This is a genomic window from Leucobacter sp. OLIS6 (assembly GCF_002752355.1).
Classification (GTDB): Bacteria; Actinomycetota; Actinomycetes; order Actinomycetales; family Microbacteriaceae; genus Leucobacter.
In genome coordinates this window covers 624,642-679,875 of the sequence record NZ_MRAV01000014.1, presented here as the reverse complement: position 1 = coordinate 679,875, position 55,234 = coordinate 624,642, and the positions used below count along the sequence as shown (strand labels likewise).

Genomic DNA, 55,234 nt, shown 5'->3' with positions numbered 1-55,234 from the left:
ACGCGTCGAACAGGCCCATGGCGTTCGATCCGCCGCCGACGCAGGCGACGAGCGCGTCGGGCAGGCGCCCCTCGGCTTCCAGGATCTGGGCACGTGCCTCGCGGCCGACGACCGACTGGAAATCGCGCACCATCGACGGGAACGGGTGGGGGCCGACGACGGAGCCGATAGCGAAGAGGTACTCGTCGGGGGACGCGGCGTAGACCTCGAACGCCGAGTCGACGGCCTCCTTCAGTGAGCGGCCACCGCGCTCCACGGGCACGACCTTCGCTCCGAGCAGCTCCATGCGGACCACGTTGGGGTGCTGCTTGGCCACGTCGATGGCTCCCATGTGGATCTCGCACTCGAGACCGACGAGCGCCGCCGCCGTCGCGAGCGCGACGCCGTGCTGCCCCGCGCCGGTCTCGGCGATGACCTTGGTCTTGCCCATCCGCTTCGCGAGCAGCGCTTCACCGAGCGTGTGGTTGATCTTGTGCGCGCCCGTGTGGTTGAGGTCCTCGCGCTTCAGGTAGACCTTCGCGCCGCCGAGCCGCTGCGTCAGGTTCTCGGCGAAGTACAGCAGCGAGGGGCGACCGACGTACTTCGACAGCAGGTCCTGGTACTGCCGCTGGAACTCGGGATCCTGCCGCGCGGCCTCGTAGGCCTCGGCGACCTCGGCCATGGGGCCCGCGAGGAACGGGGGCAGGATCGCTCCGCCGAACTCGCCGAAGTACCCGGCGCCGTCGGCACGGTACGGGGAGGGCGCGGCGTCGGGGGAAGTCGTGGTGGGGTGTGTCATTGGAGAGGTCCTTTGCGTCATTGCGCCACTCGAGAGACGAAAAAACACCGCCTACGAGAGACGGTGTCGGAAGTGCATGCAGATGCGCGAGATCGAGACCGCCTAGGCGGTCCACCACTGATTCGCGATATGCATGGGGCGATCGTAGAGCACTCCGAGGCCGTCGGGCAAGCTCGAGAGCTCGGGCGAGCGCCCGTGCGAGGGTGCGCGGTCCACCGAGATGCGAGAATAGGGTGATGCGCATCCTCTTCGCCGGAACTCCCGAGTTCGCCGTGCCCAGTCTTCGAGCGGTCGTCTCCGCAGGCCACGAGGTCGTCGGCGTGATCACCCGGGAGGACGCGCCCCTCGGGCGCAAGCGCGTGCTGACCCCTTCGCCCGTGGCGCTCGCCGCCGAGGAGCTCGGCCTGCCGGTGCTGAAGGCCAATCGGCTGGGGGATGCGGCCACCGAGTGGGCTGCATCGCTCGAGGCGGATCTCGGCGTGATCGTCGCCTACGGCGGACTCGTGCGCGAACCGCTGCTCTCGCTGCCCGCCCAGGGATGGATCAACCTGCATTTCTCGGAGCTGCCGCGCTGGCGCGGCGCGGCGCCGGTGCAGCGCGCCCTCGAAGCGGGCGAGCAGAACCTCGGCGTGACGGTGTTCCGCCTGGTCGCGGCGCTCGACGCCGGTGACGTGCTGACCCGCGACGCGCGGGAGTTCCCCGCGGGCACCCCCGCGGGCGCCGCGCTCACGGACCTCGCAGAGTTCGGCACCGGCGCCCTCGTCGCGGCGATCGCCGGCCTCGCCGATGGAACGCTCACCGGCGAGCCGCAGACCGGCGAGGCGAGCTACGCGCACAAGCTCGGCCGGGAGGACGGCCGTCTCGACCTCGCGCGCCCCACCCGCGAGGTCCTCGCCCAGTGGGCCGGCATGACCCCGGAACCCGGCGCCTACGCCCACTACGATGACCAGCCCCTCAAGCTGCACGAGGTGCGCCGCGCCGCCGATGCCGCCGCCGCGGGAGCCGACGCTGCCGGCGCCGTCGAGCTGATCGACGGGCGCGCGATCCTGCGCCTCGCCGACGGATCCCTCGAACTCGTGCGCGTGCAGCCGGCGGGCAAGGCCGCGATGGACGGCGCCGCCTGGTTGCGCGGCCGCGGAGGATCGGCGGTGCTCGCATGAGCGCGGAGCACGCGAACCAGGGCGGCCGCGGCAGTCGCGGGAACCGGGGGAACCGCGGAGGCCAGCAGCGGAACGCCGGACGTCCGAACGGCGGCGGCGGACGCGGCCGCGGGAACTCCGGAGGCGATCGCGGACGATCCGGTCCGCGGGAGCACCGGCCCGCCGGCCGGGTCTCGGCCGCGCGCCTCGCCGCTTACGACGTGCTCCGCGACGTCGACGAGCGGGAGGCCTACGCCAACCTGGCTCTGCCCGCCCGCATCCGCGAGGCCGACCTGAATCCCCGCGACGCGGCGTTCGTCACCGAGCTCGTCTCGGGCACCCTGCGCGGCCGCGGCCGCTACGACCGCATCATCGAGCTCGCCTCGTCCCGCGAGATGGACCGCATCGACCCGCGCACCCGCAACGTGCTCCGCCTCGGCGCCCACCAGCTGCTCGCGATGCGCACCGCCGACCACGCCGCCCTCAACGAGAGCGTCGAACTGCAGCGCCTGGTCGCGAACGCCGCCGGCGCCGGCTTCGTCAACGGGGTCCTCCGCACCATCAGCCGATCCACCGACGCCGAATGGAACGACCGGATCGACGCGGAAGCCCCGTCCGCCGACGCAGCGCTCGCCGCGCGCACCTCCCACCCGGGCTGGATCCTGCGCGCGCTGCGCGATGCGCTCGCCGCCGAGGGACGCATCGACGAGCTCGACGATCTGCTCGCCGCCGACAACCGCGCGCCCCGGGTCAGCCTCGCGCTGCTTCCGGGATCGGGCATCGACGTCGACACCGCCGAAGCGCTCGGCGGGGAGGCCGGGATCGCTGTTGCGGGCCCCTCGCCCCTGGGCCTCGAACTCGCCGGAGGGGATCCCGGTCGCACGATCGACGGCCTCGACCTTCCCGAGGGCACGCTCCGCGTGCAGGACCAGGGTTCGCAGCTCGCCGCGCTGGCGCTGCTGCGCGCGAGCGAGATCCGCGCGGGGGAGCAGTGGCTGGACCTGTGCGCGGGGCCCGGCGGCAAGACCGCGGTGCTCGCGGCCGAGGCCGAGCTGGCGGGCGCCGAGCTGCGCGCCAACGAGGTGGCCGAACATCGCGCCGAGCTCGTGCGCCGCGCGGTCGTGGCATCCTCCGATGCGGTTCGCGTGGTGTCGCACGACGGCCGGGAGCCCGAGGCGTTCGGCGACGGCGGACCCGCGAACGGCGGCACTCGCCGCTACGACCGGATCCTGGTCGACGCGCCCTGCTCCGGGCTCGGCGCGCTGCGCCGGCGACCCGAGGCGCGCTGGCGCAAGGCGCCGAGCGACCTGCCCGAGCTGACCCGACTCCAGGCCGAACTGCTCGACGCCGCGGCGGATCATCTCGCCGACGACGGCCTGCTCGCGTACGTGACCTGCTCGCCGCACCTCGCCGAGACCCGGGTCGTGCTCGATCGGCTGCTGTCGAAGCGCCCCGAGCTGGAGGAGCTCGACGCGAAGGCGGTGCTGAACCGCGTCGCGCGCGAACCCCTGGATCTCGCGGGGGAAGCGCTGAGCGCGCAGCTGTGGCCGCACCGCAACGGAACCGACGCGATGTTCATCGCGCTGCTGCGCCGGCGGAGCTGATGGGGCGGGCGGCACCCGCCCGCTGAAGCTTCGTCGAGATGACCCGAATGCGGGTTATGGGGGCTCATAACCCGCATTCGGGTCATCTCGACGACCTCCGACGCACGCACCCCCGACCGAACGACCGAAGGCCCCATACTCTGGGGGCATGGACGTACAGGACTACGCCGGCGCGCTGCGGCCGTTGCTCGCCGCGCGCACGGAAGACGCGGCCGCCCGGCTCGGACGCTTCCGCCGGGCCGCCGAAGAAGCGGGCTCGGGCATCGACGGCGTCCTGATCGACGTGTTCGTCGACCAGGACGCTGAGGGCCCGTTCGATGTCTGGGCCCGGTTCGAGGGCGGCGATGCGTTCGCCCTCGACCGCCGCTTCGACGCCGACCGGCACCTCTTCGGCGTCGAATGGGGCGAGGACGGCTGGGAGCCGGAGGTGCCGCCGCGCCCGCGCGGGTGGACGCGCGATGATCTCGAACAGGTCGTGCTCGACGCCGTCGCCGAGTGGCTCTCCCCGCTCCTCCCGCCGGGATCGCCCGAGGGGTTCTGGCGGATCGGTCTCCCCGACGGGGCGGGCGCATGACGACCGCGCGGCACGGCCGGCTCTCGTTCCGGACCGTCTACGGCGGCCCCGGGATCCCCGGCGGCACGATCACCGAGCTCAAACGCCTCCAGATCGCGCTCCGCGACCTCGAGTGGGGCTACGACTACGACCTGTTCGTCACGGTCGGCGGCGACCTCACGGTGGTCTCCGAACCGACCGGACTGCATCGTCCCCGCGTTCGGCTCGCCGCCCGGACCGCGAGCGGCGAGCTCCGCTTCAACAGCGACGAGGTGCTGCGGGGCAACGACCCCGCGACCATGCTGCGGAGCGGGGTGCTCGAGGCGCTCGGCATGCTCGTCGACCGGGTGGCGGCTCGCGATCCCGAGTTCGACGCCGACGCGGATCGAGCGCTGATCACCCGGCTGCGCAACGCTGGACCGGCGGTGCAAACCCTGTCAGGATGACGTCATGGGCGTCATCAACACGTACTTCATCGCGAGCGACGACGCTGCGGCCGCGTCGGTGGTCGAAACCGGACCCGACGCGGCGAACGGGCCCGTGCTCGACGCCGTGGATCCGACCGTGCAGGCGGGAACGCTGCAGGAGCTCCTCACCGGCGAACCGTACGACACCATCACCGGTGAGTGGTCCTGGGCGCGCCTGGTGAGCGAGCCGGATCACGACTCCGCGTGGGTCGTCTCGCTGCCGGGCGCCTTCACCGCTGCGCTTGCGGACGCCAGCGACGAACGCCTGGCCGAGGTCGTGGGTCCCTGGTCCGAGACCGAGGAATTCTGGGGTGCTGGCGATCCCGAATACCTCCTGCCGATGCTCCGCGACTGGCGGGCGCTCGCCCGCACCGCGCGGGAGCGCGGCGAGGCGCTGTACTGCTGGAACTCCCTGTAGCCGCGAGAGGTTCCCCGTCGCATGCGCACGTTCCTGCACCTGCTGGTGAACACCGCCGTGGCGAACCTCACCTCCAACTTCCTCTGGTTCGCCCTGGTGTTCTGGGTGTACATCGAGACGCAGAGCATCCTCGTGAACGGCCTGCTCGGCGGAGCGTACATGCTCATCATCGCGGCGTGCTCGATGTACTTCGGCAGCCTCGTCGACCGGTACCGCAAGCTCTTCGTGATGCGTCTGTCGGGTTGGGCCTCGCTGACCGCGTTCCTCGTCGTCTGCGCCATGTTCTTCAGCATCCCGCGTGCGACCCTGCTCGACTTCGGCGCCCCCTGGTTCTGGGTGTTCTCGACGATCCTGCTCGCCGGCTGCGTGGTCGAGGTGCTCCGCAACCTCGCCCTGTCGACCACGGTCACGCTGCTCGTCGCCCCCGACCGGCACGCGAACGCGAACGGCCTGGTCGGCACCGTCCAGGGGCTCGCGTTCATCGCGACGAGCGTGTTCAGCGGTCTCTCCGTCGGGTTCCTCGGGATGGGGCCGACCATCCTCATCGCGACGGCATGCACGGCGATCCCGCTGCTGCACCTGCACCTGCTGCGCGTCGCGGAACCGGAGATCCAGCGGGATCCCGAGCGGCGGGCGGTCGACTTCGGCGGCGGATTCCGAGCGGTGCGCGCGGTGCCGGGACTGATGGCGCTGATCATCTTCACGACGTTCAACAACCTCGCGAGCGGGGTGTTCATGGCGCTGCTCGACCCCTACGGGCTCACGCTGTTCAGCGTCGAGGTCTGGGGACTCGTCTTCGGACTCGCCTCGACAGGCTTCATCGTCGGCGGGGCGCTGGTCGCCGCGCGCGGCCTCGGCGCGAACCCGATCCGCACGATGCTGATCCTCGTCGCCGTCACCGGAGTCATCGGCGCAGCGTTCACCATCCGGGACGCGCCGTGGCTCTTCATCGCCGGCCTCTGGTCGTTCATGGTCGTGATGCCCGCGATCGAGGCCGCCGAGCAGACCGTGATCCAGCGCGTCGTCCCGTTCGCATCCCAGGGGCGCGCCTTCGGCTTCGCGATGACCTTCGAAGCGGGCACCGCGCCGATCACCTCTTTCGCGATCGCACCGGTGGCCGCGCTCTGGATCGTCCCCGCGCTCGAGACGCCGCGGGGGCAGGCGGACTGGAGCTGGCTGCTCGGCACGGGAGACGCTCGAGGGATCGCCCTCATCTTCGTGGCGACCGGCCTCGTCACGATCCTGCTCGCGGGCGGAGCTGCGCTGACGTCGTCGTATCGGCGGCTCTCCCGCAGCTACTCCGAAGCTCCAGCGGTCGGGCCGGTCGCCGCCGAAGGGGCGTGACCCGAAGCGGGACGCCTAGGCGGGACCGGGCGCGGCCCAGTCCAGCAGCACCGATCCGGAGCTCAGGTAGGCGCTCGGGCGCAGCGAGCGCACGGGATCGCGGAGGTGCCCGTCCCGGACCGTGCCGTCCGCGGTGCTGCGGATGCTCAGTTCGACGTTCGCGGCGAACTCCACGGGAAGCACGACCTTGCCGGTCAGACGTCCGTCGACTCTTTCGAGCTCCGGCGGATGCGACTTGAGGACGGCATCGAACCCCTTCGACAGGGATCGGCTCAGCTCGCCCTCGAACGCGTAGCCGTCGGGCAGATCCTCCTCCGGCACGTCCATGCCGCAGTCGGTGGTCGGGGTGCCCGCGGCGAGGCAGTCGTCGAGCTCGGATCGCAGTGCCTCGGTGAACCGCCGGGCGCCCGCCTCGGTGAGCCGCGGGGTCGCATCGATCCGGGAGAGGACCGTGGCGTCAGCGAGCCGGATCACGATCGAGCGCTCGTCCTCGGGCAGCGAGAAGTCGCTCGTCTCGAACCCGAGCTCGTAGGCGCCGGGCATCAGCGCCGGGGTCGACCCGCTGATCGGCTCGCCGTTGATCGTCGTCGGGAACCCTGCGAGCACCTGCCCCTCGGGGAACACGGTCCCGCCCTCGGCGATGAACCAGCCGTCGCCGGTGCGCTCCACCTGCATCACCGTCGACACCGCTTCGCCGCCCATCGTGTAGCGGGCCGAAACGCTTCCCGACTCGCCCTCCTGCACGGTGACGTCCGCCTCGACCTCGTCGATCCGGCCCTCGGGATGCTCGGACGGGTCGAGCGGAGGATGCTCGAAGACTCCGGGGTCCGGGGAGCTGAGCAGTTCGGCGGCCCGCCCGGTGTCGCCGTCGCGGAGCGCCTCCAGGTACTCCTGCACCGCGCCTTCGGGCGTGTCCGCCCCGACGGCGGTGAACGAATCTTCGACGCCGGGATCCTCGTCGTTGTTCGTCAGGTTGCCGATCAGCGACATCGCGCCGATGACGAGCACGCCGATTCCCACCCAGCCCGCGATCTTCATCGGGTTCGTCGTCGCCGCGGGCTGCGGTCCGCCTTCGGGGGTCCGTGCCCGAGCCGGTGCAGGTGCGGGGGACGCCGCGGCCGCGGGGGCAGGGGGCGCCGCCTGCACCGGCGGTGCTGCGGGATCCGCGGGAACCTCCGCGCTCGGTTCGGGTGCTGCGGGGACGTCGTCGACGCCGAGCGCTTCGTGCACCTGCTCGGCGGCGTCGGCCGCGAGCTCGTCGGTCGCCTCCGCGGGCTCGTACCCCGTCCAATCGCTCAGCCGGGGTTCGGGCAGTCCGCCCGGGGGAGCGATGCCGGGCGAGGGACTGAGGCCCTGCGGCGCGCCGAGACCGGTGGGGATGCGCCAGGGCTCCGGGTCCTGCTCCTCTGCCATGGCGCCAGCATAGCGAGCGCACTGCGCGGCGCACGGGCCGCATCGCGGCTCCGGCCCGCGGATAGGATCGATCCGTGACCGTGCAGCGCATCCACCCGAGCATCCTGTCCGCCGACTTCGTCAACCTCGAGCGCGAGCTCGAACGGATCCGCACCGCGGACTTCGTGCACGTCGACGTGATGGACAACCACTTCGTGCCGAATCTCACCATGGGCCCGCCGATCGTGGAGCGGATCCAGGCGGTCTCGCCGATCCCGCTCGACGTGCACCTCATGATCTCGGACGCCGACCGCTGGGCACCGGGGTACGCCGAGCTCGGCGCCGCCTCGGTCACCTTCCACGCGGAGGCCGCGCAGGAACCGGTGGCGCTGGCGCGCCGCCTGCGCGAGATCGGCGCGATGGCCGGTATCGCGCTGAAGCCCGGCACCGATCCGGAGCCGTACCTGGAGCTGCTGCCCGAGTTCGACATGGTGCTCGTGATGACGGTGGAGCCCGGTTTCGGCGGGCAGTCGTTCATGCCCGACATGATGCCGAAGCTCGGACGCCTCGCCGAGGCGCGCGCGAAGCACGGCATCGAGCTGCGCCTGCAGGTCGACGGCGGCATCTCGGCGAGCACGATCGGCGTCGCGGCCGAGGCCGGTGCCGACACCTTCGTCGCGGGTTCGGCGGTCTACGGCGGGGTGCCCGAGGATCGGATCGCGGAGCTGCGCGAGGTCGCGGCGGCGCACGCGCACTGACCGTGGAGTTCTGACCGGAGTCCCGGACACGCTAGGCTGGTCCCGTGAAGTCGTTCGAATCGCTCTTCGCTGAACTCAGCGAGAAGGCCGCCGCCCGTCCGGAAGGCAGCGACACGGTCGCACGCCTGGACGCCGGCGTGCATGCGATCGGCAAGAAGGTCGTCGAAGAGGCGGCCGAGGTGTGGATGGCCGCGGAGTACGAATCCGACGACGCCTGCGCCGAAGAGATCAGCCAGCTGCTGTACCACCTGCAGGTCCTCATGCTCGCCAAGGGCCTGAGTCTGCAGGACGTGTACCGGCATCTGTAGCGTCGGCGCCTCACGGCATTCCCGTGACGCCGCGCTGACGCTCGCCGCCCGAATCTGATTCAGACTCCCGGCCGCGCAATGGCCGACACGGAAGGAACTTCACTCATGCTCCGCATCGCGGTGCCCAACAAGGGCTCCCTCTCAGAGATCGCCGCCGAGATGCTCGCGGAGGCCGGATACTCCGGCCGGCGCGACAGTCGACAGCTGGTCCACACCGACGCCCGCAACGGCGTCGAGTTCTTCTACCTCCGCCCGCGCGACATCGCGACCTACGTGGGATCCGGTGCGCTCGACATCGGCATCACCGGCCGGGATCTGCTGCTCGACTCGGGGTCGGCGGCGCACGAGATCGCGCACCTCGACTTCGGCGACTCGACCTTCCGTTTCGCGGCTCCCGCGAACGAGATCAGCGACATCGCGGATCTCGCCGGCAAGCGGGTCGCGACGAGCTACCCGAAGCTCGTCGACGACTTCCTCCGCGCGCGGGGGATCGAGGCGATCCTCGTGAAGCTCGACGGCGCGGTCGAGTCGGCGGTGCGGCTCGGCGTCGCCGACGCCGTCGCAGATGTCGTCTCGACGGGCGCGACGCTCCGCGCGGCCGGGCTCGAGATCTTCGGGCCCGTGATCCTCGAATCGACCGCGGTGCTGATCGGCGGGGCGAAGCGTCCCGAGGGCGTCGACCGTCTGCTGCGCCGACTGCGGGGCGTGCTCGTCGCGCGCAAGTTCGTGATCATGGACTACGACCTGCGCGAGAGCGACCTCGACGCGGCCGTCGCGATCGCCGGCGGCATCGAGTCGCCCACGGTCTCGCCGCTGAAGGACGAGGGCTGGGTGGCGGTCCGCGTCATGGTCTCGGCCGACGAGGCGAACGACGTCATGGATCGCCTCGCCGATCTCGGCGCCCGCGCGATCCTCGTGACCGCGATCCACGCTGCCCGCCTGTAGGAGGGGACTGCAGATGAGCATCGCGACCCGCGTGATCCCCTGCCTCGACGTGGCCGCGGGCCGCGTCGTGAAGGGCGTCAACTTCCTGAACCTGCGCGACGCCGGCGACCCGGTCGAACTGGCGGCGAAGTACGCCGAGCAGGGCGCCGACGAGCTGACGTTCCTCGACGTCACCGCGACCGTCGACGACCGATCGACCACCTACGATGTGGTGCGCCGCACTGCTGAGCAGGTGTTCATCCCGCTGACCGTCGGGGGCGGCGTGCGCAGCGCCGACGACGTCGCGCGACTGCTGGGCGTCGGCGCCGACAAGGTCGGCGTGAACAGCGCGGCGATCGCCCGTCCGGAGCTGATCGGCGAGATCGCCGACCGCTTCGGCTCCCAGGTGCTCGTGCTGTCGCTCGACGTCAAGCGTTCGCCCCGCACGCCGAGCGGTTTCGTGGTGACGACCCACGGCGGCAAGAACGAGACCGACCGGGATGCGCTCGAGTGGTGCCGAGAGGTCGTCGATCGGGGCGCGGGCGAGCTGCTCGTGAACTCGATGGATGCCGACGGCACGCTCGCGGGCTTCGACCTGGAGCTCACCCGTGCAGTGCGCGAGCTGGCCTCGGTCCCGGTCATCGCGTCGGGCGGTGCCGGGCGCCTCGAGCACTTCGCCCCGGCGGTCGACGCGGGCGCCGATGCGGTGCTCGCCGCGTCGGTGTTCCACGACGGAACCTTCACCATCGGCGAGGTCAAGCACGCGCTCGCGGAGGCCGGGCACCTGGTCCGGCTGATCGAGCACGGCGACGAGGAGGCACGGGCATGACCGCGAACGATCCCGCCGCGGTCGATCCTGCCGCGGTCGAGCAGCGGCTCGACGCGCTGACCTTCGGCTCCGACGGTCTGCTCCCGGCCATCGTGCAGGACGACGTCTCCGGCGATGTGCTCATGCTGGCCTGGATGGACCGCGAGGCGGCGCGGCGCACGCTGAGCACGGGCCGGGTCACCTACTGGTCCCGCTCTCGGCAGGAGTACTGGCGCAAGGGCGACACCTCGGGGCATCGGCAGTACGTGCGGTCGGTCGCGATGGACTGCGACGGCGACACGCTGCTCGTGCGCGCGATCCAGATCGGCGCGGCCTGCCACACGGGATCGCGGACCTGCTTCGACGGGCGCGACCTCGGGGCCGTCGTCGGCGACCCCGAATAGGGGCGAGCGCGCAGGAGCGCACCGGTAAGCTGGGGCGGTGAGCCTGACGACGACGCGCGAGGCCTTCGACGCCGCCCGCACCACCCACACCGTCATTCCCGTGTGCCGCGAGGTGTTCGCGGACGCGGAGACCCCGGTCGGCATCTACCGCAAGGTCGCGGCTTCGCGACCCGGTACGTTCCTGCTGGAGTCCGCAGAGCAGGGCGGTGTCTGGACCCGGTTCAGCTTCGTTGGGGCGGGTTCGTTCGGCTCGCTCAGCGAGCGCGACGGGCGGGCCCGCTGGGTGCCGTCCGAGGGCGGCATCCCCGAGGAGCGCCTGCTGCCGGGCGGGGTCTCCCACCTCGCCCCGGTCGAGGCGCTGCGCGCCGCGGCCGAGCACTGGCGCACGCCGCAGGTCGCCCAGCTGCCGCCCCTCGTGAGCGGCTTCGTGGGCTACCTCGGCTGGGAGACCGTGCGGCAGTTCGAGCGGCTCGAGCACGGGCCGACCGAGGGCCCCGGCATCCCGAGCCAGTCGCTCAGCTTCGCATCCGAGGTGGTCGTGATCGATCACCGCGAGGGCAGCGTGATCCTCGTCGTCAACGTGCTGAACGATCAGCACTCCGACGACGCCGATGCGCAGTGGGCCGAGGGCCAGCGGCGCCTCGATGCGCTGCAGGAGACCCTCGCGGCTCAGGCGGCGTCGCCGCTCGGCGAGCTCGACCGCACGGCGATGCCCACGGCCCGTCGGCTGACGAACGAGGCCGAATACCTGGCCGGCGTCGAACGATCCAAGCGCTACATCGTCGACGGCGACATCTTCCAGGTGGTGCTCTCGCAGCGCTTCGACCAGGAATGCACCGCGGATCCGCTCGACGTCTACCGAGTGCTGCGGCACCTGAACCCGAGCCCCTACCTCTACCTGCTCACGGTCGAGGACGCGGACGGCGAGCCGTTCTCGGTCGTCGGATCCAGCCCGGAGGCCCTCGTCACCGTGCACAACGACGGCCACGTCATCACGCACCCGATCGCCGGCTCCCGCCCGCGCGGCGCGACCATCGACGAGGACCATCAGCACGAGCGCGAGCTGCTCGCCGACGAGAAGGAGCGGGCCGAGCACCTCATGCTCGTCGACCTCGCCCGGAACGACCTGCTGCGGGTGTGCGACCCGTCGAGCGTCGAGGTGACCGAGTTCATGCGGATCGAGCGCTTCAGCCACATCATGCACATCGTCTCGACCGTCGAGGGCGAGCTGGGCGAGGGGCGCAACGCCATCGATGCGCTGCGCGCGACGTTCCCCGCGGGCACCCTGAGCGGCGCCCCGAAGCCGCGCGCCCTGCAGATCATCGACGAGCTGGAGCCCGTGCAGCGCGGCGTCTACGGGGGAGTGGTCGGCTACTTCGGCCTCTCGGGCTCCGCCGACCTCGCGATCGCGATCCGCACCGCCACGATCCGCGACGGCGTCGCGATGGTGCAGGCGGGCGGCGGGATCGTCGCCGACTCCGTCCCCGAGATGGAGGATCAGGAGTCCCGCAACAAGGCGGCTGCGCCGTTGCGGGCGGTCGCCGTGGCGAACACCCTGCGCTCGATCGGAGGTCGCTCGTGAAGCGGATGCGGCTCCTCCTGATCGCCGGCCTGGGGCTCGTCGGTGCGCTCGCGCTGCTCTCGGCGACCCAGCCGTGGGCCTCGTTCAAGCTCGAACTGGGCGCGGCGGCACAGGACCACCTCTCGGTCACCGGGCAGGAGTTCAACCAGTCGCTCTCGCCGCTCGCGCTGGCCGTCCTGGCGGGTGCGCTGGCACTGACCATCGCGGGCAAGGTCTTCCGACGCGTGCTCGGCGTCGTGCTCGCCCTGCTCGGTGCGGGGATCTCGGCGGTGGCGATCACCGTTCTGATCGACCCGTCCGCGGCTTCGCTGGCGCGCGTGACCAAGCTCACCGGCCTGGCCGGCGGCTCCGCGCAGGACGCGATCGCCGGCACCTCGCTCACGGTGTGGCCGATCGTCACCGCCGCGCTCGGCGTGCTCGTCTTGCTGCTCGGCGTGCTCGTGCTGGCGGTCAGCGGCCGGTGGGCCACCGCCGGTCGCAAGTACGAGACGAGCACGAAGCGGGTCGAGAGCGACGAGCCCGACCGCATCGCCGACTGGGACGCGCTGAGCGACGGCGACGATCCTTCGGGTGCCGACCCGGACGCCGACGAAGATGCGGAGAGCACCGCGACCGGGGCGGCCGATCCCGAGGCGCCGCGCGCGTAAGCGGCCGCCCGCCTGCCTGTCGTGCTCCGGATGCTCCGCGGACGCGCTAGGCTGGTACGGACACATTTTCGGAACGAGGAGATTCATGTCGAACCCCCACGGAGACCCCGGACACGGCGATTCGCCCGCTGCATGGACGGCGGTGATCGTCATGCTGCTCGGTATCGCGGCCGGAACGGTGTTCTTCTTCCTGAACATCCCCGCCCTCGTGTGGGCGAGCGTCGGTGTCGTCGTCGTCGGCGCGCTGCTCGGCTGGATCCTCTCGAAGGCCGGCTTCGGCGTGAACGGACCGAAGTACGCCGTCAAGTCGCACGACTGAGGTGTTAGAACAACTGCTCGCCGGCTCACTGGAAGACGCGCGAGTCCGACGCGAGACCCGGCCCGCCGCCCAGGTGGAGTCCGAAGCGCTCGCGCGTCCCGCAGCGCTCGACGCGCTCGAGGCCCTTGCCCCCGCGGACCACATCCGCGTGATCGCCGAGGTCAAGCGCGCGAGCCCGTCGCGCGGCGATCTCGCCGACATCCCCGAGCCGCAGGCTCTCGCCGCCCAGTACGAGTCCGGCGGGGCCAGCGTGGTGAGCGTGCTCACCGAGCAGCGCCGGTTCAAGGGCTCGCTCGACGACCTCGAGGCGGTGCGCAAAGCCGTCAGCATCCCCGTGCTGCGCAAGGAATTCATCGGCGAGGAGTACCAGATCCTCGAGGCCCGCGCCGCGGGCGCCGACCTCGTGCTGCTGATCGTCGCGGCGCTGCCGCAGCGGACGCTCGAACGGCTGCACGAGTTCACGCTGCAGCTCGGCATGACCCCGCTGGTCGAAGCGCACACCGCCGATGAGGTGGCGCGCGCCGTCGACCTCGGCTCCCAGCTCGTCGGGGTCAACGCCCGCAACCTCAGCACCTTCGAGCTCGACCGCGATCTGTTCGGCCGAGTGGCCGACCAGATCCCGGCGGGCGTCATCCGCGTCGCCGAGTCGGCGGTGCTCGACGTCGCCGACGTGGTGCGCTACCGCGAGGCGGGTGCCGACGCCGTGCTCGTCGGCGAGGCCCTCGTGACCAACGATCCCATCGCGACGCTCGCCAGCTACCTGAGCGTCTGACCCACCGCCGGGAGGCACAGATGTCGAATCCGTTGCGCGAGCAGAGCGGTCCGTTCTTCGGCGAGTTCGGCGGCCGGTTCATGCCGGAGTCGCTCATCGCCGCGATCGACGAGCTCACCCTCGCCTACGACGAGGCGAAGGCCGACCCGGCCTTCCAGGCCGAGCTCACGGATCTGCTGCGCGACTACGCCGGCCGACCGTCCCCCATCACGGAGGTGCCCCGCTTCGCGGCGCATGCCGGGGGAGCGCGCATCTTCCTGAAGCGCGAAGACCTGAATCACACCGGTTCGCACAAGATCAACAACGTGCTCGGCCAGGCGCTCCTCACCAAGCGCCTCGGCAAGCAGCGCGTGATCGCCGAGACCGGCGCGGGCCAGCACGGCGTCGCCACGGCGACCGCCGCCGCACTCTTCGGGCTCGAGTGCACCGTCTACATGGGCGAGGTCGACACCGAGCGCCAGGCGCTGAACGTGGCGCGCATGCGCCTCCTCGGCGCCGAGGTGATCCCCGTGACCGCGGGGTCGCGCACGCTGAAAGACGCGATCAACGAGGCCTACCGCGACTGGGTCGCGAGCGTCGACCGCACCAACTACATCTTCGGCACCGCGGCCGGCCCGCACCCGTTCCCCGCGATGGTCCGCGACTTCCAGAAGATCATCTCCGAGGAGGCCCGGGCGCAGCTGCTCGAGAAGGCCGGGCGGCTGCCCGATGCCGTCGTGGCCTGCGTCGGCGGCGGATCGAACGCGATCGGTATGTTCGACGCCTTCATCGACGATCCCGACGTCAAGCTGTACGGGGTCGAGGCGGCCGGTGCCGGTGTCGACACCGACCAGCACGCGGCCTCGATCGAGCGCGGTCGCCCCGGGATCCTGCACGGCTCCCGCACCTACGTGCTGCAGGACGAGGACGGCCAGACCATCGAGTCGCACTCGATCTCGGCGGGCCTCGACTACCCGGGCGTCGGACCCGAGCACGCATGGCTCGCCGACATCGGACGCGCCGACTACATCCCGGCCACGGACGACGAGGCGATGCAGGCCCTGCGCCTGCTGAGCCGCACCGAGGGGATCATCCCGGCGATCGAGTCGGCGCACGCGCTCGCGGGCGCGATCCGCATCGGCAAGGAGCTGGGCCCCGACGGGCTCATCGCCGTGAACCTCTCGGGCCGCGGCGACAAGGACATGGCGACGGCGGGCCGGTACTTCGGCCTGCTCGGCGAGAACGATGCGGAGATGGACGGATGAGCGCCCACGAATCCCAGGTGGCTCGGGCGATCCGCGCCGCGAAGCAGGAGCGCAGGGGCGCGCTCGTCGGATACCTTCCCGTCGGCTTCCCCGACCTCGACACGAGCGTCGCCGCGGCGATCGCGATGGCCCGCAGCGGCGCGGACGTGCTGGAACTCGGCCTGCCCTACTCCGATCCGGTGATGGACGGCGCGATCATCCAGGAGGCGACGCAGACCGCGCTGGCCGACGGATTCCGGGTGGCGCACGTCTTCGAGGCGATCCGCCGGGTGCGCGAGGCGGTCGACGTGCCGATCCTCGTGATGACCTACTGGAACCCGGTGGTGCAGTACGGCGTGGAGCGCTTCGCGGAGGACCTGCTCGCGGCGGGCGGCGCCGGGCTCATCACGCCCGACATCACGCCGGACTCCGCGGCCGAGTGGATCGGGATCAGCGAGCGCCTCGGTCTCGACCGCGTGTTCCTCGCGGCCCCCAGTTCGACCGACGAGCGCCTCGCGCTCGTCACCCGCTCGACCACCGGCTTCGTCTACACCGTGTCGACCATGGGCATCACGGGCGAGCGCGCCCAGCTCGATGCAGCGGCGCGCGAGCTCACGGCCCGCCTGCGGGCCCAGGGCGCCGACCTCGCCTGCGTCGGCATCGGCATCTCCACAGCCGAGCAGGTCGCCGCGGCACTCGACTACGCCGACGGTGCGATCGTCGGCACCGCCTTCGTCCGCGCGCTGCGCGACGGGGGAGTCGACCGGCTCTCCGAGGTGGTCCGCGACATCGCGGCGGGCACCGCGCGAAGCTGAGCGCACCGTCCGGGTGCGCACCCGGCGTCCGCGACGCCGACTAGGATGAAATTCGAATGCGACCGGGCCCGTCGGGCCCGGGCGCGACAGGCGGGGCGAGGCTCCGCTCCAGTTCCGTGAAAGAGGAGTGAATGATTCACCCGCTGAGCATCCCGAGCCCCGACCTGCAGTTCGTGCAGATCTGGTCGCTGCAGATCCGCTTCTACGCACTGTGCATCCTCGTGGGCATCGTGCTCGCGGGCATCTGGACCGCGCGCCGTCTCGGCCGTCGCGGGGGCGAGCGCGGCGCGGTCATCGACTTCCTCGTGTGGTCGGTCGTGCTCGGCATCGTCGGCGCCCGCGCGTATCACGTGCTCACGCACTGGGGCGACTACTTCGGTCCCGGTAAGAACTTCCTCGACGTCTTCGCGTTCTGGAACGGCGGCATCGCGATCTTCGGCGCCCTGATCGGCGGCGGCATCGGCGTGCTCATCGCCTCGCGCCTCACCGGGATCCGCTTCTGGTCCTTCGCCGACGCACTCGTTCCCGGTCTGCTGCTCGCGCAGGCGGCCGGCCGCCTCGGCAACTGGTTCAACCACGAGCTCTTCGGCGGGCCGACCACGCTTCCGTGGGGTCTGCAGATCGAGTCGAGCAACCCGGCGTTCCCCATCGGCCTGCCCGAGGGCACGCTGTTCCACCCGACCTTCCTGTACGAGATCGTCTGGAACCTGGTCGGCATCGGCGTGCTGCTGCTCATCGAGCGCAGGTGGAAGCCGCGCTGGGGCATGTTCTTCGGCTGCTACCTCATCTGGTACGGCATCGGGCGCGCCTTCGTCGAGTCGATCCGCGTCGATCCGAGCCTCGTGATCCTCGGCCTGCGCACCAACGTCTTCGCGGCGCTCGTCGCGGTCGTCATCGGCATCGTGATCATCCTCGTGCAGCGTAAGCGCCACGTCGGCATCGAGTCGTCCGTCTACCTGCCCGGGCGTCGCAACCCGCAGGACTCGATCGACGAGCTCACGAGCGATCCCGAGGCGTTCTATCACGTTCTCGACCGCAAGCGGCAGCCCGCCGCGGCGTCGAGCGACACCGTCTGACGCGGGGCAGCGCGGGCGGACCACCCACGAATACAGAGGAGCACGCATGCGCCATGCCAAGATCGTCGCCACGTGGGGGCCGGCGGTATCGAGTTACGACCACACGCTGTCGCTGATCCGGGCCGGAGTGAACGTCGCCCGGCTCAACATGTCGCACGGCACGCACAACGTGCACGAGGGCGTGTACCGCAACATCCGCCGTGCCGAGGCCGAGGTCGGTCGCCCGATCGCGGTGCTCGCCGACCTGCAGGGGCCGAAGATCCGTCTCGCGACCTTCGAGGACGGGCCCTACGATCTCGCCGAGGGCGACGAGTTCGCCATCACCACGCGCGACATCGTGGGTGACCGCACCATCTGCGGTACCACCCACAAGGGCCTGCCCGGCGACGTCAAGCCGGGGGATCCGCTGCTCGTCGACGACGGCAAGGTCGGCCTGCGCGCCGTGCGCGTCACGGAGGACACGGTCTACACGGTCGTCGAGATCCCCGGAGCGGTCTCGAACAACAAGGGCATCAACCTTCCCGGCGTGGCCGTCAACGTGCCGGCGCTGTCCGAGAAGGACGAGGACGATCTGCGCTGGTCGCTCAAGCTCGGGGTCGATTACATCGCCCTGTCCTTCGTGCGCGACGCGGCCGACATCGTCCGCGTGCACGAGATCATGGACGAGGAGGGCATCCGCCTTCCGGTCGTCGCGAAGATCGAGAAGCCGCAGGCGGTCGAGAACCTGGAGGAGATCGTCGCGGCCTTCGACGGCATCATGGTCGCCCGAGGCGACCTGGGGGTTGAGATCCCGCTCGAGCAGGTCCCGCTGGTGCAGACCGATGCGATCGCCCTCGCCCGTCGGAACGCGAAGCCCGTGATCGTCGCCACGCAGGTGTTCGAGTCGATGATCGAGAACCCGCGCCCTACCCGCGCCGAAGCTTCGGACTGCGCGAACGCGATCCTCGACGGCGCCGACGCGGTCATGCTGTCGGGTGAGACCAGCGTGGGCGCATACCCGCGCGAAGCGGTCGCGACCATGGCCCGCATCATCGAGGCCACCGAGGACCACGCGCTCGACCGGATCGACCCGCTGGGCACCAAGCCCCGTACGCAGGGCGGTGCGCTGACCCTCGCCGCGGCCGAGGTCGCCGACTTCATCGGCGCCAAGTTCATCTGCGTCTTCACCGAGTCCGGCGACACCGTGCGCCGCATGTCGCGGCTGCGCAAGCCGATCCCGATCCTCGGTTTCACTCCGAGCCCGGCGATCCGCCGCCGCATGGAGCTCACCTGGGGCGCGGACAGCTATGACGTGCCGCGCGTCGGCTCGACGGACGAGATGTTCGCGCAGGTCGACGAGGTGCTGCTCGGCACCGGACGCGTCGAGGTCGGCGATAAGGTGCTCGTCATCGCCGGATCCCCTCCCGGGGTGATCGGAAGCACGAACACGCTCCGGGTGCACCGCATGGGCGAGACGGTGGGCCTGCTGCCCGAAGCCGGGCCGCGTAAGCACCTCGACGACGCCTGAGCCCACGGGCCCGAACGAACGCCCCGCGAACCGATGGTTCGCGGGGCGTTCGTCGTTCACGGTCTGGCAGACTGGGCGCAACGAGGCGAAGGAGACCGCATGGACGAGGACGACTTCCTCCAGGTGATCGCGCAGGAGGTCGAGGCCGACCCCCAGAATCTCGCGCTGCGGGAGGACTTCATCACGCTGCTCCTGCAACGGGAGCCGGATCGCGCCGCCCACGAGCTCGCCGTGTTCGATGCCTCGGGCGGTGATCCGGCGCGGTCGCGGCTCATGCGGGCTCGGATCATGGCCGCGCGGCTGCGCTCCGGAGGTGGGTTGGGGCCTGAGGCATCGGGGACTCCCGATGCCTCCGCGGGCGCCGTCCCGGAGTCCTCCGCCGTGCCGCACGAGCCTCCGGCTCCGGTCGCGCCGCCGGCGCCGTCCCCGGCTCCGATGCCCGTCCCCGTGCCGACGAACGAGGATTCCGCGATCGGTGGTCCCCGCGCCTCGGCCGGGCTCTGGGATGCGGAGCGCCCGAGCGTGACCCTCGCCGATGTGGCCGGTCTCGCCGAGGTGAAGCAGCACCTCGACGCGACCTTCCTCGCGCCGCTGCGCAACCCCGAGCTCGCGGCCGCCTTCGGCCAGCGGCCGGGAGGATCCCTGCTCATGTACGGCCCGCCCGGGTGCGGTAAGACATTCATCGCGAAGGCGATCGCGGGAGATCTCGGCGCGTCCTTCATCCACGTGACGCTCGCCGACCTGCTGAGCAAGTGGATCGGCGACAGCGAGAAGGCGATCCAGAGCGTCTTCGAGGACGCGCGCGCGGCGGCACCGTGCGTGATCTTCTTCGACGAGTTCGACGCGCTCGGCGGCCGGCGCGCCTCCGGGGGAGGCGGAGCGCACTCGATGCGGATGATCGTCACCCAGCTGCTCGAGGAGCTCGACGGCGTCGCCAGCGACAACGACGGCGTGTACTTCCTGGCCGCCACCAACCGGCCGTGGGACATCGACCCCGCGCTGCGGCGACCCGGGCGCATCGACAAGACGGTGGTGGTGCTCCCGCCGGACGCGGTGGCACGCGCGGCGATCCTGCAGGGGGAGCTGCGCGGGAAGCCCGCCGACGGGGTCGACGCGATCGCGGTCGCCGCGGCGACCGAGGGCTTCTCGGGCGCCGACATCGCCCAGGTGGCGCGGGTCGGCCTGCAGCAGTCCATGGCGGCGTCCATGAGTGCAGGGGCGATCGTGCCGGTGACCACGCGGGTCCTGCTGTCCGCCGCTGCCGCGGTCACGCCGTCGACGGGGGCCTGGTTCGAGCAGATCGCCCCGGTGCTCGACTACGGCACGGACGACGGCACCTTCGAGCAGCTGCGCGCCTACCGCGTCAAGCGGGGGCGGCGATGATCCGGTGGAACCCGGGCGGGCAGGGCGGCTCCCCGGTGCACGATCCGGACGACGCACTGCGCGCGTCGATCGAGCACGACCGCGACCTCGCCTGGGAGCTCTACGACGTGCGTCCCGAGCACCCGCGCATCGCCGAGCTCGCCCGGAGCGTGCTCGAGCGGGAGCCGCAGTTCACCGGCATGATCATCCTCCTCGCCCTGCACCGCGAGGCGTGCGGCGATATCGAGGCGGCCCGGGAGCTGCTGCAGGGTCTCGTCGCGCGACGGGACCGGCAGTACGTGAACGCGGTCAAGAAGCTGCGCGATCTCGAATTCTCGGACCGGCGGTTCGCGGAGGCGCGCCGACTCGCCGAGCTCGCCCTGCGCGAGGACCCCGAACCCGGATGGCTCGACGTCATGGATCTCGGCAGCGCCCTGGTCTTCACAGGGGATCCCGCCGGCGGATGGGACCGGATCGACGAAGCGGTCGAGATGGCGGCACGGCAGGATCCGGAACGCTACGCCGATGCGCTCGGCCAGCGGGCGACCCGGCTGCTCGGCACGGGCGCGCATCCGTCGCGGTTCCTGCCCGCGGCGCAGGAGGCCCTGGCCGCGGATCCCGGGGAGCCGTTGCTCGCCACGACGCTGGCGTACGCCTACCTCTACGACTACCGGCCGGCCGAGGCCGAGCAATTGCTGCGCGGCGTGCTGAGCGAGGATCCGACCGACGAGATCGCTCAGGGCGGGCTCACGGTCGCCCGCGCGTTCCTGAACCCCGTGGAGCGGGGGGACGCGACCATGGAGGTGCTGCGGGCCTCCGGCATGGGCGAGATCGCCTGGCGGATCCTGCGCGACCAGATGTTCGGTACCGGGATCGAGGAAGCGCTCGCCGCTCTCGACGGGGTCATGCCTGCGGAACTCGCCGAGTCGATGCGGGATCCCCTCGATGGCGAGGCCGCGAGTGAGAGCCGCGGCGAGGGGAGGATCCTCGCCTGGCACGACGGGCAGCGCCCGGGCAGCGGAGACGCCTGGGGGATCGCGGGCGGATTCCGCCTCATGACCTCGGCAGAGGTCGCCGACATGGAGGAGCGGATCGAACGATCGCCGGAGGACTGGCCGCAGTGGAGCACCGAGGACGAGTACTTCACGCTGATCCTCACCGACGACGCGGGCGGCTACCTGATCGAGGGGCCGGGCGGCCGGCTCCTGCAGCGGCGCGACGGCGCGCCCGATCGGCAGGCGGCCCCGAGCATCGCCGATTGGCTGTGGGATCGCGTCGCGGCGTTCGGGGGCGAGGATCCGCGCCCCGCGGGACACGTCGCGGGCGACGCCTCCGGCAGCGCGGAGGGCGGAACGCCCGTCCGCTGAGAAGTGCCGGATGGGGGACTCGAACCCCCACACCTTTCGGCAGCGCATTTTGAGTGCGCCGTGTCTGCCAATTCCACCAATCCGGCTGGTGCCGCGTGCCCGGGGCGGAGTCCGACTCGCGTCGGGTTCCCGCAGGCAGCGTGGTTCAGAATACCGTAGGCTGGTGGTGTGAATGACCAGAGCAGCACGAGCACCGCGCGACGCGTCGTCGTCGCCGAAGACGAATCCCTGATCCGTCTCGACATCGTCGAGACGCTGCGAGACAACGGATACGACGTCGTCGGCGAGGCCGGCGACGGCGAGGAGGCGGTCCGCCTCGTCGAGGAGCTGCGCCCCGACCTCGTGGTCATGGACGTGAAGATGCCGAAGCTCGACGGGATCTCCGCGGCCGAGCGCATCAACAAGGACCACATCGCCCCCGTCGTGCTGCTGACCGCGTTCAGCCAGCGCGAGCTCGTGGAGCGGGCGAGCGAGGCCGGCGCCCTGGCCTACGTCGTGAAGCCCTTCACCCCGGCCGACCTCATCCCGGCCATCGAGATCGCGCTGTCGCGCTTCCAGCAGATCGTGACTCTCGAGTCCGAGGTCGCCGACCTGGCCGAGCGCTTCGAGACCCGCAAGCTCGTCGACCGCGCCAAGGGCATCCTCAACGACAAGATGGGCCTCAGCGAGCCCGAGGCGTTCCGGTGGATCCAGAAGGCCTCGATGGATCGCCGCCTCACCATGCAGGACGTCGCGAAGACCATCATCGATCAGCTCGGGCCCAAGAAGGACTGAGCGATCGCTGAAACGAGGAACGCCCCGGCCGACGGCCGGGGCGTTCCTCGTTTCAGCGCGTCCGCCGGTGCCTGGCTCAGCGCAGCTGCTTGGTGAAGTTCGTGATGCGCACCGTCGAGCAGCGGCGACCGCGCTCGTCGGTGATGACGATCTCGTGCACCGACATGCTGCGCCCCAGGTGGATCGGCGTGCAGACCCCCGTCACGAGGCCCTCGGCGGCGGATCCGGTGTGGGTCGCGTTGATGTCGACGCCGACGGCCACGGTGCCCTCGGCCGCTACGAAGTTGGCGTGCATCGAGCCGAGCGTCTCGCCGAGCACCACGTAGGCGCCCCCGTGCATGATGCCGAACGGCTGCGTGTTGCCCTCGACCGGCATGGTGGCGACAGCCCGCTCGCGCGAGAACTCGGTCATGCGCACGCCCATGCGCTGCGCGAGCACTCCGAGGCCGTGCTGCTCGATGTAGGCGAGCCCCTCGTCGGTGCCGGTCGGGATCTGCTCGAAGCTCGCTCCGCTGGTCGTCTCGGGCATGCGTGTCCTCTGCTCGGGGTGGCCGCGCCGCACCGCCTGCCGAACGCCCCTGCCGATGTCGGAGGCGGCTTGTAGGCTGGGCACGTGTCGAATACGCCTCAGCCTACTCTCATGATCATCGACGGCCACTCGCTGGCCTTCCGCGCGTTCTACGCGCTGCCGGTCGAAAGCTTCCAGACCGCATCGGGCCAGCACACCAACGCCATCCACGGCTTCATCTCCATGCTCATCAACCTGCTGAGCAACGAGAACCCCGACTCGTTGGCCATCGCCTTCGACATCTCGCGGCACTCGTTCCGCACCGAGGAGTACCCGGAATACAAGGGCACCCGCGGCGAGACCCCGCCCGAGTTCAAGGGCCAGGTCCCGCTCCTGCAGGAGGCGCTGCACGCGATGGGCATCCGGACCATCGAGAAGGAGAACTACGAGGCGGACGACATCCTGGCGACGCTCTCCCTGCAGGGCGCGCAGGCCGGCTACCGGGTGCTCGTGGTCTCGGGCGACCGCGACACGATCCAGCTGGTCGACGACAACGTGACCCTGCTCTACCCGTCGAAGCAGGGCGTGAGCGAGCTCACGCGCTACGACGCCGAGAAGGTCATGGAGCGCTACGGCATCCGCCCCGAGCAGTACCCCGAGATCGCGGCGCTGGTCGGCGAGACGAGCGACAACCTGCCCGGCATCCCGCGCGTCGGCGAGAAGACCGCGGTCAAGTGGATCAACCAGTTCGGCTCCCTCGAGGAGGTGCTGCGCCGCCAGGACGAGATCGGCGGCAAGGTCGGCGAGAGCCTGCGCGAGAACGCGCACCTCGCCGAGCGCAACCGACGCCTCAACCGGCTCGTGCGCGACGTGGAGCTCGACGTCACCCTCGACGAGCTCGAGCGCGGCGACATCGACATGGCCGCGGTGCAGCAGGTCTTCGCGAAGCTCGAGTTCCGCACGCTGCTGCAACGCGTCGGCAAGCTCGCCGGTGCCGAGGTGCCGAGCGGCGGTGCGACCACCGCGGCAGCGATCGCCGAGGTGCCCACCGCACCCGAGGCGAAGCTGCTGCTCGACGAAGAGCTGGACGACTGGCTGCGCAAGGCCGAGCGACCCGCGGTGAACATCACCGCGGTCGGCGAGGGCTATGACGTCGGACTCGCCACACTCGAGAGCTCCGTCGAGCTGCACTGGATCCCCGGTGGGCGCGACTACGCGCTCTTCGAGGCCTGGCTCGGGAGCGACGCGCCCAAGGTGTTCTTCGACGCGAAGTCGCAGATCCGGTCGATCGCGAGCACGGGCGTCGGGATCGGCGGCATCGTGGGCGACACCCTGCTCGCGGCCTGGCTCGTCTGGCCGCTCGCAGCCGAGAAGTCGCTCGCCAGCACGGTGCGCAAGTACCTTGGCGAAGACATGCCCGAGCCCGATCCCAACCAGCTCGTGCCCGACGAGGACGCTGCGGCGGGGCCGGGCACTGTCGCCTGGTACATCCTCCGGGCGCACGACGCCGTGGTCTCGAAGTTCCCCGAGCGCACGGGCGAGGTCTACACCGACATCGAGCTGCCCCTCCTGCCGGTGCTCGCGGTGCTCGAGCAGCGCGGCGTCGAGATCGACCTGCCGCTGCTGCAGTCGCACGAGGCGGAGCTGCGCGACCGGGTCGCCGCGCTCGCCCAGCAGGCCTTCGATGCGATCGGGCACGAGGTCAACCTCTCGTCGCCCAAGCAGCTGCAGCAGGTGCTCTTCGAAGAGCTCGACATGCCCAAGACCCGCAAGACCCAGACGGGGTACACGACCGACGCCGCCGCGCTCGCCGACCTGCAGGTCAAGAACCCGCACCCGTTCCTCGACGCGCTGCTCGCGCATCGCGACGCGAACAAGCTGCGCCAGATCATCGAGACCCTGGTCAAAGCGGTGCAGACCGATGGCCGCATCCACACGACGCTCGTGCAGATCGGTGCGAGCACGGGGCGTCTCGCATCGACCGATCCCAACCTGCAGAACATCCCGGTGCGCACCGAAGAGGGGCGACGCATTCGCGAGGGCTTCACGCATGCGCCCGAGTTCGACACGCTGATGACGGCCGACTACTCGCAGATCGAGATGCGGATCATGGCCCATCTCTCGGGCGACGCCGGGCTCATCGAGGCGTTCAACGCCGGCGAAGACCTTCACCGCTTCGTGGGTTCCCGCATCTTCGGCGTCGAGCCCGCAGAGGTCACGAGCGAGATGCGCGCGAAGGTGAAGGCCATGTCGTACGGCCTCGCCTACGGTCTCTCGCCGTTCGGCCTCTCGAAACAGCTCGGCATCTCGGGCGCGGAGGCCAAGCAGCTCATGGTCGACTACTTCGAGCGGTTCGGCGGCGTGCGCGACTACCTGCGTTCGGTCGTGGAGCAGGCCAAGGTCGACGGCTACACCGAGACCATCTTCGGGCGTCGGCGCCCGTTCCCCGATCTCACGAGTCCGCACCGCGCGCTGCGCGAGAACGCGGAGCGCGCGGCGCTGAACTCGCCCATCCAGGGCAGCGCCGCCGACATCATCAAGCGCGCCATGATCCAGGTGGAGCAGCGCATGCGCGCAGCCGACATGAGCTCGCGCATGCTGCTCCAGATCCACGACGAGCTCATGTTCGAGGTCGCCGCGGGGGAGTGGGACGCGCTCGAGGCGATCGTCCGCGAGGAGATGGCGGGTGCCGCCGACCTCTCGGTGCCGCTTGACGTCCAGGTCGGCGGCGGCGCGAACTGGAACGCCGCGGCGCACTGATCCGACGCTCTGCCGGGCTCCGGCCCGGCAGATCACCCCCGCGGCGCGCCGAGCGCCACGGGGGTTGATCTCGGGCGTGTCGCCTGAGTAAGATGATGTGGTCACAACTGTGGCGACTCAACCATGCCAATCGCGGGCGTGCGCTTCGAACTTTCGGGTTCGCAAGGTGTTTCGCACGTCCGCCCGACTTCCTGTCCATTCTGGAGATCATTTACATGACGAACGCAACGACCGAGAGCAAGCAGGTCGCGATCAACGACATCGGCTCGGCCGAAGACTTCCTTGCAGCGGTCGAAAAGACCCTCAAGTTCTTCAACGACGGCGACCTCATCGAGGGCACCGTGGTGAAGATCGACCGCGACGAGGTCCTCCTCGACGTGGGGTACAAGACCGAGGGTGTCATCCCCTCGCGCGAGCTGTCCATCAAGCACGACGTCGACCCCGGTGAGGTCGTCGAGGTCGGCGACTCCGTCGAGGCACTCGTGCTCCAGAAGGAGGACAAGGAAGGCCGCCTGATCCTGTCGAAGAAGCGTGCTCAGTACGAGCGCGCTTGGGGCGATGTGGAGAAGATCAAGGAGAACGAGGGTGTCGTCACCGGCACCGTCATCGAGGTCGTCAAGGGCGGCCTCATCGTCGACATCGGGCTCCGTGGCTTCCTCCCCGCTTCGCTCATCGAGCTGCGCCGCGTGCGCGACCTGACCCCGTACCTGGGCCAGGAGCTCGAGGCGAAGATCCTCGAACTCGACAAGAACCGCAACAACGTGGTGCTGTCGCGCCGTGCGCTCCTCGAGGAGACGCAGTCGGCCAGCCGCTCGTCGTTCCTCGCCGAGCTCAAGCCCGGCCAGGTCCGCAAGGGCGTCATCTCGTCGATCGTCAACTTCGGTGCGTTCGTCGATCTCGGCGGCGTCGACGGCCTCGTGCACGTCTCGGAGCTGTCGTGGAAGCACATCGAGCACGCGTCCGACGTGGTCGAGGTCGGCCAGGAAGTCACCGTCGAGGTGCTCTCGGTCGAGCTGGATCGCGAGCGCGTCTCGCTGTCGCTGAAGGCGACCCAGGAGGACCCGTGGCAGGTCTTCGCCCGCACCCACGCGATCGGTCAGATCGCCCCGGGCGTCGTCACCAAGCTCGTCCCCTTCGGCGCGTTCGTTCGCGTCGCGGACGGCATCGAGGGCCTCGTGCACATCTCGGAGCTGTCGGGTCAGCACGTCGAGCTCGCTGAGCAGGTCGTTTCGGCCGGCCAGGAGGTCTTCGTCAAGATCATCGACATCGATCTCGATCGTCGCCGCATCTCGCTCAGCCTCAAGCAGGCCAACGAGGGCGTCGACCCCGAGGGCACCGAGTTCGATCCGGCTCTGTACGGCATGACCACGGAGTACGACGAGAACGGCGAGTACAAGTACCCCGAGGGCTTCGATCCCGAGACTCAGGAGTGGAAGGAAGGCTTCGAGTCGCAGCGCGAGAAGTGGGAGCAGGAGTACGCTGCGGCCCAGGAGCGCTGGGAGGCTCACAAGAAGCAGGTCGCCGCTTCGATCGCCGAGGCTGCTGCAGCTCCCGCCGTCGACGCACCGTCCTCGAGCTTCTCGAGCGACTCGTCCTCGACCGGCGCGCTCGCCGATGACGCGGCTCTCGCCGCTCTGAAGGCGCAGCTCGAGGGCAACTAAGCCCGACTTCGCGCAAGCGAAGCGAGTCATGACGAAGGCCCGGCTCCCCATTGCGGGGGCCGGGCCTTCGGCGTTCCCGGGGCGGCTGTGCGGATGCCGTTCGACGGGTGAACGGGTCGTCGACGGGTGAACGGGTCGTCGACGACGGCACGGGGCATCGACGAGAGCACGGCATGTCGGACAGCGAAAAGGGGTTCCCTCGTCGAGGAGGGGTTCCTTCGTGGGAGCGGGGCGCGCGACTACGCGATCGCCGCGGCCCTGCGCTCCGCGCGCTGGCGGAACGCGCGGCGCAGGCGACGGACCAGCCACCACAGCAGCAGTACGACGCAGACGAGGGCGAGGACGGGGACCACGACGGCGAGGACCGCCAGCAGCACCGCCCCGATGTCCTCCAGGGTGCTCGTCACGGGCGCGGCGAGCCCGGCGCTGATCGCGTTCAGCACGGGCCGCGCGATCGCCTTCAGCAGGTGGGGGATCAGCGCGATGACGATGCCCAGCACGAACGGCCACACCTGGCCGCTCTCCACCCACTGCGCCGGATCCGTCACCGCGACCGTGTCGGCTTTCGCGCCGGCCGAGAACACGAGCCCGCCGGATGCGGGCCGGATCACGGTGTGCAGCACATCGTTGGCGGTGTCGAGAACGGGGAACTTGTCGACCAGGATCTCGACCACGAGCAGCACCCCAACGATGCCGAGCGTCCACTCGTTCTCGAGCCAGGTCCAGCCTGCGGGCAACTGGACCAGCTCGGTGAAGCGGGAGAGCAGGCCGAGCACCAGCAGCGGAATATACGCGTTCAGTCCCGCGGAGACGGCGAGGACGCCGCCGGTGATCAGCTCGAGCATGGCTCCAGCCTATGCGGCTCCGCATTCCGTGCATCGCCCGGCCCTAGACTGCATTGCGTGCAACTCATCGCGCTCACGGGCGGCATCGCCGCAGGCAAATCGACCGTTGGCCGCCGTCTGGCGGAGCTCGGGGCATTCCGGATCGACGCGGACCAGCTCGCCCGGGACGTCGTCGAACCGGGCACGCCCGGGCTGCGCGCCATCCGAGATCGCTTCGGAGCCGAGGTGATTCGCCCGGACGGTGCTCTCGACCGGGCGGCGCTCGGTGCCCGCGTCTTCGGCGACGCCGAGGCGCTCGCCGACCTGAACGCGATCGTGCACCCCGCGGTGCGCGAGCTCGCGGAGCGGCGGATCGCCGAAGCGACCGCGGAGGATCCCGGCGCGATCGTGGTGTACGAGATCCCCCTGCTCGTCGAGACCGGCGGGCGGGCCGCGAGCGCCGTGCCCTGGGACCTCGTGGTGGTCGCGGACGCGCCGGCGGAGCTCCGGGCCGACCGTCTGGTCGCGCTGCGCGGCATGGATCGCGCCGAGGCCGAGCGGCGGATCGGGAGTCAGGCGAGCGACGCCGATCGCCGCGCGATCGCCGATGTGATCATCGACACGAGCGGCACGGAACAGGAGACCCTGGACCGGGTGGATGCACTGTGGACACGCCTCACGGCGCCGAAGGCGGCCGGCTGAGGCCGGCGCCCGAGCCGAGCCGCGGACTTGCTCAGCGGCTGAACTCGGCCAGCCAATTGAGCTGGAACTGCGCCACGGCGGCGATGATCACGTAGCAGAACAGGACGATGACCCAGGTCCACGAGTAGAGCGAACGGAAGATCTTCGCGGGGCGCTGCGCCAGCACGACGTCTCCGACCGCGTACGGCCGCAGGAGCGTGGTCCAGAACAACGGGATCATGACCGTCCAGACGACCATGCACCAGGGGCAGAGCGTACCGAGGACGAAGATGCTCTGGACCGCCAGCCAGCAGATGAAGACGAATCCACCGAGCAGGCCGATCTGGTAGATGGTCCAGAACCACCGCGAGAAGCGTGCACCGGCGAGCAGCGCGACGCCGACGGCGATCGGAGCGACGAACGCGCTGACCCCGATGATGGTGTTGCTGAATCCGAAGAGCGAACCCTGCCACGACCCCATGTTCGGGCCGCAGGTGACGAGGATGCTGACGCTGCAGTTCGGCACGTAGTCCGGGTTCTGCAGCGTCTTGATGTACTCGGTCAGGAGTTCGAATGCGGCGAACCAGCCGATCGCGCCGAGCACGATCGTGAACACGGCGAAGCCGATCGGACGGGGAGCGCGCACCGGCGTAGTGGTCATAATTCGAATCCTAGTGACCAATTCTGCGGTGCGTATTCAGCTGACGTGCCATAATGGACACCGTATCGGCGCCGAACAGGCGAGATGCGCACAGTCTTTTGGCCGCCCTGCGGCGGTCACCGGTCGATGCACTGACCGAGCGCGGAGCGAACGCCCCGCGGAGAACAGGATTTGCGGCGGTGAGCCGCCGCACCGAGGAGATTCCCGGAGGGGCGAGTATCCTCCGGGCCAGAGGAGTACACCAGAGATGGTGAATCAGCCCGAAAACGAAACTTCACAGAACGTCGAACCCGTCACCGCGGAGCCGACGAACGGCGATGCGCTCGAGACGATCCTCGACGCGGTCGAGGCGGTTCTCGACGCGCAGATCGAGGCGGCTCCCGCCGCCGCGGTCGAGCCGGCGGCAGCTGAGGCGGCGCCCGCGAGCGATACCGTCGCGGAGCCGTCCGACGCGCCCGCGGGCGAGGCGGCGGACGCCGCCCCCGAGGCGGAGGCCGCTTCCGCGGAGGCCGCTCCCGCGGAGGCCGAGTCAGCCGAAACTCCGGCTGAGTCGCCCGAAGCCGACGCCGACGCCGAGCCGGCGGAGTCCGAGGCCGCGCCCGTCAAGACCCACCCCGACCTCGTGCTGCCGCTCGCGGACATGACGCCGGAGGAACGCTTCCGCGCCACGACGCGCCTCATCTTCCTGGCGCCCGACGTGCCGCCGGTGGTGCCCCGTCCGCGCCGCGGCGGGACCGAGCTGCGCCAGCTCGACGATCTGCTCGACCAGCAGTTCTCGCGCGACGATGCCGAGGACCGCGAAGCGGGATCCGCTCGGCGTCGCAATCGCCGCCGCACGGGCGGTCAGGAGCTCCCTCCGGAGGAGGAGCCGCAGCCGCGCCGTCAGCCGCGCCAGGCCCCGGTGATCACCGAGCCGCAGAAGGTCAAGGGATCCACTCGCCTGGAGGCGAAGAAGCAGCGCCGACGCGACGGCCGTGACGCTGGCCGTCGCCGTCGCATGGTCATCACCGAGTCAGAGTTCCTCGCCCGTCGTGAGGCCGTGGATCGCGAGATGGTGGTGCGCACGACCGCCGACCGCATCCAGATCGGCGTCCTCGAAGACAAAGTGCTCGTCGAGCACTACGTCGCCCGGTCCAGCGAGAGCTCGCTGATCGGCAACGTCTACCTGGGACGCGTGCAGAACGTGCTGCCGAGCATGGAGGCGGCGTTCGTCGACATCGGGCGCGGCCGCAACGCCGTGCTCTACTCGGGCGAGGTCGACTGGTCGGAGTTCGAGGGCAGCAACACCGCGCGCCGCATCGAGAACGCGCTCAAGCCGGGCGACCAGATCCTGGTGCAGGTCACCAAGGATCCGGTGGGGCACAAGGGCGCTCGCCTCACGAGCCAGATCTCGCTGCCGGGCCGCTTCCTCGTGTACGTGCCCGGTGGGGCGATGAACGGCATCTCGCGCAAGCTGCCCGACACCGAGCGCGCGCGCCTGAAGAAGATCCTGAAGGCGGTCCTGCCGTCGGGTGCCGGCGTGATCGTGCGCACGGCCGCCGAGGGCGCCAGCGAGGATCAGCTCACGCACGACGTGCAGCGTCTGACCCGCCAGTGGGAGTCGATCCAGAAGCGCGTCGAGAAGGGCGGGGCCCCGGTCCTGCTGCACTCCGAGCCGGACATGCTCATCAAGATCATCCGGGACGTCTTCAACGAGGACTTCCACCGACTCGTGATCTCGGGCGCCGACACGTTCAGCACCATCTCGAACTACCTCGAGCAGGTCGCTCCCGATCTGCTGCAGCGCGTCGAGCGCTTCGAGGGGGAGCGCGACGTCTTCGACGAGTACCGCATCTCCGAGCAGATCGTGAAGGCGCTCGATCGCAAGGTGTGGCTGCCCTCGGGCGGATCCCTCGTGATCGATCGCACCGAGGCCATGACCGTCGTCGACGTGAACACGGGCAAGTTCGTCGGTTCGGGCGGCAACCTCGAGGAGACGGTCACCAAGAACAACCTGGAGGCCGCCGAGGAGATCGTTCGGCAGCTCCGCCTCCGGGACATCGGCGGGATCATCGTCGTCGACTTCATCGACATGGTGCTCGAGTCCAACCGGGATCTCGTGCTGCGCCGCCTGGTGGAGTGCCTGAGCCGCGATCGCACGAAGCACCAGGTCGCCGAGGTGACCTCGCTGGGCCTCGTCCAGATGACCCGCAAGAAGCTGGGGCTCGGCCTGCTCGAGTCGTTCAGCGAGCCCTGCGAGGTCTGCGCTGGTCGCGGCGTGATCGTGCACCACGAGCCGGTCGGCAAGCATCGTGGCGCCGATTCGGTGCCGTCGCGCGGCAAGCGGAAGTCGAACGGCGGTCAGGGCGGTGGCCAGAACGGCAACGGCTCGAACCACTCGAACCACTCCAGCGGCAACGGCGGGCAGAACGCCGGGCAGCAGTCCCACGCGGCCTCGCAGACTCACGCGATCAGCGACGGGGCGAAGAACATGCTCGCCCAGGTCGCGGCTTCGACGATCCCCGGCACCGCGAAGCACGAGGACGACGCTCCCCGCGCCGAGGCGGCGGCTCCGGCCGCCGAGTCGCCGAAGCGCGAGTCCGGCCAGCGGAACCGCGCGCAGCGCGGCGCACGCGCCGCCTGGGAGAACGCGCAGTCCGTGCCCGAGCCGGCGAGCGCCCCCGCGGGCGGTCTGCTCGACTCGGTGCTCGAAGCGCTGCCCGACGCGCCCGCTGCGGGGCGCGGCCGGTCCCGCGGGCGCCGCGTGTCGGTCGCCTCGGGCCGCGCGGCCGAGGGTCGCGCGGCCGAGGGTCGCGCCGCCGAGGGGCGCGAGGCCGAGACGCGCAACGACGAGTCGGTGCGTGCGGCGCAGGCCGCGCTCGCCGAGGCGCTCGACGCGACCGTGTCCGGTCGCGACGCGGAGTAGCGGGACACGCCAGGCATTTGACCGGTCGGTGATCGAGAGATATGCTTGATCGCTGGTGCCACTCTTTTTGAGTGGCGATCCGGTGAACAGGGCGCGGTTCCACAGTGCGGAGCAGCGAGAACGTTCGCCCCGCAGACCACGAACGGCGATTTCAGCGTCGCGGTTCGGATACGTAAGACGATCCTCAGGAAAAGGGTGACAAGTGGTTTACGCAGTAGTGCGCACCAGCGGACGGCAGGAGAAGGTCGAGGTCGGCTCGATCATCACGGTGAACCGTCTTTCGGCTGACGCCAAGGACAAGATCGAGCTGCCCGCCGTGCTGCTCGTCGACGGCGACCAGGTGACCACCGACGCCGCCAAGCTCGCCAAGGTCAAGGTGACTGCAGAGGTCCTCGAGGACCTCCGCGGCCCCAAGATCGTGATCCAGCGGTACAAGAACAAGACCGGCTACAAGTCGCGTCAGGGTCACCGCCAGGACCTCACCCGCATCAAGGTCACGGGCATCAAGTAGCCCCCGGCTTCCCGAAACAAGGAGACTAGAGACTCATGGCACATAAGAAGGGCGCGAGCTCGACCCGTAACGGTCGCGACTCGAACGCACAGCGTCTTGGCGTGAAGCGCTTCGGCGGTCAGCAGGTGAACGCCGGCGAGATCATCGTGCGTCAGCGCGGCACCCACTTCCACCCGGGCGCCAACGTCGGCCGCGGTGGCGACGACACCCTCTTCGCTCTTGCCGCAGGCGCGGTGGAGTTCGGCGCGAAGGGCGGCCGCAAGGTCGTCAACATCGTGACCGCAGCCGCCTAACACTCGGCAGCACTTGGCAAGGGCGGGCTTCGGCTCGCCCTTTGCCGTATTTTCGGGCTTTTGAATCTGACGTGAGGAACGCAGCATGGTGACGTTTGTTGACCGGGTGCAGGTGCACCTGCAGGCCGGGCGGGGCGGCAACGGCTGCGTGTCGATCCGACGCGAGAAGTTCAAGCCGCTGGCGGGCCCCGATGGCGGCAACGGCGGGCACGGCGGCGACATCGTGCTGCTGGCGGACCCGCAGGTCACCACGCTGCTCGACTATCATCGACGGCCCCACCGCAGCGCGGAGAACGGCGGCTACGGCGCCGGCGACTACCGCGCGGGCACCAACGGCGCCGAGTTGACTCTCTCGGTCCCGATCGGCACCGTGGTGAAGGACGACGCGGGGGAGACCCTCATCGATCTCACCGAGCCCGGTACCCGCTACGTCGTCGCCCACGGCGGCATCGGCGGCCTCGGCAACCACTCGCTCGCGAGCACCAAGCGCAAGGCTCCCGGTTTCGCGCTGCTCGGCACCGAGGGGTGGGCGGGCAGCATCACCCTCGAGCTCAAGACCATCGCCGACGTCGCCCTCGTCGGCTACCCCTCCGCGGGCAAGTCGAGCCTCATCGCGGCGCTCAGCGCGGCGAAGCCGAAGATCGCGGACTACCCGTTCACCACGCTGCACCCCAACCTGGGCGTCGTGCAGGTGGGCGAGCACCGCTTCACCGTCGCGGACGTGCCCGGCCTCATCGAGGGCGCGAGCGAGGGCAAGGGCCTCGGGCTCGACTTCCTCCGCCACGTCGAGCGCTGCAGCGCCCTGCTGCACGTGCTCGACTGCGCCACCCTCGAGCCGGGCCGTGATCCGCTCTCCGACCTCGAGGTCATCAAGGCCGAGCTCGCCGCCTATCCCGTTCCCGAGGGCCAGGTGCCGCTGCTGGACCGTCCGCAGCTGATCGCGCTCAACAAGGTCGACGTGCCCGAGGCCCGCGAGCTCGCAGAGTTCGTGCGTCCCGAGCTGGAAGCCATGGGGTATCGCGTGTTCGAGATCTCGGCGGCGTCGCACGCGGGTCTGCGCGAGCTTTCGTTCGCCATGGCCGAGCTGGTCGAGACCGCTCGCGCAGAGGCGCTGCAGGACGAGATCGATCAGCCCCGGATCGTGCTGCAGCCGAAGCCCGTCAACGAGGGCGGTTTCACCGTGCGCGCCGAGGGCGGCAGCTACGGCACGCTCTACCGCATCCTGGGCACGAAGCCCGAGCGCTGGGTCGCGCAGACCGACTTCACGAACGACGAGGCCGTCGGCTACCTGGCGGATCGCCTGAACAAGCTCGGCATCGAGGACGCGCTGGTCAAGGCCGGCGCAGTCGCCGGCTCGACCGTGGTGATCGGCCCGGGCTCCGGTGTGATCTTCGACTGGGAGCCCACGCTCACGAGCGCGGCCGAAGTGCAGATGGGCGCCCGAGGCACCGATCTGCGCGTGGAGCAGAACAAGCGACGCACCAACAACGAGCGCCGTGAGGAGTACCACACGCTCATGGACGCCAAGGCCGAGGCGCGCGCGGAACTCGAGCGCGAGCGCAAGGCCGGCATGTGGAGCGACGAGGCATGAGCCGCGCCGAGTGGCTGCTGACCGGGCGGCGCGTCGTCGTCAAGGTCGGCTCCTCCTCGGTCAGCGGCGACAACGCCGCCCAGATCCCGCACCTGGTCGACTCGCTGGCCCGCCTCCACGCCGCGGGCGCCGAGGTGATCCTCGTCTCCAGCGGCGCGATCGCGACCGGCGTGCCGTTCCTCCAGCTGGAGGAACGTCCCGAGGATCTCGCGACCCAGCAGGCCGCCGCGGCGGTCGGGCAGAACATCCTCGTGAACCGGTACCAGCGGGCGCTCACGACGCACGAGATCGTCGCCGGGCAGGTGCTGCTCACCGCCCACGATCTCGACAACCCGACCCACCGCGGGAACGCCAAGCGCGCGCTCGAGCGCCTGCTGCAGCTCGGGATCCTCCCGATCATCAACGAGAACGACACCGTCGCCACGCACGAGATCCGCTTCGGCGACAACGACCGGCTGGCCGCGCTGGTGGCGCGCCTCATCGGCGCCGATCGCCTCGTGCTGCTCTCCGACGTGGATGCGCTCTACACGGCTCCGCCGGCGGTGGCCGGTGCGGAGCGCATCGCCGAGGTCGCCTACGGCGACCGGCTCGAGGGCGTCGAGATCGGCGAGACCCAGTCGGGGTGGGGCACGGGCGGCGCCGCGACCAAGGTGCAGGCGGCCCGGCTCGCTGCGGACGCGGGCACGGAGGTGCTGCTGACGGAGACCCGGCTGCTGCCCGCCGTGCTCGACGGTGCGGATCACGGCACCTGGTTCGGCGCGCGCGAGCCCGAGCGCACCGCGTAACCGCGCTGCATCGGGGCTCGCCGCGCGTCGATGCGCGATAGTCTGGCCCGATGAGCGTGTTGAACGATCCCTTCATCGACCGACTCGAGCGTGCTCGCACGGGCGCGAAGCGCCTCGCCACCGCCACGACCGCGTCGAAGGACGCGGCGCTGGAAGCGATCGCGGCCGGCATCGAGCAGGCGATCCCGGGCATCGTCGCAGCCAACGCGGAGGATCTGCAGCGCGGACGCGAGAACGGCCTGGACGCCGGATTGCTGGACCGCCTGCTGCTCGACGAGACCCGTCTGCGCGGCCTCGCGGCCGCGGTGCGCGATGTCATCGCGCTGCCGGATCCGGTCGGTCAGGTGGTGCGGGGCAGCACCCTCGCGAACGGGATCCGGATCAGCCAGGTCCGCGTGCCCTTCGGAGTGATCGGCGCGATCTACGAGGCTCGTCCCAACGTGACCGTCGACATCGCGGCGCTCTCGCTCAAGAGCGGTAACGGCGTCGTCCTCCGCGGCGGCAGTGCCGCCGAGCGCTCCAACGCGGTGCTGGTCGACGTGATCCAGCGCGCGGTGGCGTCCGTCGGACTCGACGGCGATGCCGTGCAGACGATCGACGAGTTCGGGCGCGAGGGCGCCTCGCGCCTCATGCGGGCCCGCGGCTACGTCGACGTGCTGATCCCGCGCGGCAGCGCCGGGCTCATCTCGACCGTGGTCCAGGAATCGACGGTGCCGGTCATCGAGACGGGCGCGGGGATCGTGCACGTGTTCGTGGACGCGAGCGCCGACGAGGAGATGGCCGCGGCCATCGTGCGGAACGCGAAGACCCACCGTCCGAGCGTCTGCAACGCTGCGGAGACCCTGCTGGTGCACCGGGACGCCGCCGAGCGCCTGCTGCCGCGTCTCGCCGCCGACCTGATCGCGGCGGGCGTCACGCTGAACGGCGACGAGGCGGCGCGCGGGTTCGCCGAGGAGATCCTGCCGGCGGGGGAGTCCGAGTGGAGCACCGAGCACCTGGCTCTCGTCATGGGCGTCCGCGTCGTGGACTCCCTCGACGAGGCGCTCGCGCACATCGAGCGTTACTCGACGCGGCACACGGAATCGATCGTGACGCAGGACTACGCGAACGCGGAACGATTCCTCGCGGAGGTCGATTCCGCCGCCGTGATGGTCAACGCCTCGACGCGCTTCACCGACGGGGGCGAGTTCGGCTTCGGGGCCGAGGTCGGGATCTCGACGCAGAAGCTGCACGCGCGCGGACCGATGGGCCTGCCCGAGCTCACCAGCACGAAGTGGCTGGTCCGCGGGTCCGGTCAGATCCGCTGAGCGGAAACCGATAGACTGTTTGCCAACTATCCATTTGCTCGCACAGTAGAGGACGTCAGATGTCACTTCTCGCCACGGTCGCCGCAGCAGCCGAGGGTTCTTCGCACGTTGTCAACGAGCTGCCCATGCCGGCACCGCTCTTCGGCGTCATCGTCTTCGGCATCTTCACGGCGCTCGCCATCGTGACCTTCAGCTTCCGCGACGTCGCGAACCGCCACGCCGAGAAGGCCGAGGCGTACGCTCGCGAGCATGGTGATGCCCAGCATCACTGAGCCGGTGCAGCACCGAAGCCGCCGCATCGGGGTGATGGGCGGCACGTTCGATCCGATTCACCACGGCCACCTCGTGGCCGCGAGCGAGGTCGCGCAGAGCTTCGACCTCGATGAGGTCGTGTTCGTGCCGACCGGTCGCCCGTGGCAGAAGACCCGGGTGACCGAGAGCGAGCACCGCTACCTGATGACGGTGATCGCCACGGCGTCGAATCCGCGGTTCCGCGTGAGCCGCGTCGATGTCGACCGCGAGGGGCCGACCTACACGGTCGACACGCTCCGGGACCTGCGCGCGATCTATCCCGATGCCGAACTGTTCTTCATCTCGGGGGCCGACGCGGTCGAGCAGATCCTGAGCTGGAAGGACGTCGACCGACTCTGGGAACTCGCTCACTTCATCGCGGTTTCACGGCCCGGTCACGAGCTCTCGCTTTCCGGTTTGTCGGGCGAGCACGTAAGCTTGCTAGAAGTCCCTGCGCTGGCGATCTCGTCGACCGACTGCAGAAGTCGAGTCGCGCGCGGCTATCCGGTGTGGTACCTCGTGCCCGACGGAGTCGTGCAATACATTGCCAAGCACGAACTGTACACCGATGGAAGCGACTGACCGATGAGCGAGCACGACGAGACACCCGCCCTGACCCGGCGTGAGCGTCGGCTGCAGGCCCTGGGCGAGACCGGCTCCATGCCGACCGTCGACGCCCCTGCGGCCGCCGCGGAAGCGGCTGCCGTCGCAGCCGAGCAGCAGGCGACCGATGCCACCGACCCCGCGGATGAGATCGAGATCTCTCCGACGGATCCGGACGGGCGCCCGCGAAGCCGGCGCGAAATCCGTGAATTGCGCGAGCGCGCACGTGCGGAGATGGAGGCCGCGGCAGCCGCGCACGCCGAGCCCGAGGTCGCAGCGACCGAGGCCGTCGAGGCCGAAGCCGTCGTCTCCGAGGAGGCTGCTCCCGAGGCGCCGGCTCCCGAGCCCGTCGCAACGGAACAGGCCGAGCCGGAGCACGTCGAGCCGGAGCGCGTCGAGCCCGAGACCGCTGCTCCGGTGCCGGCCGAGATCCCCGTGACCGAGGCGCCGGCCGAGCCGACGCTCGAGACCGTCGCCGCGGAGATCATCGAGTCCGAAGCCCCGGAAGCGACTCCGGCCGCTCCCGCGACGATCGTGATGGATTCCGTCGAGGTCGAGCCGCACCCGGCTGCGGAGGCAGCCGACGAAGCTCACGAGGCGCCTGAGGCGGCCGCTGAGGCCCCTGCCGAGGCGCCCGCGGCTCCCGAAGCAGCGGTCCGCGCCGAGGAGGAGCCGGTCGATCCGGCGGCGACGCAGGCGTTCTCCATCGCCGAGATCGCCGAGGCCTCCGGCAGCTGGTCCGAGGAGCGCGCTCCCGAGACCGCCGGACTCGACTTCGACGCGATGGTCGGACAGGCGACCGCGCAGGTCGCCGAGGAGACCGCCCAGGCTGCAGACGTCGATGCTGCGGCGGAGTCCGCTGCTGAGCAGGCGGCGCCCGCGAAGCCCAAGAAGCGCAAGCTCGGCTGGAAGAAGAAGCAGGACGGCGCCGCCGAAGAGGCGGCTGCACCGGCCGCGGACGAGGCTGCGACGCAGGATGCCGCTCCGGCCATGCCCGCGGCGTTCGCGCCCCCCGCTTTCACCGTGCCCGAGGCTGCTGCGGCCCCTGCCGATCCGGCACCGGAAGAGCCGCAGACGCAGCCCGATGCGGCGCCCGCGCCCGAGGCTGCTCCCGAGGCCGAGCCGGAGGCTCGTCCCGCCGAGGAGGCCCCGGCCACACCCGCGGCGCCCCAGTCGGCGCGTACCGCCTACTCGTTCCCCGACATCGTCCCGCTCGACGACGGCATGTCGGTCTTCGACGACCCTGCCGTCCACCGCGCCCGCATGGGCCAGGCCGGGCAGGGATCCGGCGACTTCGAGGACCTCATCTCCCGAGCCGTGGCGCAGGAAGGTGCGGCCAGCACGACCAACACGTCGGCGCTGATCCTGCCTTCGATGCCCGAGAGCAGCGAGCTCACCGGCCCGCTCGGCGCGACCGGCGATCTGTTCCTCACCGGGTCCATCGAGCTGCCCAAGTCGCTGGGCGAGACCGGCGGCCATGCGGCCATGCACGACTCGATCGATGTCGACGCGGCCGAGGAGGTCAGCCGCGAGGCGGCCCCGAGCGACCCGCACGGTGCGTCCCCGGTGTCGGCGGCCCGTGCTGTCAGCGCCCGTTCCGTCCACTCGGTGGCCGTGGTCAACGAGAACAAGCGCGGAACCAAGACGCTCCCGATCATTCTGATGTCGGCCGGCGGCGTGCTGCTGATCGGCGTCGTCGGGCTCCTGATCTGGGGCGCGAGCAACGGGATGTTCGGCTGATCGCCGGCGCCCCTCAGTTTTCCAACCACACCCATTGAAAGGGACGCGTGAGCGACACCACTGACGTTCTCAACACTCTCGAGACCGCGGTCCTCGCGGCCGATGCGAAGGGCGCGACCGAGCCGGTGGCGCTCGACGTGGGGGAGTTCTTCCCCTACGCCGATGCCTTCCTGCTCCTGACGGGCAGCGTCGAGCGCAACGTGCAGGCGATCTCCGACGCGATCGAGGACGCGCTGAACGAGTCCGGCGTGCGCACCGTGCGGCGCGAGGGACGCGAGGGCGGACGTTGGGTGCTGCTCGACTTCGGCGGCCTCATCGTGCACGTCTTCCACCAGGAGGAGCGCGAGTTCTACCAGCTCGAGCGTCTGTGGAGCGACTGCCCGGTGATCGACACGCGCGGGATCCTGGAACGGGCTGCCGATTTGCGTTCGACCCCCGAGGGTGATGTAAAGTAGAAGAGTTGTCGGGGGAGAATTCGTCCGACTTCCACGGGTCTGTGGCGCAGCTGGTAGCGCACCTGCATGGCATGCAGGGGGTCAGGGGTTCGAGTCCCCTCAGATCCACTCAAGAACAGAAGGTCCGGCGAAAGCCGGGCCTTCTGTCGTTTCACCCGAAAAGTTCACGGCAGCTCCCAGGGCGGGGTGATGGCCAGCTCGATTGGCTCACGGAGTTCGAGTTGCCCTGCGAACGCTTCGAACTCCTGCTGCGAGATCAGGGACTCGGCATCGGAGGGGCGAGCGCGCGGCCCCGCTCGGAACGGGCGGATCCTCGTCCTGCGAAGTGACCAGTCGGTGAGGGTGTTCGCGATTTCGGGTGAAAAGCAGGACGCCGCCTGCTGCAGGTCGGTGCGCAGGGCCTCGACCGCGCGGCCGTCGGCGACGCGTCCGGTCACGGGGCCGAGATCGGTCATCGTCTCGGCGAAGGCGACAGCCGCCCAGGAGGCGAAATCGGGGGAAGCGAACTCGCTCGTCTCGTCGTCGTGCCACACCATCCCGCAGGCGGTTCGCTCGTCGGGCGTGCGGATCACGGCGTACACGTCTCCCGCACCCGATCGCGCGAAGGGGAGGAACCTCGTTCCCGCCTGTGCATCCGCGAACAGCCAGTCGTCCACGGCCGTGGCCGCCTCGGCGGGCGAGAGCCATTCGAGGTCGGGACGGCCGACGAGTGCGAGCGGGGAGTCCGCCAGGAACTCGCTGAGCGTCATATCGAGCGCCGTCGGAAGCTGCGTTCGTCCGTCAGCGATCCAGGTGCGCAGCAGAGCCGGCACGGGGAGACCGACACGGGCTGCGAGAATCTCGAAAGCGGCGAGATCATCGGGGACCATGATGGCGATCCTAGCGGGACCTACCCGCGTCCCTCAGCCCGGCGAAAGCCGGGCCTTCTGTCGTTTTCGGATGCCGTCGAATCCGTGGCACCGGGTCTGGTCCGTGGGACCGGCAGACTGATACTGTCGCTCCGTGGAACGACAGAGCGCGCCGAGGATCGAGGGACTGCTCGACCGGTCCATCACCCGTTTCGGGGAGCGCGAGCTCAGCGACGAGGGGATCCGGGGCGTCGACGGGCCGCTCGGCATGACGGCGAAGGCGCGGGCGTTCGGCCCGGTCCTCGTCGTCGAGGCCGAGGGCACGGGGTCCGAGTTCGAGCGTCGGCCGATCCGGCCGGACCTCCCGACGATCGACCTGCTCTTCGTGCAGCAGGGAGAGTTCGAGTATCTCGACGGCGGCGTCTGGCGCACCTCTCGGGGACCGCTCATGATCGCTCCGAGCGGCCTGCCGAACCGCGTCCGCCTGACCGGCCCCTGGCGGTTCGTCGTCGCGCGGATCCCGCGCCAGGCGCTGCTCGTGCACGCGCCGGTGCTCGATGACCGGGTCAGCATCCATGAGGAACTGACGCTCTCGGAGCGCTCTCTCGCCGTGCTGCTCTCGCAGTCGGTGCGGAGCGAGCAGGAAGCGTCCGAAGCGGATGCTCGACTGATCGCCCGAACGGTGCTCGAGATGGCCGGCGCCGTGCTCCGCGCCCGTCAGGGTGGGACCTGGGAGCTGGAGGACCGGCAGACAGCAATCCGCGATCGGGCTCTCGCCCTGATCCGGAGCGACGGCACGGACCCGCGGTTGGATCCGGAGCGGATCGCGAGCGGGATCGGCGTGTCCCTGCGCTACCTGCAGGAGATCTTCGCCGCTGGCGGAAGTTCGGTGGCCGCGGAGCTACGGAGGGAGCGTGCTCGGGTCGCGCGATCGCTGCTGCAGGATCCCGGCGCCGACGGGCTCGGCACGACCGATATCGCGCTGCGTGCCGGGTTCGGTTCGAGCGCCAGTCTGCGCCGCGCGCTCGCTGCGTTCTACCGGCTCGGTCCCGCGGAGCTCCGAGGGGATTCCTCGAGGACACGTACGAAGTCGTAGCCCGAGTCCCGCCATGCGACGTCCAGCACGGCCGTTACCGGTGCGCGCCGGGTGAAGTCAACCCCGGTGATTCCCGAGCCGCCCGAGCATACGCTCGGAGCGCGCAAGACGCTCGACCCCGGCGGAATAGCGCAGACGCATCGGCCGATGCGGGCCGGGGCGGAACGGGACGGAACGGGACGGAGAGGACCCCATGCACACCATTGCGAACGACATCACCGTCGATCTGCCGGTGCGGACGGTCTACGATCAGTGGACCCAGTTCGAGAGCTACCCCGCCTTCATGTCCGGCGTCGAGGAGGTGAGACAGCTGGATGACCGGAACACGTATTGGTCGGTGCGGGTCGGCGGTGTCGAACGCGGCTTCCAAGCCGAGATCACCGATCAGATCCCCGACGAGCTCATCGCCTGGCGCAGTGTCAGCGGGCCCGAACACGCCGGCAGGGTGACGTTCGAGCGACTGGCTGACGACCGCACCTCGGTGCACCTCGAGCTGCGCTGGGCGCCGGAAGGCCTGGTCGAGAAGGCCGGGGCCGCGCTCCAGATCGACGACTTGCAGGTCGCCAGCGATCTGCGGGAGTTCGCACGTCTCATGGAGTCGAACGGGTTCGCGACAGGAGCCTGGCGGGGGACCGTCGACGGCTCCCGCGAGACTCCGGGAACCGTCGACCGCTGATCCGCCGAACGAAGGAGTAGGACCATGGCCGAGATCTGGGAGCAGAACGAGGAGAAGGGGCCGGAGGACGAGCTGGTCGTCACCGAGCAGCGCGACGCGGAGCGTCCGGCGGTCGATCCGGACGAGGAGCAGGCGATCGAGACGACCGAGTCGGACCCGCGGGACGCGCTCGAGGAGCTCGGAGAGGACGTCGCCTCCTCGCCCGCCCGGCGCGGGCACGAGGACCCGGAGGAAGCGGCGATGCACGAGTCGGACGGGTGAAGCTCGTGGGCGGGAGGGTGCCCCGGAGCTTCGGGGTCGAGGAGGAGTACCTGCTGCTCGACGTCGAGCACGGCAGGCCGGTGGATTCGGCGGCGGAGCTGACGCTCGCGACCGCCGACAGCGCGGGCGAGCTGGACCGCGAGTTCTTCGCGAGTCAGGTCGAGACGTCGACCCCGGTCTGCCGCACCGCGGCGGAGGCGGATGCCTCGCTCGTCGGGTTTCGGATGTCGGCGGGACGCGCGGCCGCTGAGCGGGGCTTCATCCTGTCGGGGACCGGTCTGCCGCCCGTCGGAGGTGATGCCGCGGGCACCGTGACGCCGAAGCCGAGGTATCGGCTCATCGAGGCCGAGATGCGCGCGGCCGGCCACCACCAGTACGGCACGGGGACCCACGTCCACGTCGAGGTGCCGAACCGCTCGGCCGGCGTCGACGCGCTCGCGCGACTCGCGCGCTGGGCGCCCGCGCTCCTCGCCCTCACCGCCAACTCGCCATTCTGGTGCGGCCGGGATACCGGATTCGCCAGCTGGAGGCACGTGATGGGGCTCTCCTGGCCCGCCTCGGGCTACCCGCAGCACATCGAGGACGAGGCGGACTATGCGGCAGCCGTCGATCGGCTCGTCGGCGCCGGAATCGTGCCCGACGCGGGGGTGCTGACCTGGGTCGCGCGCCTGTCGGAGCGGTATCCGACCCTCGAGCTGCGCATCGCCGATGCGCAGTTGACCGCGGAGGCGGCGGTGTCGTTCGCCCTCCTCGTGCGCGCGATCGTCGAGCGGGGACTGCGCGATGCCGAAGCCGGAGCGGAGCGGCCGGGCTTCGGACCGGGCCTGATCGACGGCGCGAACTGGATCGCGGCGCGCAACGGCCTCGGCGGTGAACTGGTCGACCCGGGACGCGCGGAGGCGGTGCCGGCCTTCGACCTGATCGATCGGCTGCTCGACTCCGTCGGAGGCGAGCTCGACCGGTCCGGCGACCGCGACCGCGTCGTGGCCTGGATCGACGGGCTGCGCGAGTCGGGCGGGCCCGCCGAGCAGCAGCGGCGCGCCTTCGCCGCGGGAGGCATCGGCGGGTTGCTCGACCTGTTCCGGGACGGATCGCTCCCGCAGCGGGTCGATCCGGTCGCGGCGGGCGGGTGAGCGGCCGGCGCCGCGCGCGGCTCCCGATCCGACGGGAACCCGTCGGGTCCGACTTCGTCTATCGGGACGGCTCGCGCAGGATCACCTCGAAGCGCGAGATCGCGCGCATCGAGGCCCTCGCGATCCCTCCGGCGTGGAGCGACGTCGAGATCGCGCGGTCGCCGGGCGCCAAGGTCCTCGCCCGCGGGATCGACGCGGCGGGCCGCACCCAGGCCATCTACCACCCGGCGTTCCGGCGCCGCCAGGACCGGAGGAAATTCGACCGGGTGCGCCGTTTCGGCCGGGCGCTGCCGCGCCTGCGGGCCCGCGTGGACCGGGATCTGCGCCGCAGACGCCTGAGCGAGGACCGGATCGCCGCCTGCGTGATCCGCCTCATCGATCTGCAGCTGTTCCGCGTGGGGAGCGCCGAGTACGCCGAACGGCATCGGAGTTACGGCGTCACCACCCTGACGGAGCAGCACCTGTCGGCGACGAGCGCCGCGGTCGAGTTCGACTTCATCGGCAAGAGCGGCAAGCGGCAGCGCCGACGGGTCCGCGATCCGCGCATCGCCCGCATCGTCGCGCAGCTGCTGGAACTGCCGGGGCCGGAGGTGTTCCGCTTCTTCGATGAGGACGGGATCATCCACGAACTGCACAGTCGGCACGTGAACGCGTACGTGAAGCGGCACCTGGGCGCGGAGTACACGGCGAAGGACTTCCGCACCTGGGGCGGGACCGTGACGGTCGCCGCGGCGCTGTTCGACGCCGATCCCGCGGATCTCGGGTCCGCGCGGGGCCGGGCCGCCGTGCTGCGCTCAGCGCTCGACGCCGCGGCCGAGCGGCTCGGCAACACCCGCACGGTGGCGCGGTCCTCCTACGTCGATCCGCGGGTGCTCGCGGCTGTCGAGCACCCGGAGGTGCTGGACCGGGTGCGCGGTCTGCGCACCCGGTCCCGGCGATACCTCGAGCGCTCCGAGCAGCGGACCCTCCGGTTGCTGCAGGAGTTGGAGCGCGCGGGAGCGTCAGGCTGACTCACCTCCACTGCCACCGTCTCCGGCCGGGCCGAACGCTCGTCGCGGTCGTGGGCGAGGGGACCGGCTCAGTCCGGAGGATCGAGCGTGATCGGAGTCGCGGTCGCCGGCCCGGCAGGAGTAGCTCCGCCCTCGTCCGCCCAGTCCGATCCGGTCCGGTCGTCACGAGCCGGATCGCTCTCGACATCGGGATGCGCGGGCTCCGCGTGCCGTCGGGCCGCGTCGGGTACCACGGTCCGGGGGCGATTCTTCTCCGTCTCCGGGTGCTGCTGGTCCTGATCCTGATCCGCCATGCTGGACTCCTCACGTTGGGTTCGGGCGCGTCTGCCCGAACCCTTCCGACCGTACGCACCGGCACCTCACGGCGGCAGGGGCTTGCTCGGACTTCCGTTGTGCGGTAGCGGCCCCCGCCAGCCGCTTAGGGCCCCGTACGGTGCCCTGTCAACCGCCTCGTGCGACGGGCGCGCGTGCACCTATGGTCGGCCGCATGGCTTCACTGTGGCAGTTGACGGGACCCGAGATCGCCTCCGACACCTTCTCGAGTGAACGGTGCGATGCGACGGTGGTCGGCGCCGGACTGACCGGGCTCGTGACCGCCGTGCTGCTGGCCCGGTCCGGTGCACGAGTGACCGTGCTGGAGGCGCGGAGCACGGGCGCGCTGACGACCGGGAACACGACCGGGAAGCTCAGCCTGCTGCAGGGCACCACCTTCGCGGGGATCCGCTCCCACTCCGGTGACGACGCGGTGCGGGCGTACGGCCAGGCGAACCGCGAGGGTCAGGCCTGGATGCTGCGGCAGCTCGAGTCGTGGGGGATCGATCCCGACCGGAGGACCGCGTTCACCTACGCCGCGACCGCTCAGGACACGGAAGCGCTCGAGGCGGAACGCGACGCATCCGCCATCGCGGGAATCGACCTCGGCCTGACCGCGGAACCGGGGCTGCCGTTCGAGACCTACGGTGCGCTCGAACTCGAGCAGCAGGCGCAGCTGCACCCGATGCTGGTCCTCGCACGGCTCGCCGATGAGCTGCGGGATCGCGGCGGTCGCCTGGTCGAGGGCTGTCGGGTCCGCGGCGTCGAGCAGGTCGATGGCGGCGTCCGGGTCGTCTCCGACGCCGGGGCGCTCGAGTCCGACGTGTGCGTGCTCGCCACCGGAACCCCCATCCTCGACCGGGGCATGTTCTTCGCCCGGCTGCGACCGATGCGCTCCTTCGCGGCCGCATACCGAGTCGACCCGCACGCGATCCCGCAGGGGATGTATGTGTCCGTCGGAGCCCCGTCGCGCTCGCTGCGGGTGGCGGTCGGACCCGAGGGCGAGGATGCACTGGTCGTCGGCGGCGAAGGCTTCGTGCCCGGGCGCGAGGACGACACCGAGCGGCGTCTGGGAGAGCTCGACGCCTGGACGGGGCGGTTCTTCCCGGAGCCCGAGCGGATTGCCGCCTGGGCGGCTCAGGACTACCGGACGCATTCGCGGTTGCCGTTCGCCGGTGAGATGCCCGGGGGCGGCGGACGCATCTACACCGCGACCGGCTACGGGAAATGGGGGATGACGAACGGCGTCGCCGCCGCGCTCACCATCGCCGCCGATGTGCTGGGCGGGCATCTGGGGTGGGCCGACGAGCTGCGGAACCATTCGACCCGGCTGTCGGCGGTCCAGGATGCGATCGGCGAGAACGCGAACGTGGCCGCCCGCCTCGTCGCCGGCTGGACCACGGCTGAGCTGCGCACGCTCGATTCGGTGGACCTGCCCGCCGAGGGCGACGGCGTGGTCGTGCGCGACGGGGTCGCGCCCGTCGGACTCTCGCGCGTGGACGGCGAGCTGCGGCGGGTTCCGGCCGTGTGCACGCATCTCGGCGGCGTCCTGCGCTGGAATCGCGCCGAGTGCAGCTGGGACTGCCCCCTGCACGGCTCTCGTTTCAGCGCGAGCGGCGCGCGGCTCGAGGGGCCGGCCGTCGAGGACCTCGGGCACGACGGCTGAGGGAGGCCCGGTCGGCGTCCCCGGCCGTCGGCCCGCGAGCGTCGATGCGCGCGAACCGAGCTACTCCGACTCGACGGCCGTGCGTTCGTGCGGTGTTCCGACGGGCTTGGACTCCGACGAGCCGCGCTGCCTGAGGAAGATCGAGAAGGCCACCATGGACCCCACCGCCAGGAGTTCCGACTGCCAGTTCTGCAGCGTGCGGTTCCAGAAGTCCGCCGAGAGCAGGTACTCGCCGAGGCCCATGAGCGGCTGGCCGTGCTGCGCGGCCTCCTCGTTGGCGACGACGGTCCCCGCGAGGCCCTGCACGAGCCAGGAGAGCAGGAAGACGGCGCCCATGACGAGCAGGAGTGAGTTGCCGAACAGCCACCGGCGCGGACCGCGTGCGCGAGCCCAACGCGGCGAGTCCGCTCGTGCGAACCGGCCGACGAGCTGGTCCTCGTCGGAGCCGAGCCCCTCATCACCGGGCTGCTTCGATTCGGGTGAGCCGCGCTGTACGAGCCACACGGTCGCGAAGATGAACAGGAAGAACTGGAGATACTCCGATTGCCAGTTCTCGGCGACGTCGACGACGAAGTCCGACGACGTCACGAAATCGAACCAGGTGATCGCGGCGGCGCCGTGCTCGAGCCGGTCGGCGTTGGTGTCCGCGAGCCCTGCGACCGACTGGCCGGCGAGCGCGAGCAGGAAGGCGCCAGCGAACGCCAACGACAGCGCATGATCCTTCAGCCGCATGGCTACCTCCCGACCGCGACCACGGTGAACATCGCGGCGAGGCCGACGACCACGATCCCCATCCAGAGCCAGAACATCGTCTTCATGCGGACGAGCGTAGGAACTCCGCGCGCCGCTGCGCAGCCCCTTGCGCGCGTCCGCGCGCGTGTGGCAGACGGCGCCCGTGCGGGAGTGCGCACTGTAGCGATACGCCTCGGAACTGTCGAGGCCCTGCCCGACGAGCGCGGGCGGCCCTACCGTCGAAGGCACGACCGCGGGGCGGCGATGGCCCGCAGAGGGCTCAGCCCCGACGGCGACGATGCAGCGGAAGGAGAAACTCGCCATGCCGAAGTCTCAGCTGAAGGATCCCGAGCTCTACGAACGCCTGCGGGGCGAGGGAGCGTCGAAGGAGAAGGCCGCCCGTATTTCGAACGCGTCCGCGAAGGAGGGTCGATCCGCCGTGGGACGACGCGGCGGCGAAGCCGAGGACTACGAGGACCGCACCGTCCCCGAGCTCCGGGCGCGCGCGAGAGAACTCGGCTTGTCCGGGTACTCGAAGCTGCGCAAGGGCGAACTCATCGACCTGCTGCGGAACCACTGAGCGAGGGAGGAACGCATCGCCATGAGCCCGAATCAGGATCCCAGGACCAAGTACCCCGTCCCGCCCTTCCCGGAGCAGCAGCAGGACGACCAGCCGGGGGCGACCGCCCCGATGCGGCCCGAGCCGGACCACGGCGAGCGCAGCTACCGCGGTTCCGAGCGGTTGGCCGGATCGCGGGCCCTCATCACCGGAGGAGATTCCGGTATCGGCCGAGCCGTCGCGATCGCGTTCGCCCGCGAGGGCGCCGACGTGGCGATCTCCTACCTTCGCGAAGAATCCGATGACGCCGAGGCGACGGCGGCGGAGGTGGAACGAGCCGGCCGCAGCTGCGTGCTCCTGCCCGGGGACCTGCGCGACGAGCGCGTGATCGAGCGGGTGATCGAGCGCACCGTGGCAGGCCTCGGAGGTCTGGACCTGCTGGTCCTCAACGCCGGGGTGCAGCACCGGCGAGCTCCGAACGCTCGTCTCTCGCGTTCGGACGCGCTCGAGGTCTTCGAGACGAACCTGCTTGCGCCGCTCCTGCTCATGCGGGAGGCCGCTCCGCACCTGGAGCCCGGGTCGTCGGTGATCGTGACCGCGTCGGTACAGGCGTTCGATCCCAGCCCGGATCTGCTGGATTACGCCATGACCAAATCGGCGCTGGTGGGCTTCACGCGCGCCCTCGCGGAGGAGCAGGCGGAGCGCGGAGTGCGCGTCAACGCGGTGGCTCCCGGCCCCATCTGGACTCCGCTGATCCCGGCCACCGGCTGGGACGAGAAGCAACGAGAGTTCGGTGCGGCGTCGCCGCTCGGGCGACCCGGGCAACCGGCGGAGCTCGCGGGCGCCTACGTCTACCTCGCGTCGGAGGACGCGTCGTACACCTCGGGGGCCGTGATCCCGGTCACCGGTGGACGGCACCTGTAGGCCGGTCGGTCCTCACCGAGCCACCGGTTCCTCGACGCAGCGGAGTCCCCCGGATGAGTTCGCGAGGGCGAGCAACTGCTCGATCCACTGCGGGTTGAGCTCGGGGGTCGCCTCCGAGTCGAACTCGAAGTGGATGGGGACCGTCGGGTGCAGCCAGATGCTGTGCTGCTGCCCGTCCCGCGTCCAGGTCAGCACCAGGCTCTCCTGGAGGTTGAGCTTGCCGAGGATCACCGTGCGCAGGTGGGTGAGGAGGCGATCGTCGAAGGCGAAGCTCTCCATGCCGCTGTAGTGGAGGTATCCCATGTCGCTCTACACCTTCTCTCTCTGCTGCTTCTCGGCGTCGTCCTCCGGCATGACGATGAGTCCGCGCGCGGTGTGGGAGTGGTCGATGAGGATCTCGACCCAGTGCCGGTTCAACTGCGGAGGCCGCCCTCCCGAGAACCGGAAGACGAGCGGGATGTTCGGCGCCAGCCAGACCGACAGGCGTCCGCCGCCGCGTTCCACCGGATTGACCCAGCTCATGAGGAAACTCTCCTGGCGACGGAGCTTGGTGGTGATGGCGACCTTCAGGTGAGCGAGGGTGCGATCCTCGAACTCGAACTCCTGGGTACCGCCGTAGATGAGAAAGCCCATGGGTGCATGCTGGCACGTTCCGACGCAAATGACGAGAGGCACAGCGAACGGCGCGACGGTTTCCTGCGCTCAGTGGCGTCGACGAGCCGAAACTGGAGTAATGTGACCGCGTGACTACGCACACTCCGCTCGAGGAGCCCTCCAGACCGGCCGATGGCGCCGGGTCCCGTCTGCGTCGATGGCTGCTGACCGACACCGCTGAAAAAGCCGGTGAGCACACGGGCCCTCACGGCAAATCCGTCGGGCGCGGGGCACCCTGGTGGCGGGTCATGTGCCTCACGGGTCTCGACTACTTCTCGACGCTCGGCTACCAGCCCGCGATCGCGGCGCTCGCGGCGGGCCTGATCGCCCCGCTCGCGACCCTGCTGCTCGTGGCGATCACCCTGTTCGGGGCGCTCCCGGTCTACCGGCGCGTGGCGCGCGAGAGCCCGACCGGAGCCGGATCGATCGCGATGCTGTCGAAGCTGCTGCCCAAGTGGGGCGGCAAGCTCGCGGTGCTCGCACTGCTCGGCTTCGCCGCGACCGACTTCATGATCACCATGACCCTGTCGGCCGCGGACGCGACGGCGCATGCGATCGAGAACCCGTTCGCCCCCGACTTCCTGCAGGGGCAGCAGGTCGTCATCACCCTCGCGCTGCTGGCGGGGCTCGGCGTCGTGTTCCTCCGCGGCTTCACCGAGGCGATCCGCATCGCGACGGTGCTCGTCGGCGGCTTCCTGCTCATCAACGCGGTCGTGCTCGTCGTCGCCCTCGCGCATATCGTGCAGACCCCGTTGAAGGTGGGGGACTGGTGGACCGCGCTCACGACGCAGCACGGCGATCCGTGGATGATCATCGCGATCGCGCTCATCGTGTTCCCGAAGCTCGCGCTCGGCCTGTCGGGCTTCGAGACCGGCGTCGCCGTCATGCCGCAGATCCGCGGCGAACAGGGTGACCCCGAAGCGAGCCTGCGCGCACGGGTCAAGGGCGCCCACCGCCTGCTGACCACCTCGGCGCTCATCATGAGCGCGTTCCTCGTCACCTCGTCGATCGCCACGGTCGTGCTGATCCCGCAGGAGGAGTTCCAGCCGGGAGGCAAGGCCAACGGCCGAGCGCTCGCCTACCTCGCGCACCAGTTCCTCGGCGACGGCTTCGGCACGGTCTACGACGTGATCACCATCGCGATCCTGTGGTTCGCGGGCGCCTCGGCCATGGCGGGCCTGCTGAACCTGGTGCCGCGCTACCTGCCGCACTACGGCATGGCACCGCGCTGGGCCCGCGCGATCCGCCCGCTCGTGATCGTCTTCACCTGCGTCGCGTTCCTCATCACGATCATCTTCCAGGCCAGTGTCGACGATCAGGGCGGAGCCTACGCCACCGGCGTGCTGGTGCTCATGACCTCGGCGGCGGTCGCGGTGACGCTCTCGGCGCGGGGCAAGCGCGAGCGCGGCAAGACCATCGGCTTCGGGATCGTGACCCTGGTGTTCCTGTACACGACGATCGCGAACATCATCGAGCGCCCGGACGGCATCAAGATCGCGGCGTGCTTCATCCTCGGGATCCTCGTGGTCAGCTTCGTGTCCCGCGTGGTCCGCTCCATCGAACTGCGGGCGACGACGGTGCAGCTCGATCCGCTGGTCGAGTCCTGGGTGCGGGAGGCCGCGAGTTCCGGCCGGCCGATCCAGCTGATCGCCCACGATCCGAAGCACGCGCGACCCGAGCGCTACACCGAGAAGCTCAAGCACGCGCAGGCCGCGCACCGCTTCGTCGGGGAGGACGCCTGGTTCATCGAGGTGACCATCGGCGACAGCTCGGACTTCGAGGACGAGATCTACGTCGTCGGCGACGAGCGTTACGGTCATCGCGTGCTGTCGCTGCGCGGCAGCTCGGTGCCGAACAGCCTCGCATCGGTGCTCATCGATCTGCGCGACCGCACCGGGCGGGCCCCGCACATCTACTTCCGCTGGACCGAGGGCAACCCGGCCTCGAACTTCGCGCGCTTCCTGCTCTTCGGCGAGGGCGAGATCGCTCCGATGACGCGCGAGGTGCTGCGGATCGCGGTGCCCGAGGTGACGCAGCGGCCCTGGGTGCACGTGGGATGAGCGCCGGCCGCTACGCGCCGAGCCCATCGGGCGACCTGCACCTGGGCAACCTGCGCACTGCGCTGCTCGCCTGGCTGTTCGCCCGGTCGAGCGGGCGCGGGTTCCTCATGCGGATCGAGGACCTCGACCGGGGCCGCGATGCGGGTGCCGCGGATCGCCAGTTGGAGGATCTCGCGGAGCTCGGTCTCGACTGGGACGGGCCCGCGGTGCTGCAGACCGAGCGCAGCGGCGATCACGATGCGGCGATCGCGGAGCTGGCGGCGCGGGGGCTCGTCTACGAGTGCACCTGCACGCGGCGGGACATCCTCTCCGCGCCGACCGCGCCGCACGCGCCGCCCGGTGCATACCCGGGGACCTGCCGGGACCGTGACGAGGCTGAGCGCGCCGCCGCCCGCGAGCGGATCCTGCCGCGGCTGCCGGCGCTCCGCCTGCGCGTGCCGGAGGGGGCGGGGGAACTCGCGTTCGAGGATCGGCTCCTCGGCCGGGTGACCGGCGTCGTGGACGACCTGGTGCTGCGCCGTGGAGACGGCGCTGTGGCCTACAACCTGGCGGTCGTGGTCGACGATGCCTCGATGGGAGTGGACCAGGTGGTGCGCGGCGACGACCTCGCGTCCTCGACGCCGCGGCAGATCGTGCTGCAGCGACTGCTGGGCCTGCCGACGCCGCCGGCGGTGGAGTATGCGCACGTGCCGCTCGTGCTGGGGCCGAGCGGCGCGCGCCTCGCGAAGCGGGACGGCGCGGTGACGCTGCGCGAGCTTCGGGACGCCGGGATCGGCCCGGACCGGGTGCGTACGCAGCTCGCGGTCTCGCTGGGGCTCGCGGCGCCGGGGGAGCCGGTCCGAATCGAGCAGATCCTCGCCCGCTTCGATCCGGGGCTCCTGCCGAGGGAGCCGTGGGTTTGGACGCCCGATCTCACATAAGCAACATAAAGCCAATGTTGTTTTAGTTGCATATTCTCCCGTTCGTGTGGCACTGTTGGGTGAACGCCACGCAACGACGGGAGGAGCGTTTCGTGTACGCAGCAGAACGCCAGCAGCTGATCCTGACTTCGGCGCGCGCCGACGGGCGCGCCGAAGTGGGTGCGCTCGCCGAGCAGCTCGAGGTATCGACCGAGACGATCCGGCGGGATCTCACCGCCCTCGAACGTCGCGGACTGCTGCAGCGCGTGCACGGCGGTGCGATCCCCGTCGACCGGGTCGAACCCGAGGTCGGTCTCGACGTGCGGATCGGCCGACGCGCCGCGGTCAAGCAGCGGATCGCGCTCCGCGCCCTCGAAGAGATTCCAGCGGGCGGCACCGTGCTGCTCGACTCCGGCACCAGCACGCTCGCCATCGCGCAGGCGCTCCCGGCCGACGCCGAGTGCACGGTCATCACCAACAGCCTCATGATCGGCGCGGCGCTGTCCGCGAAGCCCGGAATCGAACTGATGCAGCTCGGCGGACGGGTGCGCCCGGTCACCGGAGCAGCCGTCGGACGATGGACCTGCGAGGCGCTCGCCGAACTCACCGTCGACGTCGGCTTCGTCGGATCCAACGGCTTCGACGCGCAGCGCGGACTCACCACTCCCGACCAGGAGGAGGCCGCGGTGAAGCGTGCGATGGTGCTGGCATCGCGCACGACCGTGCTGGTCGCGGACTCCAGCAAGGCGGGCCGCGCGCACCTCACCCGCTTCGCGGCGCTCGACGAGATCGACCTCGTGATCACCGACACCGACCTCGACGGCGACCTCGCCGAGGAGCTCCGGGCCGCAGGCCCCACGGTGGTGACGGCATGATCGTCGCGCTGACCCCGAACCCGAGCGTGGATCGGGCGGTGACGGTCGAGACCCTGGACCGCGGCCAGGTGCTGCGCGCCGATTCGTCACGGGTGGATCCCGGCGGCAAGGGCGTCAACGTGGGCCGGGCTCTGACGGCGATGGGCGGCGACGCCCTCATCGTGGTCCCGTCCGGCGGACCGGAGGGCGCGCTCTTTGAAGTCCTCCTCGCCGGCACCGGCGCGGCGAGCCGGATCGTGCCGATCACGGGGAGCACGCGTATGAACGTCAGCGTGCTGGAACCCGACGGCACCACGACGAAGCTCAACGAGGCCGGCCCGGCGCTCGATCCGACCGATGTCGACGCGCTGCTCGAGGCGGCGCTCCGGGACCTCGAAGCGGGTGCATGGATCGCCGGATGCGGCAGCCTGCCGCCGGGAGCGCCGGACTCCTTCTACGCCACGATCGTGCGCGAAGCACGAGCGCGGGGGGCCCGGGTCGCCATCGATTCCTCGGGGTCGGCGTTCGCCGCCGCGGTCGCCGCGGTGCCGACGCTCATCAAACCCAATCGCGAAGAGCTGGCGGAGCTCGTGGGCCGGCCCCTCGACACGCTCGGCGCCGTCGTCGATACCGGGCGGGAGCTCGTCGCCTCGGGCATCGAGTTCGTGGCGGTCAGCCTCGGGCGGGACGGCGCGGTGCTGATCACCGCTGAGGAGGCCGTGCACGCGCGGACGGTCATCTCCGACCCGGTATCGACCGTCGGCGCGGGGGACTGCATGCTCGCCGGGCTGCTGCTCGGTCTCGACCGCGGAGAAGCTCCGGTCGATGCGCTCTCGATGGGGGTCTGCTGGGGCGCTGCCGCCGTGCGGCTCCCCGGGACCGAGGTCCCCGGCCCGGCGGACCTGCTCGACCTCGAGGTCGAACGCAGCCGTACCCTGCAGCGCGAGCTGCCCCTGAACGACTGAACCGGCGACGCGCCGGACCCGTACCGAATCCCGAAAGGAATCGACATGCCACTCATCAGTGACGAGCAGGTGGTGCTCGACCTCACCGGTGCCGACCGGCACGAGGCGACCCGTGCGCTCGCGGAACGCCTCGTGGCGACCGGCCGCTGCACGGACCTCGAGGTCTTCATCGCGGACGTGCGCGAGCGCGAGTCGAAGATGGCGACCGGGCTCCCGGGAGGCATCGGGATCCCGCACGCGCGTAGCGCGGCGATCACCGAGCCCTCGCTCGTGTTCGGCCGGATCGGCGAGGACGGGATCGACTGGGGCGCGAAGGACGGCCCGGCGCGGCTCGTATTCCTCATCGCCGCTCCCGCCGATGGCGGCGACGCGCACATGCAGGTGCTGCCGCAGTTGGCCCGCGCCCTGATGCGCGAGGACTTCCGAGCGGCGCTGCTCGCAGCGGAGACCCCGGCCGAGGTCGTGGCCATCGTCGACGAGCACGTGCGGCTCGATCCGGCTCCGGCCCCCGCCGAGGGCGCTGCGGATCCCGCACCCGTCGCGGATCCCGCTCCGGCGGAGCGCACAGCCGAGCGTCCCCTGCGCTTCGTCGCGGTCACCTCGTGCCCCACGGGCATCGCCCACACCTACATGGCGGCGGAGGCGCTCGAGAACGCGGCGCGCGAGGC

Annotated in this window: 58 protein-coding genes and 2 tRNA genes (2 of these 60 only partly in view); 49 read left to right on the top strand and 11 right to left on the bottom strand. The window is 70.5% G+C overall.

What is annotated here, in order from left to right:
- Window positions 1-778: the 5' portion of a tryptophan synthase subunit beta gene (gene trpB / locus BMH31_RS13375; RefSeq protein ID WP_099724814.1), read on the bottom strand. The gene continues 452 nt to the left of window position 1, outside the view; 778 of the gene's 1,230 nt are visible here — the first part of the coding sequence; the start codon lies at window positions 776-778; the stop codon falls past the left edge of the window.
- Window positions 779-1,014: 236 nt separating this feature from the next.
- Between trpB (BMH31_RS13375) and BMH31_RS13370 the strand changes: the two genes are divergently transcribed.
- The 6 genes from BMH31_RS13370 to BMH31_RS13345 all read left to right on the top strand — a co-directional run bounded on the left by BMH31_RS13370 (window position 1,015) and on the right by BMH31_RS13345 (window position 6,303).
- Window positions 1,015-1,938 (top strand): methionyl-tRNA formyltransferase, encoded by a 924-nt coding sequence (locus BMH31_RS13370; RefSeq protein WP_099724815.1) that lies wholly within the window; start codon window positions 1,015-1,017, stop codon window positions 1,936-1,938.
- Window positions 1,935-3,521: a transcription antitermination factor NusB gene (locus BMH31_RS13365; protein WP_099724816.1), complete on the top strand. Its 1,587-nt coding sequence runs from the start codon at window positions 1,935-1,937 to the stop codon at window positions 3,519-3,521. The genes BMH31_RS13370 and BMH31_RS13365 overlap by 4 nt, the downstream gene beginning before the upstream one ends.
- A gap of 148 nt (window positions 3,522-3,669) precedes the next feature.
- Complete coding sequence (locus BMH31_RS13360; protein WP_199068480.1) at window positions 3,670-4,095, top strand: DUF6389 family protein; 426 nt, start codon at window positions 3,670-3,672, stop codon at window positions 4,093-4,095.
- Window positions 4,092-4,520, top strand: coding sequence for a hypothetical protein (locus BMH31_RS13355; protein WP_099724817.1), 429 nt, complete (start codon window positions 4,092-4,094; stop codon window positions 4,518-4,520). The genes BMH31_RS13360 and BMH31_RS13355 overlap by 4 nt, the downstream gene beginning before the upstream one ends.
- 4 nt (window positions 4,521-4,524) lie before the next feature.
- Window positions 4,525-4,959, top strand: a complete 435-nt coding sequence (locus BMH31_RS13350; RefSeq protein ID WP_099724818.1) for a hypothetical protein — start codon at window positions 4,525-4,527, stop codon at window positions 4,957-4,959.
- 21 nt (window positions 4,960-4,980) lie between these two features.
- Window positions 4,981-6,303, top strand: coding sequence for an MFS transporter (locus BMH31_RS13345; protein WP_099724819.1), 1,323 nt, complete (start codon window positions 4,981-4,983; stop codon window positions 6,301-6,303).
- 15 nt (window positions 6,304-6,318) lie between these two features.
- Here BMH31_RS13345 and BMH31_RS13340 read toward each other — a convergent pair whose 3' ends face one another.
- Entirely contained in the window at window positions 6,319-7,716 is a 1,398-nt protein-coding gene (locus tag BMH31_RS13340) for a hypothetical protein (RefSeq protein ID WP_099724820.1), read from the bottom strand.
- A 74-nt stretch (window positions 7,717-7,790) separates the two neighbouring features.
- On the opposite strand from BMH31_RS13340, the gene rpe reads away from it, so the two are divergent.
- From rpe to BMH31_RS13265, 15 genes are all read left to right on the top strand, one after another.
- Entirely contained in the window at window positions 7,791-8,453 is a 663-nt protein-coding gene (gene rpe / locus BMH31_RS13335; protein WP_099724821.1) for a ribulose-phosphate 3-epimerase, read from the top strand.
- 44 nt (window positions 8,454-8,497) lie between these two features.
- Window positions 8,498-8,761: a phosphoribosyl-ATP diphosphatase gene (locus BMH31_RS13330; protein WP_099724822.1), complete on the top strand. Its 264-nt coding sequence runs from the start codon at window positions 8,498-8,500 to the stop codon at window positions 8,759-8,761.
- 105 nt (window positions 8,762-8,866) lie between these two features.
- Window positions 8,867-9,706 (top strand): ATP phosphoribosyltransferase, encoded by an 840-nt coding sequence (gene hisG, locus BMH31_RS13325; protein WP_099724823.1) that lies wholly within the window; start codon window positions 8,867-8,869, stop codon window positions 9,704-9,706.
- A 13-nt stretch (window positions 9,707-9,719) separates the two neighbouring features.
- Complete coding sequence (gene hisF / locus BMH31_RS13320; RefSeq protein ID WP_099724824.1) at window positions 9,720-10,514, top strand: imidazole glycerol phosphate synthase subunit HisF; 795 nt, start codon at window positions 9,720-9,722, stop codon at window positions 10,512-10,514.
- Window positions 10,511-10,897 carry a phosphoribosyl-AMP cyclohydrolase gene (gene hisI, locus BMH31_RS13315; RefSeq protein WP_099724825.1) on the top strand — a complete coding sequence of 129 codons (387 nt, stop codon included), beginning with the start codon at window positions 10,511-10,513 and terminating at the stop codon, window positions 10,895-10,897. The genes hisF and hisI overlap by 4 nt, the downstream gene beginning before the upstream one ends.
- 37 nt (window positions 10,898-10,934) lie before the next feature.
- Window positions 10,935-12,479 carry an anthranilate synthase component I gene (locus tag BMH31_RS13310; protein ID WP_099724826.1) on the top strand — a complete coding sequence of 515 codons (1,545 nt, stop codon included), beginning with the start codon at window positions 10,935-10,937 and terminating at the stop codon, window positions 12,477-12,479.
- 5 nt (window positions 12,480-12,484) lie between these two features.
- The gene (locus BMH31_RS13305) at window positions 12,485-13,126 is read left to right on the top strand and encodes a Trp biosynthesis-associated membrane protein (RefSeq protein ID WP_241898298.1); all 642 of its coding nucleotides are present in this window, start codon (window positions 12,485-12,487) and stop codon (window positions 13,124-13,126) included.
- Window positions 13,127-13,211: 85 nt separating this feature from the next.
- Complete coding sequence (locus tag BMH31_RS13300) at window positions 13,212-13,445, top strand: DUF6704 family protein (protein WP_099724828.1); 234 nt, start codon at window positions 13,212-13,214, stop codon at window positions 13,443-13,445.
- A gap of 1 nt (window position 13,446) precedes the next feature.
- Window positions 13,447-14,217, top strand: a complete 771-nt coding sequence (gene trpC, locus BMH31_RS13295) for an indole-3-glycerol phosphate synthase TrpC (protein WP_099724829.1) — start codon at window positions 13,447-13,449, stop codon at window positions 14,215-14,217.
- A 20-nt stretch (window positions 14,218-14,237) separates the two neighbouring features.
- A complete protein-coding gene (gene trpB, locus BMH31_RS13290) occupies window positions 14,238-15,461 on the top strand; it encodes a tryptophan synthase subunit beta (RefSeq protein WP_099724830.1) in 1,224 nt (407 codons plus the stop codon).
- Window positions 15,458-16,255, top strand: a complete 798-nt coding sequence (trpA, locus tag BMH31_RS13285) for a tryptophan synthase subunit alpha (RefSeq protein ID WP_099724831.1) — start codon at window positions 15,458-15,460, stop codon at window positions 16,253-16,255. The genes trpB (BMH31_RS13290) and trpA overlap by 4 nt, the downstream gene beginning before the upstream one ends.
- A 131-nt stretch (window positions 16,256-16,386) precedes the next feature.
- Window positions 16,387-17,331, top strand: a complete 945-nt coding sequence (gene lgt / locus BMH31_RS13280) for a prolipoprotein diacylglyceryl transferase (protein ID WP_099724832.1) — start codon at window positions 16,387-16,389, stop codon at window positions 17,329-17,331.
- Window positions 17,332-17,377: 46 nt separating this feature from the next.
- Window positions 17,378-18,838 carry a pyruvate kinase gene (pyk, locus tag BMH31_RS13275; protein ID WP_099724833.1) on the top strand — a complete coding sequence of 487 codons (1,461 nt, stop codon included), beginning with the start codon at window positions 17,378-17,380 and terminating at the stop codon, window positions 18,836-18,838.
- 99 nt (window positions 18,839-18,937) lie between these two features.
- Window positions 18,938-20,221 carry an ATP-binding protein gene (locus BMH31_RS13270; protein ID WP_099724834.1) on the top strand — a complete coding sequence of 428 codons (1,284 nt, stop codon included), beginning with the start codon at window positions 18,938-18,940 and terminating at the stop codon, window positions 20,219-20,221.
- Window positions 20,218-21,567 (top strand): hypothetical protein, encoded by a 1,350-nt coding sequence (locus BMH31_RS13265; RefSeq protein WP_099724835.1) that lies wholly within the window; start codon window positions 20,218-20,220, stop codon window positions 21,565-21,567. Before BMH31_RS13270 ends, BMH31_RS13265 begins: the two co-directional genes overlap by 4 nt.
- A 4-nt stretch (window positions 21,568-21,571) precedes the next feature.
- Here the strand turns inward: BMH31_RS13265 and BMH31_RS13260 are convergent.
- A tRNA-Leu gene (locus tag BMH31_RS13260) sits at window positions 21,572-21,653 on the bottom strand.
- 82 nt (window positions 21,654-21,735) lie between these two features.
- Between BMH31_RS13260 and BMH31_RS13255 the strand changes: the two genes are divergently transcribed.
- Window positions 21,736-22,341, top strand: coding sequence for a response regulator (locus tag BMH31_RS13255; RefSeq protein ID WP_099724836.1), 606 nt, complete (start codon window positions 21,736-21,738; stop codon window positions 22,339-22,341).
- Between the two features lie 76 nt (window positions 22,342-22,417).
- Here BMH31_RS13255 and BMH31_RS13250 read toward each other — a convergent pair whose 3' ends face one another.
- Window positions 22,418-22,870, bottom strand: coding sequence for a hotdog fold thioesterase (locus BMH31_RS13250; protein WP_099724837.1), 453 nt, complete (start codon window positions 22,868-22,870; stop codon window positions 22,418-22,420).
- A gap of 111 nt (window positions 22,871-22,981) precedes the next feature.
- Here BMH31_RS13250 and polA point away from each other — a divergent pair, with 111 nt between their 5' ends.
- A complete protein-coding gene (polA, locus tag BMH31_RS13245) occupies window positions 22,982-25,609 on the top strand; it encodes a DNA polymerase I (protein ID WP_199069937.1) in 2,628 nt (875 codons plus the stop codon).
- Window positions 25,610-25,824: 215 nt separating this feature from the next.
- Window positions 25,825-27,270 (top strand): 30S ribosomal protein S1, encoded by a 1,446-nt coding sequence (gene rpsA / locus BMH31_RS13240; protein ID WP_099724839.1) that lies wholly within the window; start codon window positions 25,825-25,827, stop codon window positions 27,268-27,270.
- A gap of 239 nt (window positions 27,271-27,509) precedes the next feature.
- Here the strand turns inward: rpsA and BMH31_RS13235 are convergent, their stop codons facing one another.
- Window positions 27,510-28,115: a DUF4126 domain-containing protein gene (locus BMH31_RS13235; protein WP_099724840.1), complete on the bottom strand. Its 606-nt coding sequence runs from the start codon at window positions 28,113-28,115 to the stop codon at window positions 27,510-27,512.
- A gap of 57 nt (window positions 28,116-28,172) precedes the next feature.
- Here BMH31_RS13235 and coaE point away from each other — a divergent pair, with 57 nt between their 5' ends.
- Window positions 28,173-28,796, top strand: a complete 624-nt coding sequence (gene coaE / locus BMH31_RS13230) for a dephospho-CoA kinase (RefSeq protein WP_099724841.1) — start codon at window positions 28,173-28,175, stop codon at window positions 28,794-28,796.
- Between the two features lie 31 nt (window positions 28,797-28,827).
- Here coaE and BMH31_RS13225 read toward each other — a convergent pair whose 3' ends face one another.
- Window positions 28,828-29,436, bottom strand: a complete 609-nt coding sequence (locus BMH31_RS13225; RefSeq protein WP_099724842.1) for a vitamin K epoxide reductase family protein — start codon at window positions 29,434-29,436, stop codon at window positions 28,828-28,830.
- A 367-nt stretch (window positions 29,437-29,803) separates the two neighbouring features.
- Here BMH31_RS13225 and BMH31_RS13220 point away from each other — a divergent pair, with 367 nt between their 5' ends.
- The 11 genes from BMH31_RS13220 to BMH31_RS13170 all read left to right on the top strand — a co-directional run bounded on the left by BMH31_RS13220 (window position 29,804) and on the right by BMH31_RS13170 (window position 40,025).
- Window positions 29,804-32,341, top strand: coding sequence for an Rne/Rng family ribonuclease (locus tag BMH31_RS13220; RefSeq protein WP_241898297.1), 2,538 nt, complete (start codon window positions 29,804-29,806; stop codon window positions 32,339-32,341).
- Between the two features lie 202 nt (window positions 32,342-32,543).
- A complete protein-coding gene (rplU, locus tag BMH31_RS13215; protein ID WP_046456392.1) occupies window positions 32,544-32,852 on the top strand; it encodes a 50S ribosomal protein L21 in 309 nt (102 codons plus the stop codon).
- A 35-nt stretch (window positions 32,853-32,887) separates the two neighbouring features.
- Window positions 32,888-33,145 (top strand): 50S ribosomal protein L27, encoded by a 258-nt coding sequence (rpmA, locus tag BMH31_RS13210; RefSeq protein ID WP_046456391.1) that lies wholly within the window; start codon window positions 32,888-32,890, stop codon window positions 33,143-33,145.
- Between the two features lie 85 nt (window positions 33,146-33,230).
- Complete coding sequence (gene obgE / locus BMH31_RS13205) at window positions 33,231-34,736, top strand: GTPase ObgE (RefSeq protein ID WP_099724844.1); 1,506 nt, start codon at window positions 33,231-33,233, stop codon at window positions 34,734-34,736.
- The gene (gene proB / locus BMH31_RS13200; RefSeq protein WP_099724845.1) at window positions 34,733-35,521 is read left to right on the top strand and encodes a glutamate 5-kinase; all 789 of its coding nucleotides are present in this window, start codon (window positions 34,733-34,735) and stop codon (window positions 35,519-35,521) included. The genes obgE and proB overlap by 4 nt, the downstream gene beginning before the upstream one ends.
- 50 nt (window positions 35,522-35,571) lie before the next feature.
- A complete protein-coding gene (locus tag BMH31_RS13195; protein ID WP_099724846.1) occupies window positions 35,572-36,828 on the top strand; it encodes a glutamate-5-semialdehyde dehydrogenase in 1,257 nt (418 codons plus the stop codon).
- 59 nt (window positions 36,829-36,887) lie between these two features.
- The gene (locus tag BMH31_RS13190) at window positions 36,888-37,100 is read left to right on the top strand and encodes a hypothetical protein (RefSeq protein WP_046456387.1); all 213 of its coding nucleotides are present in this window, start codon (window positions 36,888-36,890) and stop codon (window positions 37,098-37,100) included.
- Window positions 37,084-37,701: a nicotinate-nucleotide adenylyltransferase gene (nadD, locus tag BMH31_RS13185; protein WP_099725300.1), complete on the top strand. Its 618-nt coding sequence runs from the start codon at window positions 37,084-37,086 to the stop codon at window positions 37,699-37,701. Before BMH31_RS13190 ends, nadD begins: the two co-directional genes overlap by 17 nt.
- 3 nt (window positions 37,702-37,704) lie before the next feature.
- The gene (locus tag BMH31_RS13180) at window positions 37,705-39,462 is read left to right on the top strand and encodes a hypothetical protein (protein ID WP_099724847.1); all 1,758 of its coding nucleotides are present in this window, start codon (window positions 37,705-37,707) and stop codon (window positions 39,460-39,462) included.
- Between the two features lie 47 nt (window positions 39,463-39,509).
- The gene (rsfS, locus tag BMH31_RS13175) at window positions 39,510-39,917 is read left to right on the top strand and encodes a ribosome silencing factor (protein ID WP_046456385.1); all 408 of its coding nucleotides are present in this window, start codon (window positions 39,510-39,512) and stop codon (window positions 39,915-39,917) included.
- Window positions 39,918-39,952: 35 nt separating this feature from the next.
- A tRNA-Ala gene (locus BMH31_RS13170) sits at window positions 39,953-40,025 on the top strand.
- 56 nt (window positions 40,026-40,081) lie between these two features.
- Here BMH31_RS13170 and BMH31_RS13165 read toward each other — a convergent pair.
- Window positions 40,082-40,786 (bottom strand): hypothetical protein, encoded by a 705-nt coding sequence (locus tag BMH31_RS13165; protein ID WP_099724848.1) that lies wholly within the window; start codon window positions 40,784-40,786, stop codon window positions 40,082-40,084.
- Between the two features lie 133 nt (window positions 40,787-40,919).
- Between BMH31_RS13165 and BMH31_RS13160 the strand changes: the two genes are divergently transcribed.
- From BMH31_RS13160 to BMH31_RS13140, 5 genes are all read left to right on the top strand, one after another.
- Complete coding sequence (locus BMH31_RS13160) at window positions 40,920-41,861, top strand: helix-turn-helix domain-containing protein (RefSeq protein WP_099724849.1); 942 nt, start codon at window positions 40,920-40,922, stop codon at window positions 41,859-41,861.
- Between the two features lie 193 nt (window positions 41,862-42,054).
- Complete coding sequence (locus tag BMH31_RS13155) at window positions 42,055-42,537, top strand: SRPBCC family protein (protein WP_099724850.1); 483 nt, start codon at window positions 42,055-42,057, stop codon at window positions 42,535-42,537.
- A gap of 24 nt (window positions 42,538-42,561) precedes the next feature.
- Window positions 42,562-42,798: a hypothetical protein gene (locus BMH31_RS13150; protein ID WP_099724851.1), complete on the top strand. Its 237-nt coding sequence runs from the start codon at window positions 42,562-42,564 to the stop codon at window positions 42,796-42,798.
- Between the two features lie 17 nt (window positions 42,799-42,815).
- Window positions 42,816-43,931 carry a YbdK family carboxylate-amine ligase gene (locus tag BMH31_RS13145; protein ID WP_241898286.1) on the top strand — a complete coding sequence of 372 codons (1,116 nt, stop codon included), beginning with the start codon at window positions 42,816-42,818 and terminating at the stop codon, window positions 43,929-43,931.
- Window positions 43,928-44,941 (top strand): DNA topoisomerase IB, encoded by a 1,014-nt coding sequence (locus BMH31_RS13140; protein ID WP_099724852.1) that lies wholly within the window; start codon window positions 43,928-43,930, stop codon window positions 44,939-44,941. The genes BMH31_RS13145 and BMH31_RS13140 overlap by 4 nt, the downstream gene beginning before the upstream one ends.
- A 68-nt stretch (window positions 44,942-45,009) precedes the next feature.
- Here BMH31_RS13140 and BMH31_RS13135 read toward each other — a convergent pair whose 3' ends face one another.
- A complete protein-coding gene (locus BMH31_RS13135) occupies window positions 45,010-45,234 on the bottom strand; it encodes a hypothetical protein (RefSeq protein WP_099724853.1) in 225 nt (74 codons plus the stop codon).
- Window positions 45,235-45,428: 194 nt separating this feature from the next.
- On the opposite strand from BMH31_RS13135, the gene BMH31_RS13130 reads away from it, so the two are divergent.
- Entirely contained in the window at window positions 45,429-46,919 is a 1,491-nt protein-coding gene (locus BMH31_RS13130) for an FAD-dependent oxidoreductase (RefSeq protein ID WP_099725302.1), read from the top strand.
- A gap of 60 nt (window positions 46,920-46,979) precedes the next feature.
- On the opposite strand, the gene BMH31_RS13125 is transcribed toward BMH31_RS13130, so the two are convergent.
- Window positions 46,980-47,651 (bottom strand): DUF6766 family protein, encoded by a 672-nt coding sequence (locus BMH31_RS13125; protein WP_099724854.1) that lies wholly within the window; start codon window positions 47,649-47,651, stop codon window positions 46,980-46,982.
- Between the two features lie 322 nt (window positions 47,652-47,973).
- On the opposite strand from BMH31_RS13125, the gene BMH31_RS13120 reads away from it, so the two are divergent.
- Window positions 47,974-48,231 carry a Rho termination factor N-terminal domain-containing protein gene (locus BMH31_RS13120; RefSeq protein ID WP_099724855.1) on the top strand — a complete coding sequence of 86 codons (258 nt, stop codon included), beginning with the start codon at window positions 47,974-47,976 and terminating at the stop codon, window positions 48,229-48,231.
- Between the two features lie 21 nt (window positions 48,232-48,252).
- A complete protein-coding gene (locus BMH31_RS13115; protein ID WP_099724856.1) occupies window positions 48,253-49,134 on the top strand; it encodes an SDR family oxidoreductase in 882 nt (293 codons plus the stop codon).
- 12 nt (window positions 49,135-49,146) lie between these two features.
- Here BMH31_RS13115 and BMH31_RS13110 read toward each other — a convergent pair whose 3' ends face one another.
- Both BMH31_RS13110 and BMH31_RS13105 read right to left on the bottom strand, forming a co-directional pair.
- Window positions 49,147-49,437, bottom strand: a complete 291-nt coding sequence (locus BMH31_RS13110) for a hypothetical protein (protein ID WP_099724857.1) — start codon at window positions 49,435-49,437, stop codon at window positions 49,147-49,149.
- A gap of 6 nt (window positions 49,438-49,443) precedes the next feature.
- Window positions 49,444-49,767: a hypothetical protein gene (locus tag BMH31_RS13105; RefSeq protein WP_099724858.1), complete on the bottom strand. Its 324-nt coding sequence runs from the start codon at window positions 49,765-49,767 to the stop codon at window positions 49,444-49,446.
- A gap of 269 nt (window positions 49,768-50,036) precedes the next feature.
- On the opposite strand from BMH31_RS13105, the gene BMH31_RS13100 reads away from it, so the two are divergent.
- The 5 genes from BMH31_RS13100 to BMH31_RS13080 all read left to right on the top strand — a co-directional run.
- Window positions 50,037-51,848 (top strand): amino acid transporter, encoded by a 1,812-nt coding sequence (locus BMH31_RS13100; RefSeq protein WP_099724859.1) that lies wholly within the window; start codon window positions 50,037-50,039, stop codon window positions 51,846-51,848.
- Window positions 51,845-52,768 (top strand): tRNA glutamyl-Q(34) synthetase GluQRS, encoded by a 924-nt coding sequence (gluQRS, locus tag BMH31_RS13095; RefSeq protein WP_099724860.1) that lies wholly within the window; start codon window positions 51,845-51,847, stop codon window positions 52,766-52,768. Before BMH31_RS13100 ends, gluQRS begins: the two co-directional genes overlap by 4 nt.
- Window positions 52,769-52,860: 92 nt before the next feature.
- A complete protein-coding gene (locus tag BMH31_RS13090; RefSeq protein ID WP_099724861.1) occupies window positions 52,861-53,622 on the top strand; it encodes a DeoR/GlpR family DNA-binding transcription regulator in 762 nt (253 codons plus the stop codon).
- Window positions 53,619-54,566, top strand: a complete 948-nt coding sequence (pfkB, locus tag BMH31_RS13085) for a 1-phosphofructokinase (protein WP_099724862.1) — start codon at window positions 53,619-53,621, stop codon at window positions 54,564-54,566. The genes BMH31_RS13090 and pfkB overlap by 4 nt, the downstream gene beginning before the upstream one ends.
- Window positions 54,567-54,611: 45 nt before the next feature.
- Window positions 54,612-55,234, top strand: the beginning of a protein-coding gene (locus tag BMH31_RS13080; protein ID WP_099724863.1) for a fructose-specific PTS transporter subunit EIIC. It continues 1,447 nt past the right edge of the window; only the first 623 of its 2,070 coding nucleotides appear in the window; its start codon is at window positions 54,612-54,614; its stop codon lies off the right edge, out of view.

Bases quoted from the DNA above. Each gene is read 5' to 3' on its own strand.
- BMH31_RS13370 (WP_099724815.1), top strand. From the start codon at position 1,015: ATGCGCATCCTCTTCGCCGGAACTCCCGAGTTCGCCGTGCCCAGTCTT.
- BMH31_RS13365 (WP_099724816.1), top strand. From the start codon at position 1,935: ATGAGCGCGGAGCACGCGAACCAGGGCGGCCGCGGCAGTCGCGGGAAC.
- BMH31_RS13360 (WP_199068480.1), top strand. From the start codon at position 3,670: ATGGACGTACAGGACTACGCCGGCGCGCTGCGGCCGTTGCTCGCCGCG.
- BMH31_RS13355 (WP_099724817.1), top strand. From the start codon at position 4,092: ATGACGACCGCGCGGCACGGCCGGCTCTCGTTCCGGACCGTCTACGGC.
- BMH31_RS13350 (WP_099724818.1), top strand. From the start codon at position 4,525: ATGGGCGTCATCAACACGTACTTCATCGCGAGCGACGACGCTGCGGCC.
- BMH31_RS13345 (WP_099724819.1), top strand. From the start codon at position 4,981: ATGCGCACGTTCCTGCACCTGCTGGTGAACACCGCCGTGGCGAACCTC.
- BMH31_RS13340 (WP_099724820.1), bottom strand. From the start codon at position 7,716: ATGGCAGAGGAGCAGGACCCGGAGCCCTGGCGCATCCCCACCGGTCTC.
- hisG (WP_099724823.1), top strand. From the start codon at position 8,867: ATGCTCCGCATCGCGGTGCCCAACAAGGGCTCCCTCTCAGAGATCGCC.
- hisF (WP_099724824.1), top strand. From the start codon at position 9,720: ATGAGCATCGCGACCCGCGTGATCCCCTGCCTCGACGTGGCCGCGGGC.
- hisI (WP_099724825.1), top strand. From the start codon at position 10,511: ATGACCGCGAACGATCCCGCCGCGGTCGATCCTGCCGCGGTCGAGCAG.
- BMH31_RS13305 (WP_241898298.1), top strand. From the start codon at position 12,485: ATGCGGCTCCTCCTGATCGCCGGCCTGGGGCTCGTCGGTGCGCTCGCG.
- BMH31_RS13300 (WP_099724828.1), top strand. From the start codon at position 13,212: ATGTCGAACCCCCACGGAGACCCCGGACACGGCGATTCGCCCGCTGCA.
- trpB (WP_099724830.1), top strand. From the start codon at position 14,238: ATGTCGAATCCGTTGCGCGAGCAGAGCGGTCCGTTCTTCGGCGAGTTC.
- trpA (WP_099724831.1), top strand. From the start codon at position 15,458: ATGAGCGCCCACGAATCCCAGGTGGCTCGGGCGATCCGCGCCGCGAAG.
- lgt (WP_099724832.1), top strand. From the start codon at position 16,387: ATGATTCACCCGCTGAGCATCCCGAGCCCCGACCTGCAGTTCGTGCAG.
- pyk (WP_099724833.1), top strand. From the start codon at position 17,378: ATGCGCCATGCCAAGATCGTCGCCACGTGGGGGCCGGCGGTATCGAGT.
- BMH31_RS13270 (WP_099724834.1), top strand. From the start codon at position 18,938: ATGGACGAGGACGACTTCCTCCAGGTGATCGCGCAGGAGGTCGAGGCC.
- BMH31_RS13265 (WP_099724835.1), top strand. From the start codon at position 20,218: ATGATCCGGTGGAACCCGGGCGGGCAGGGCGGCTCCCCGGTGCACGAT.
- BMH31_RS13250 (WP_099724837.1), bottom strand. From the start codon at position 22,870: ATGCCCGAGACGACCAGCGGAGCGAGCTTCGAGCAGATCCCGACCGGC.
- polA (WP_199069937.1), top strand. From the start codon at position 22,982: ATGATCATCGACGGCCACTCGCTGGCCTTCCGCGCGTTCTACGCGCTG.
- rpsA (WP_099724839.1), top strand. From the start codon at position 25,825: ATGACGAACGCAACGACCGAGAGCAAGCAGGTCGCGATCAACGACATC.
- BMH31_RS13235 (WP_099724840.1), bottom strand. From the start codon at position 28,115: ATGCTCGAGCTGATCACCGGCGGCGTCCTCGCCGTCTCCGCGGGACTG.
- BMH31_RS13225 (WP_099724842.1), bottom strand. From the start codon at position 29,436: ATGACCACTACGCCGGTGCGCGCTCCCCGTCCGATCGGCTTCGCCGTG.
- rpmA (WP_046456391.1), top strand. From the start codon at position 32,888: ATGGCACATAAGAAGGGCGCGAGCTCGACCCGTAACGGTCGCGACTCG.
- obgE (WP_099724844.1), top strand. From the start codon at position 33,231: ATGGTGACGTTTGTTGACCGGGTGCAGGTGCACCTGCAGGCCGGGCGG.
- proB (WP_099724845.1), top strand. From the start codon at position 34,733: ATGAGCCGCGCCGAGTGGCTGCTGACCGGGCGGCGCGTCGTCGTCAAG.
- BMH31_RS13195 (WP_099724846.1), top strand. From the start codon at position 35,572: ATGAGCGTGTTGAACGATCCCTTCATCGACCGACTCGAGCGTGCTCGC.
- BMH31_RS13190 (WP_046456387.1), top strand. From the start codon at position 36,888: ATGTCACTTCTCGCCACGGTCGCCGCAGCAGCCGAGGGTTCTTCGCAC.
- nadD (WP_099725300.1), top strand. From the start codon at position 37,084: ATGCCCAGCATCACTGAGCCGGTGCAGCACCGAAGCCGCCGCATCGGG.
- BMH31_RS13180 (WP_099724847.1), top strand. From the start codon at position 37,705: ATGAGCGAGCACGACGAGACACCCGCCCTGACCCGGCGTGAGCGTCGG.
- BMH31_RS13165 (WP_099724848.1), bottom strand. From the start codon at position 40,786: ATGGTCCCCGATGATCTCGCCGCTTTCGAGATTCTCGCAGCCCGTGTC.
- BMH31_RS13155 (WP_099724850.1), top strand. From the start codon at position 42,055: ATGCACACCATTGCGAACGACATCACCGTCGATCTGCCGGTGCGGACG.
- BMH31_RS13150 (WP_099724851.1), top strand. From the start codon at position 42,562: ATGGCCGAGATCTGGGAGCAGAACGAGGAGAAGGGGCCGGAGGACGAG.
- BMH31_RS13135 (WP_099724853.1), bottom strand. From the start codon at position 45,234: ATGGCGGATCAGGATCAGGACCAGCAGCACCCGGAGACGGAGAAGAAT.
- BMH31_RS13130 (WP_099725302.1), top strand. From the start codon at position 45,429: ATGGCTTCACTGTGGCAGTTGACGGGACCCGAGATCGCCTCCGACACC.
- BMH31_RS13125 (WP_099724854.1), bottom strand. From the start codon at position 47,651: ATGCGGCTGAAGGATCATGCGCTGTCGTTGGCGTTCGCTGGCGCCTTC.
- BMH31_RS13120 (WP_099724855.1), top strand. From the start codon at position 47,974: ATGCCGAAGTCTCAGCTGAAGGATCCCGAGCTCTACGAACGCCTGCGG.
- BMH31_RS13115 (WP_099724856.1), top strand. From the start codon at position 48,253: ATGAGCCCGAATCAGGATCCCAGGACCAAGTACCCCGTCCCGCCCTTC.
- BMH31_RS13110 (WP_099724857.1), bottom strand. From the start codon at position 49,437: ATGGGATACCTCCACTACAGCGGCATGGAGAGCTTCGCCTTCGACGAT.
- BMH31_RS13105 (WP_099724858.1), bottom strand. From the start codon at position 49,767: ATGGGCTTTCTCATCTACGGCGGTACCCAGGAGTTCGAGTTCGAGGAT.
- BMH31_RS13100 (WP_099724859.1), top strand. From the start codon at position 50,037: ATGTGCCTCACGGGTCTCGACTACTTCTCGACGCTCGGCTACCAGCCC.
- gluQRS (WP_099724860.1), top strand. From the start codon at position 51,845: ATGAGCGCCGGCCGCTACGCGCCGAGCCCATCGGGCGACCTGCACCTG.
- pfkB (WP_099724862.1), top strand. From the start codon at position 53,619: ATGATCGTCGCGCTGACCCCGAACCCGAGCGTGGATCGGGCGGTGACG.